The organism is Dactylosporangium sp. NPDC049140 (assembly GCF_040648435.1).
In genome coordinates, this window is sequence record NZ_JBEZDS010000002.1 from 356,250 (window position 1) to 407,798 (window position 51,549).

The window sequence follows — 51,549 nt, forward strand, 5'->3', positions numbered from 1 at the left end:
CTTGTGCCGCGTCCGCGTCTGCGCGTTGTGCCGCGTCCGCGTCTGCGCGTTGTGCCGCGTCCGCGTCTGCGCGTTGTGCCGCGTCCGCGTCTGCGCGTTGTGCCGCGTCCGCGTCTGCGCGTTGTGCCGCGTCCGCGTCTGCGCGTCGTGCCGCGTCCGCGTCTGCGCGTCGTGCCGCGTCCGCGTCTGCGCGTCGTGCCGCGTCCGCGCCTGCGCGTCGTGCCGTGCCCGCGCCTGCGCGTCGTGCCGTGCCCGCGCGCCGTGCCGTGCCTCGTGCCGCGTCCGCGCGTCGTGCGCTGGGCACGCACGCGGCCGCGTGCTGAGTCGCGTCCGCGCGCTGCGTCCCCGCAATCGTCCGTCTGGCCTGCGTATCTCGCTCGCATTCACCTCTCACGGCCGCGTCCGCGCGTTTGGGTGGCGGCGTTGACAGGGACTGGCGGTCCGCGGTTCGTTGCGTCTCTCCCGCCGTCGCGTCCGAGCGGCGACGGTTTAACGCATGACGACCAAGACCGCCCTCGTCACGGGGGCCAACAAGGGCATCGGCCTGGAGATTGCCCGGGAGCTGCGCGCCCTTGGGCTGCATGTGCTCGTCGGCGCACGCGACCCGCTGCGCGGCAAGGAGGCGGCCGCGGCCCTCGGCGCCGACTTCCTGCAGCTCGACGTGACCGACCCGGACTCGATCGCCGCGGCGGCCGCGCAGGTTGAGGTGCTCGACGTGCTGGTCAACAACGCGGGCGTGCTGCTCGAGCGCGGGGCGCTCCCGAGCGTGACGCCGGTGCAGATGCTGCGGGACGCGTACGAGGTGAACGTCTTCGGCGTCGTCGCCGTGACCAACGCCTTCCTGCCGGCCCTTCGCCGCGCGGAGGCGGCGCGGATCGTGAACCTCGGCAGCGGCCTGGGCTCGCTGCACTTCGCGGCGGACCCGGCGCACGTGTACGCGCAGAACCCGCTGCTGGCATACAACTCCTCGAAGTCCGCCCTGAGCGCGGTGACGCTGGCCTACGCCAACGAGCTGCGCGGGACGCCGATCAAGGTCAACGTCGCCGATCCCGGGTACTGCGCAACGGACCTGAACTTCCACTCGGGCCCCCGCGCCCCGTCCCAGGGCGCCATCGCCGCGGTCCGCCTGGCGACGCTGCCCGCGGACGGACCGACGGGCGGCTTCTTCGACGAGGACGGCTCGGTGCCGTGGTGATTCGCCGCCGCTGACCGACCAGCGGGCCAGTGGGACCAGTGTTTGCTACCGACGCCGGCGTGCCCACGCGATTCCTGAGGCGTCCGGGCGGGGGCGGTGCGAGGCGGGTTTGCGCTGCTCGCGTGCGGATCGCGTTGCTTCCGCGCGCGGGGGTGCGTGACGGGGTGGTGCGCTCCTGCGCGTGAGCAGGCTGCATAGCGGGTTGCGGCGTTTCCGCGCGTGAGGGGAGTGTCTGACGGGATCGCGCTGTTCGGGGGCGGATTGCGAACGCCTCCGCGCGGACGGTGGTGCGTAGCGGGTTTGCGCTGTTCGTGGGCGGGGTGTGGCGCTTCCGTGCGGGAACGGGGTGGGGTGTGGCGCGTCCGTGCGGGAACGGGCCGGGGTGAACCGGTGCCGGTGTTGGCCATCGGCTGGCCTCGGCGTGGTGCGGGTGTCATAGGTGGGTGCGGGCGTGGCGTAGCCAGGCGGCGGCGGCCGGGCTCGCTGGGACTGTGTGGCGCCAGGTCAGGCCCAGGCGGCCGCGCAGGTCCGGGTTTGTTATGCGCAGCGGGTGCAGGCGGGGGCGGTGCCTGGCGATCGATGCCGGCAGGATGGCGATACCCAGGTGGCGCGACGCCAGTTGTTCCACCACCTGTGGTGAGCCCGCCTCGAAGGCCACGCGCGGGGTGAAGCCCGCCTCCGCGCACGCGGCGTCCAGGATCGCTCGGATGCCGCCTCCGCGCGGCAGGCAGATGAGGGGGCGGTCGCGGAGTTCGGTCAGCCGTACCGTTTCGCGGCCCGCCAGCTCGTGGCCCTCCCACACCGCGGCGTCGATCGCCTCGTCGCTGATCACGTGGTCGTCCAGGCCCTCGGGCACCCGCGCGTAGGCGACGATCGCCGCGTCCAGAGTGCCCTCCCGCACCGACTCGATCAGGCGGTCGTTCACGTCCTCGACCAGCGTTATCTCCACGTCCGGCCAGCTCGTGTGGAAGTCGGCGAGGAGGGTGGCGAGGTCGACGGTGTGGGAGCTGACGGTACCGACGGCTACGCGGCCGCGCGTCAGGCCCGCCAGTTCGTCGACCGCCTGGCGGGCGCTGTCCACGGCGGCCAGGGCCGCCCTGGCGTGGGGGAGTACGGCCTCGCCCGCCGCGGTGATGCGTACCGAGCGCGTCGTGCGGTCGAGCAGCGGCAGGCCCAGCTCGCGTTCGAGCTTGCGGATCTGGGCGCTGACCCCGGGCTGGGCGACGCGTAGGCGCGCGGCCGCGCGGGTGAAGCCGCCCTCCTCGACCACGGCCAGGAAGTACTCCAGCTGGTGCAGTTCCATAAGCATCGATTCTAAATGCAGGACAAGATAGGTCTTGGTGTTCTGGATCGGCGGCGGGACGGTGGAGGCATGAACGCGAAGACTCCGGAAGATCTGTCCCGTCTGTTCGTCGAGCGCGCCAATGCCGGCGACGCCGCCGGGCTGGCCGCGCTGTACGAGCCCGATGCCGTCCTCGCCTATCCGCCGGGCAGCACCACCGTGGGGCGCGCGGCCATTCAGGCGGTCTGCGAGGAGATGCTCAAGCACGTGCCGCACTTCGAGGTGGAGGAGGCACTGCCCACGATCTATCAGGGGGATCTGGCGCTGACCTCGACCAGGCCGAAGGACGGCACGGGCGGACGCGTCCAGGTGGTTCGGCGCCAGCCCGACGGCACGTGGCTGCGCGTCATCGACCGGCCCGAGCAGTAGACGCCGCCTCCGCGTCCGAGCGCCCGCCGACCGGTGAGGCGCTCGGACGCGTCCGCGCGTGAGATGCGAACTCGAGGGCCCGGACGCAAAGGCCAGAGTGTGCGGGGCGCGGAAGTGGAGTGCGCGGTGCGGGGCGCGGGGTGCGAGAGCAGAAAGTGCGCGCGGGGCGCGGGGCGCGGGGCGCGGGGCGCGGGGCGCGGGGCGCGGGGGCGCGGGGGCGCGGGGCGCGGGGCGCGGGGGCGCGGGGCGCGGGGCGCGGGGCGCAGGGCGCAGGGCGCAGGGCGCAGGGCGCGGGGCGCGGGAGCGCAGGTGTCTGCGCGGCGAAGCGGGTGACGGCGGCGGACCTGACGTGAGCTCGCACGAGTGGGCCGTGACGTGCGCCCGCGCGAGTGGGCCGTCCAACCGAAGATTCGAGCGGCGTCGACGAGACCGATGGACCCGGGTGACCCGGCAGCGCAGCGCCGCCGAAAGTGGTCGCGCAGCGGCCATGGGGGTGCGGGGTGGGAACCCCCCGCCGCGCCGTCAGGCGCAGATAAATGGTCTGCCCGTAGGCCTAATGTTTCCGGGTTGTAAACGTGAGGATGGCTCTTGACGAGCGGCTGAAGGGAGCGTTAACTCGGGGCACCATGACGCCGATCACTTTGGACCTGCCGGGTTAAAGGCCTGGCTTCGCCCGAATTCGGCCGGCGTTATCGCGGCGAAGGGGCCGGATGTCATGAACGCGGTGCCGTCCATCGCGGACCTGCTGGAGCGGGTCCCGTCGTGGATGGGCCGCGCGGTCGAGTGGCAGCGGCTCGCGGGTGGGCTTTCCCATCACGTGTACCGCGTCGACGTCGATCGGGTGCCGTACGTGCTGCGCGTGCTCGAGCCCAAGGTGCACGAAGCCGGGCTCGGCATCGCGCCCGGGCGGGAGATCGCCAACACCGAGGTGGCCGCCGGGACGGTCGGGGCTCAGGTGTACGCCACGCTGCCCGACGTGCCCGCGATCGTGCTCGAGTTCCTGCCCGGGCGCACGCTCGGGGCCGCCGAGGTGCGCATGCCCGCGGTGATCCCGGCGCTGGCGACCGCGTGCCGGAGGCTGCACGCCGGGCCCGCGTTCGGCAACGACTTCGACATCTTCGAGAAGCGGGCCGAGCTGCTGGAGCGGTGCCGGCGGCACGACCTGCCGCTGCCCGCGGGGTACCTGGACCGCGAATCCACAGTGGAGGCGCTGCGGGCGGCGCTGAGCAAGGAGCGCCTGCCCGCCGTACCGTGCCACAACGATCTGCTGGCGGAGAACTTCATCGCCACGTCCAGCGGTGTGCGCATCATCGACTACCAGCTCTCCGGCAACAACGACCCCGCGTTCGAGCTCGGCGACATCGCCGCCGAGGCGGACTACGACCCGGACCTGACCGGCCGCCTGGCCGGGGCCTACTTCGGCGCCGAGCTCACCCCGGCGCTGCTGGCTCGGGTCCGGCTGTTCCACATCGTGTCCAACGTGACCTGGGCCCTGTGGTTCACCGTCCACCATGGACTCCTCGCCGCCGCCCGCGGCGAGGACCCGGTGGGCTTCGACTACGCGGCGGAGGCGGCCGAAAAGTGGGGTCAGGCGCGCAACGCGCTCGACGACCCCGCGCTCGGGCGCCTGCTGGGCACGGTGACCGGAAGGAATCCCATCACCCCCAACCCCTAAATGAGGAGGTGCCATGTCGGCATCGCCGACCCAGGCCGGCCTACCGCTCGAGGACGATGACGAGAAGCGGCTCGCCGAACTGGGCTACAAGCAGGAGCTGCACCGCAAGTGGAGCGGCTTCTCCAACTTTGCTATCTCGTTCTCCATCATCTCGATCCTCGCCGGCTGCTTCACGACCTTCGGCCAGGCCTGGATGAACGGCGGACCCGTCGCCATCTCGTGGGGCTGGCCGCTGATCTCGATCTTCATCCTCATCATCGGCTTCTGCATGTCGGAGCTGGTCTCGGCGTACCCGACGGCCGGCGGCATCTACTGGTGGGCCGCCCGGATGGGTAAGCCGGTGCACGGCTGGTTCACCGGCTGGCTCAACCTGGTCGGGCTCGTCGCGGTCACCGCGTCGGTCGACTACGGCTGCGCCACGTTCTTCAGCCTGGTGCTCGACGCCTACAGCGGGTGGGACAGCACCAACCTCAACCTGACGTTCCTGCTGTTCGTCGTGATCCTGGCCGCGCACGTGGCCATCAACATCTGGGGTCACAACATCATCGACGTGCTGCAGAACGTCTCGGTGTGGTGGCACGTGGCGGGCTCGGCCGTGATCGTGCTGATCCTGATCTTCGTGCCCGAGAAGCACCAGAGCCTGTCGTTCGTGTTCACGGAGCGCTTCAACAACTCCGGGTACTCCGACGCCACGTACTGGTTCCTGGTGCTGCCGTTCGGTTTCCTTCTCACGCAGTACACCATCACGGGCTTTGATGCTTGTGCCCACGTGTCGGAGGAGACGAAGGGCGCGTCCAAGGCGGCCGCGCGCGGGCTGTGGCAGTCCATCTTCTACTCCGCGATCGGCGGCTGGATCCTGCTGCTGTCGTTCCTGTTCGCCGCGACCCACGTGGACGAGATCACCAAGGCCGCCGGGTTCTCCGGCGCGATCTTCGAGACCGCGCTGAGCCCCGGGTTCTTCAAGGCGGTCATCGTCATCTCGACCATCGGGCAGTTCTTCTGCGGCATGAGCTGCGTGACGAGCATGTCCCGGATGACGTACGCGTTCAGCCGCGACCGCGCGGTGCCGGGCTGGCGGCTGTGGTCCAAAGTGGACCGCAACGGCACGCCGGTCAACGCGATCATCGGCGCGGCCTTCGCCGGCCTCGTGCTGACGCTGCCCGCGCTGTACAAGAGCCCGACCGGCGCGCCGACCGCGTTCTACGCCGTCGTCTCCGTCGCCGTCATCGGCCTCTACGTCGCGTTCCTCATCCCGATCTACCTGCGGCTGCGGATGGGCGACAAGTTCGTCCCCGGCCCCTGGACGCTGGGCAGCAAGTACAAGGTGCTCGGCTGGATCGCGGTGGTGGAGATCGTCATCGTGTCGATCTACTTCATCATGCCCTTCACGCCGACCGCGATCCCGGGCCATGAGGGCTTCACCTGGACCGCGGTCAACTATGCCCCGATCGCGATGATCATCGTTATCGGCGGGGCGGCACTGTGGTGGGTGCTCTCGGCCCGCAACTGGTTCCACGGCCCGATCCGGACCATCGATCAGGCCCTGGCCGAGGACACGGCCGCCGCGCAGGAGTAAGGGATGATGGTCTCCGGGCCGGCCGCCGCGATGGCCGGCCCGGAGACCGTCAGGGAGGTCGGATGCCGGTGGCGACGGAGCCGCTGTCGGGAGTGCCGATGTGGCGCCCGGTTCGGGGCGGCAACGCCTTCGAGATCACCGTTGCCCGGCTGGCCCAGGCGATCCGGCTCGGCCTCGTGCCGGTCGGCGAACGGCTTCCGCCCGAGCGGGAGCTGGCCGAGCGGCTGCAGGTCAGCCGGGTCACGCTGCGGGAGGCGATCGCGGCGCTGCGCGAGGCGGGGTTCCTCGAGTCGCGCCGCGGCCGCTCCGGCGGGACGTTCGTCGTCCGCGCCACCGGAGAGCCCGGCGAGTCGGGCGAGGGTCAGGTCCAGGACGCCACGGCCCTGGCCCGGGAGATGGGCGACAGCCTGCACGACGCGCTCGACTTCCGGCGGGTGCTGGAGCCGGGCGCGGCCGCGCTGGCCGCGACCCGGGCGCTGTCCGCGGCCGACCGGGCGCACCTGGTGGCGTGCCTGGCCGCCGCGCGGGTGCGCGACCCGCTGACGCGGCGGGTCAACGACTCGCGGCTGCACCTGGCGATCGCTGCGGCCAGCGGCTCCACCTCGGTGGCGGCCTCCATCGCCGACGTCCAGCTGCGCCTCGATCGGCTGCTGGCCGCGATCCCGGTGCTGCGGCGCAACCTCGACCACTCGGACGCCCAGCACGAGCGGGTGGTCGAGGCGATCCTGGCCGGCGACCCGGCGGTGGCCCGCAGCGAGATGGAGCAGCACTGCGACGGCACCGCAACGCTGTTGCGCGGCCTGCTGGGTTGAGTTTATGGTTTGGCACTAGACCTTTAGGGGAAAGCCGATGTTGACCGTCGAGCAGCTGCGCATCGCCATCGAAGAGGGCGACATCGACACCGTCATCGTGGCCGTCACGGACATGCAGGGGCGGCTGCAGGGCAAGCGGTTCCACGCCGGGCACTTCGTGGCCGACGTCATCGCGCACGGCACCGAGGGCTGCAACTACCTGCTCGCCGTCGACGTCGACATGAACACCGTCGAGGGCTACGCGATGTCCTCGTGGTCCGGCGGCTACGGCGACTTCGCGATGATCCCGGACTTCGCCACGCTGCGGCGCGTCCCCTGGCACCCCGGGACCGCGCTCGTGCTCGCCGACCTGCAGCTGCTCGCGGGCGGGCCGGTCACCGCGTCGCCGCGCCAGGTGCTGCAGGCCCAGCTGGGACTGCTGCGCGAGGCCGGCTACAGCGCGTACACCGGCACGGAGCTGGAGTTCATCGCCTTCCGCGAGTCCTATGAGGACGCGTTCCGCAAGGCGTACCGCGATCTGACGCCCGTGACCCTCTTCAACTCCGACTACTCGCTGCTGCAGACCGCCCGGGTCGAGCCGCTGCTGCGCCGGATCCGCAACGAGATGGCCGGGGCCGGGCTGACCCCGGAGAGCGCCAAGGGCGAGTGCAACCTCGGCCAGCTCGAGATCGCGTTCCGGTACGACGCCGCGCTGCCCAACGCCGACGGGCACGTGCTCTACAAGAACGGCGCCAAGGAGATCGCCGCGCAGGAGGGCGTCTCCATCACGTTCATGGCCAAGCCGAACGCGCGGGAGGGCAACTCCTGCCACATCCACTTCTCGCTGCGCTCGGCCGACGGGCGCTCCGCGGTGGCCGGCGACGGCGAGGACGGCGTGTCGCCCATGTTCCGCAGCGCGATGGCGGGCATCCTCGCGACGCTGCGCGAGTTCACGCTCTTCTACGCGCCGAACATCAACTCGTACAAGCGCTTCCAGGAAGGCTCGTTCGCGCCGACCGCGGTGCGCTGGGGCCTGGACAACCGCACCTGCGCCCTGCGCCTCGTCGGGCACGGCGCCTCCATGCGCGTGGAGAACCGGGTGCCCGGCGCCGACGTGAACCCGTACCTCGCCATCGCCGCCCTGTGCGCGGGCGCGCTGCACGGGATCCGCAACGGGCTGGAGCTCGAGGATGTGTACACCGGCAACGCCTACCAGGACGCGGACGCCCCGCGGGTGCCGGCCACGCTGCGGGAGGCCCTCGCCCTGTGGGAGGGCAGCGAGCTCGCGCGGGCGGCGTTCGGTGAGGACGTCGTCGCGCATTACGCCAACATGGCGCGCGTCGAGCTGGCAGCGTTTGACGCGGCGGTGACCGACTGGGAGCTCGTGCGCGGCTTCGAACGTCTCTAAGGGGTTAGTACATGCACGACGTCATTTCGCCGGTCGACGAGCAGGTCGTGGCGACGGTCCCGTCGCTCACGGAGGCGGAGACCGACGCCGCGATCGAGCGCGCCCACGCCGCGTTCGCCACGTGGCGCGCGGTCGCGCCGGGCGACCGCGCGCGCCTGCTGCGCCGCTTCGCCGCCGTGGTCGACGCGCACAACGAGGAGCTCGCGCAGCTCGAGGTGCGCAACGCCGGGCATACCATCGGCAACGCCCGCTGGGAGGCCGGCAACGTCCGCGACGTCCTGGACTACTACGCGGGCGCGCCCGAGCGGCTCAGCGGCCGCCAGATCCCGGTCGCCGGCGGCCTGGACGTCACCTTCTACGAGCCGCTGGGCGTCGTGGGCGTCATCGTGCCCTGGAACTTCCCGATGCCGATCGCCGGCTGGGGCTTCGCGCCCGCGCTGGCCGCCGGCAACACGGTGGTGCTCAAGCCGGCCGAGCTCACCCCGCTGACCGCGATCCGCCTCGGCGAGCTGGCCCTGGAGGCGGGCCTGCCCGAGGGCGTTTTCACGGTACTGCCGGGCAAGGGTTCGATCGTCGGGCAGCGGTTCGTCACCCATCCGCTCGTGCGCAAGGTGTGCTTCACCGGCTCCACCGAGGTCGGCAAGCGCATCATGGCCGGCTGCGCCGAGCAGGTGAAGCGGGTGACGCTGGAGCTGGGCGGGAAGAGCGCGAACATCGTCTTCGCCGACGCCGACCTCGACAAGGCGGCCGCGTCCGCGCCCGGCTCGGTGTTCGACAACGCCGGCCAGGACTGCTGCGCGCGGTCGCGGCTGCTGGTGCAGGCGAGCGTGTACGACGAGTTCATGGCCCGGCTCGAGGAGTCGGTCAAGGCCTTCCGCTGCGAGGACCCGGCCCTGGAGTCGGCCCAGATGGGCCCGCTCATCTCCGCCGGGCAGCGCGACAGCGTGCGCTCCTACGTGGACGACGACGCGGTCGCCATCCGCGGGAGCGCCCCGGACGGCCCCGGCTACTGGATGGCGCCGACCGTCCTCACCGCGCGGTCGGCGCAGGACCGCCACTGGCGCGAGGAGATCTTCGGCCCCGTCCTGTCGGTGCTGCGCTTCGCGGACGAGGACGAGGCGGTCCGGCTGGCCAACGACACCGAGTACGGCCTGTCCGGCTCGATCTGGACCCGCGACCTCGGCCGCGGCATCCGCGTCGCCCGCGGCGTGGAGACCGGGGCCCTGAGCGTGAACTCGCACTCCTCGGTGCGGTACTGGACCCCGTTCGGCGGGGTGAAGCAGAGCGGCCTCGGCCGCGAGCTCGGCCCGGACGCGCTCGCCGCGTTCTGCGAAGTCAAGAACGTCTTCTTCAGCACGGAGGTATAGGTGCAGCCACGTCTGCAGGACCGCGTCGCGGTCATCACCGGAGCCGGCAGCGGCATCGGCCTGGCGACCGCGCGCCGGTTCGCGTCCGAGGGCGCGAAGGTGGTCGCGGTCGACCTAAACGAGGCGGCCGGCAAGGCGGCCGCGGAGGAGGTCGGCGGCGAGTTCGTGGCCGTCGACGTCGCCGACGAGGCCGCGGTCAAGGCCCTCTTCGACGGCGTCGTCGAGCGCCACGGCCGCCTCGACATCGCCTTCAACAACGCCGGCATCTCGCCGCCCGAGGACGACTCCATCCTCGACACCGCCATCGAGGCGTGGGAGCGCGTGCTGAAGGTGAACAGCACGAGCGTGTACTTCTGCTGCAAGTACGCCATCCCGCACATGCTCGCCCAGGGCCGGGGCTCCATCATCAACACGGCCAGCTTCGTGGCGCTGCTCGGCGCGGCGACGTCGCAGATCGCCTACACCGCCTCCAAGGGCGCCGTGCTGTCGATGACCCGCGAGCTGGGCGTGCAGTTCGCCCGGCAGGGCATCCGCGTCAACGCGCTGTGCCCCGGGCCGATCGCGACGCCGCTGCTCATGGAGCTGTTCGCGAAGGACCCGGAGCGGGCCCAGCGGCGGCTCGTGCACGTGCCCATGGGCCGCTTCGGCACGCCCGAGGAGATCGCGGGCGCGGTGGCGTTCCTGGCCAGCGACGACGCCTCGTTCATCACCGCCTCGTCGTTCCTCGTCGACGGCGGCATCACCGGCGCCTACGTGACCCCGCTCTAGTCCGATGACCCGACCGATCGTGGGAATCAGCGCGTACGCGGAGCCGGCGCGCTGGGGCGTCTGGGACACCCGGGCGGTGCTGGTGCCGGAGGCCTACGTGCGGATGGTCCGCGCGGCCGGGGCCCGGGCCGTGGTGCTCCCGCCCGACGAGCAGGACGACGCGAAGGAGCTCATCGGGCGCCTCGACGCGCTCGTGCTGGCCGGGGGCGCCGACATCGAGCCCGGCCGGTACGGCGCGGACGCGCACCCGGCCACGCGGACGCGGCCCGACCGCGACGCCGGCGAGCTGGCCCTGCTCACCGCCGCGCTGGAGGCCGACCGCCCCGTGCTCGGGGTGTGCCGGGGGACGGAGCTGCTCGCCGTCGCCTACGGCGGGTCGCTGATCCAGCACCTGCCGGACGTGCTCGGCAGCGAGCGGCACCAGCCGGCGCCGGGCGTGTACGGCACGCACCCGGCCCGCTTCGCCCCCGGCTCCCGCGCGGCGCGGGTGTTCGGGGCGACGGCGGAGGTGAACTCGTACCACCACCAGGCCGTCGGCTCTCCGGGCGCGCTTACCGTGACCGGGTGGGCCGACGACGAGGTCGTCGAGGCGGTCGAGGACCCCGCGAAGCGCTTCGTGCTCGGCGTGCAGTGGCACCCGGAGGAGGCGGGCGACGTCCGCCCCTTCGCCGCCCTCGTCGCCGCAGTCTGATCGGTAGGTTGGACAGATGCTGATCGGGTTCGGGCTGCCGGTGTCGGGAACATGGGCCACGCCGGAGCGGTTGGGGCGCTTTGCGAGGGCGGCGGAGCACCAGGCGTACGACTCCCTCTGGACCTTTCAGAGGCTGTTCGTCGGGGTCGATCAGGCGGTCGACCCCGTGTATCGCAGCGTGCTGGACCCGCTCGTGGCGCTCGGCTTCGCCGCGGCGTGCACCGAGACCGTCCGGCTCGGAGTGGCGGTCGTCAACCTGCCGTTCGTGAGCCCGGCGTACCTGGCCAAGCAGGTCGGCTCGCTCGACGTGCTCAGCGGCGGGCGGGTCGACCTGGGGCTCGGCACCGGATGGTCGGAGGCCGAGTTCGCCGCCACCGGGGCGAGCGGGGAGCGCCGGGCCGCGCGGACGCGGGAGTTCGTGGCGGTACTGCGCACACTGTGGCGCGACGAGGTCAGCGAGTTCGACGGCGAGTTCTACACGCTCCCGCGCGGGCGCATGGACCCGAAGCCGGCCCGGGAGGGCGGGGTGCCGATCCTGCTCGGCGGCTCGGTCCCGGCCGCTCTGAGCCGGGCCGGTGAGATCGCCGACGGCTGGGTGTCGCGCAGCGCACACGACCTCACGCAGATCGCCAAGGACGTCGCGCTCGTGCGCGCGGGCGCGGAGAAGGCCGGCCGCGACCCGGACGAGGTGCGCATCGTGTGCCGCGCCGTGCTGTTCCGGCCCGGGCGCGACTTCCTGGCCGGCTCGTGGGAGAAGATCCGCGAGGACGTCGCCTGGCTGGGCACGCAGGGGGTCACCGAGATCTTCTACGACCTCAACTTCGACCCGACGATCGCCGGGCCCGACGTCGATGCCGCCGCGGCCGAGGACCGCGCCCTGGACATCCTGCACAACCTCACCCCGCGAGGGCTAAGTTGAGGTCATGTCGCGACCGGTCATCGGCCTGACCACGTACGCCGAGGAAACCCGCTTCGGCCTCAACGACACCTTCTCCGCGGTCCTGCCGCTCTCGTACGTGCACGCGGTGCACGCCTCGGGCGGCCGGGCGGTCCTGGTCACCCCCGACGACCCGGACGCCGACGTGCTCGACGGCCTGCACGGCATCATGTTCACCGGCGGCTCGGACGTGAACCCGGACCTGTACGGCGAGCCACCGCACGCCACGACCAAGGTCAAGCCGGAGCGCGACGCCGCCGAGCTGCTGCTCATGCGGGCCGCGCTCGAGGCCGACCTGCCGCTCTTCGGCATCTGCCGCGGCATGCAGCTCATGTGCGTCGCCTACGGCGGGCGGCTCCACCAGCACCTGCCCGACGTGCTCGGCCACCACAACCACCGGCCGGTGAGCGGGCCGAAGTTCGGCGAGCACCCGGTGCGGCTCTCGCCGGGCTCGCGGGCCGCCGCGGTCCTGGGCGACGCGGTGATCGTCAACTCGTTCCACCACCAGGGCTGCGCCGACCCGGGGCGGCTCGTGCCGACCGGCTGGTGCCCGGAGGACGACCTCATCGAGGTGGTGGAGGACCCGGCGAAGACCTTCGCCGTGGGCGTGCAGTGGCACCCGGAGGACACCACGGACTTCCGCCTCTTCGAGGCCTTCGTCGCCGCCGCCGCAGCTTATAGAGAGCATGTGGCCACGCGGCCCTAGTCCCTGCTGGTCGAAGAGGTGGGCGGCGAGCGGATCGTCATCATGAACGAACTGCAGGGTGGCAAGCATGTCCGAACCGGCGAGACGTCGGTCAGGGAGATGATCGGCGAGGACTAGGAGGCGGCCTCGTCCGCCGTGCGGTGCTCGATGCGCAGGTCGGGGGCGCTCTCGCGGTAGTCCTCGCGGTCGTCGGAGTCCTGGAGTACCGCCACGGCCTGGGCCTCCGGGTCGTCGCTGCCCGCGGCCAGCTCCTCCGGCAGCAGCTCGGCCCGGTCGCGGATGCGTTCGTCGTCGATCATGCCTGGGTGGTTACCCGGACAGGGCCGTGTTGATGCGCGTTAGGCTTCTGGCCATGAAGGTTCGCGCTCCGCTCGCCCCCGGCACGCAGACTCCGTGGCGTCAGGTTCCCGCCGGCATAGCGCGGCCCGAGTACGTCGGCAAGCAGGCGCCCGCCAAGCACCGCGGGTCCGACGTGCAGCCGCCCGAGATCATCGAGCGGATGCGGGTCGCGTCCAAGCTGGCCGCGCAGGCCACCGAGCTCGCCGGGCAGCACGCGCAGCCGGGGGTCACCACCGACGAGGTCGACCGGGTCGTGCACGAGTTCCTGTGCGACCACGGCGCCTACCCGTCGACGCTGGGGTACAAGAACTTCCCGAAGTCGTGCTGCACGTCACTCAACGAGGTCATCTGCCACGGTATCCCCGACTCGACGGTGATCGAGGACGGCGACATCCTCAACGTCGACGTGACCGCGTTCATCGGCGGCGTGCACGGCGACACCAACCAGACCTTCTGCGTCGGCAACGTCGACGAGGAGGCGCGGCTGCTGGTCGAGCGCACCCGTGAGGCGATGATGCGCGGCATCCGCGCGGTGGCGCCCGGGCGCCCGATCAACGCCATCGGGCGGGTCATCGAGGCGTACGCCAAGCGCTTCCACTACGGCGTCGTGCGCGACTTCACCGGGCACGGCATCAACGAGGTCTTCCACACCGGGCTCTACGTGCCGCACTACGACAACCCGCGGCTCACCACCGTGATGGAGCCGGGCATGACGTTCACCATCGAGCCCATGATCACGCTGGGGACGCACGAGTACGACATCTGGAAGGACGGCTGGACTGTCGTCACCAAGGACCGCCGGTGGACGGCCCAGTTCGAGCACACGATCGTGGTGACCGAGGACGGGTACGAGATCCTGACCCTGCCGTGAGCCATCCCGCGGCCGAGGACGAGCACCATCACGCCGACGTCTCCGGTGGGTGGCTGCGCGCCGCGGTGTTCGGGGCCATGGACGGGCTCGTCACCAACATCGCGCTGATCGCCGGCGTCGGCGGGGGCGGGGTCGCGGCCCGTCAGATCGTGCTCACCGGCGCGGCCGGGCTCGTCGCCGGGGCGATCTCCATGGCGCTCGGGGAGTTCACCAGCGTGCGGGCGCAGAACGAGCAGGTCGCCGCCGAGGTGCTCCGGGAGCGGCGGGAGCTGGATCGGTACCCCGAGGCCGAGGCCGCCGAGCTGGCGCGGATCTGGCAGGCGCGTGGGGTACCGCCGGAACTGGCTCTTGAAGTGGCCACGATCCTCGGGCGGAACCCCGAGGCGGCCGTGCGCGTGCATGCGCAGGAGGAGCTGGGTGTCGATCCGAACGACGTGCCCTCGCCCTGGACGGCGGCCGGCTCGTCGTTCGTGTGCTTCGCGGCCGGGGCCCTCGTCCCGCTCCTGCCGTACCTGTCCGGGGCGGCGTCGCTGCCGCTCGCGCTCGGGGCCGGCGGGGTGGGGCTGTTCGTCGCGGGTGCGCTGATCGCCCGCTTCACCCGGCGGTCGTGGTGGCGTTCGGGAGCCCGGCAGCTGCTGCTCGGCGCGGCGGCGGCCGGGGCTACGTATCTCGTCGGTCACATCATCGGTATCGCGGCCTGAGCCGTCCCGGGGGGATGCATCCCCGAGACGGCAGGCTCACGAGACGGCGTACTCGTTAACGACGCGGCTGCATCGTCGGACCGGCCCACGCGGTGCGGCGCATGTCTGGCCCTCCTCTCGTCTAGACGCTCGTGGCGTGATGTAACGATCGTCGCGGAGCGGACAGCCCGATGGAGTGATGCGGCCTTGCTGTGGCACAAGTTCGGGAGTATCGGTGGCGCGGGGCGGTTCAGGCGGTTTTGCCAGGGAACGCGGCCACCAGCGGGGTCATGCTGCCCGCCTTGCGGAACGCGACGGCGCGCGTCGTGCAGTCGATCAGCGCGTCCAGGACGATCTTGCGCACGTCGCCGTCGGTGGCCGGCAGGGCCAGGCGCCACTGGGCCGCGGTGCGGTCCTCCAGCTGGACCGCGAGCTTCAGCGCGGCCGCGCGGTCGGTGATCGCGAACGGCAGCTGGTAGGAGGCCGCGGTCGGCGGCGGGGTCACCCCGTCGCTGGTCAGGCGCACCAGCAGCGCGTCGCGGCGGGTGCGGTGGGCGTTGTCGGCGGACCGGGCCAGGGCGAGCGACGCGGCGTCGAGCTTGGGGCCGAGCACGCCGTAGCCGTAGATGGCCGCGTGCTCGGCCTGCAGGGCGGCGACGAGGCGCTCGTCGGCCGGCGTCATGCGAACACCCCCGGTGCGGCTTCGAGCGTCACGCCAGCACCTCCCCGTGGCCCGCCCGGCAGGCGGCGATCGAGCCCAGCAGGGCCGCGCGGTAGGAGGGCGCCGCCAGGCACGCCGCCTCCGCGTCCCGCCGGCCGTCCTTCTCCAGCTTCGCCAGGTCCGCGAGCACCGCCGTCTGGTCGCCCGGCACCGGCGCGGTCGAGCCCGGCGCGGCCGCGGAGCCGCTGGCCGCCGGGAACGGCCCCTGCTCCGGCAGGCCGATCTCCCGGGCGAGCGCGACCACGTGCTGCGCGTGGTCGTCCTTGAGCGGCCCGAGCCGGTCCTGCAGGGCCGGGAAGGCGGTCAGCACCGCGCCGTAGCGGTCACGCAGCGCCACCGCGCCGGCCAGCAGCGGCATGAGCGCGTCGCCGGACGGGTCGAACGGCGGGTCCTTCGGATCGCTGCCCAGGTCGCAGCCCGTCAGCGACGCGGTAGTGGCCGCCGCGGCGGCGGCGAGCAGGGCGCGTCGGCGGAGATGCACGCGCAATAGTGAACACCATCGGCGCCCCTCACGGTGTACCCGCCCTGAGGCCCCCGCCCCAAGGTTCTACGCAGTGCAACCGGGCGGGCGCGCTCGGTGCCGCGACGTGTCAAGGGGTTTGGTGGTCCGGTGCTGGTGAGTGCCGCTGCCGGGTGGCGTTCGGAGCGCCGCCGGGACGTCCCGAGTCACGTCGCGTTACGCTCTGCACGAGCCGCCCGCGCGCTTCGGCGCAGGCGGCGTGAAGGCGTGCGCCCGTGCGGGTGCCAATCGGAGGGGTGTCGATCTATGGCGCAGCAGCATCGACAGCGCCTCCTAGCGGTGGTCGAACCGGTCGTCGCGGCGGGCGGTTTCGACCTCGAGGACCTCACCGTCACCCGGGTCGGGCGGCGGCACCTGCTGCGCATCGCGGTCGACAGCGACAAGGGCGTCGACCTCGACGCGGTCGCCGAGCTCTCCCGCGCCATCTCCACCGCGCTGGACAAGGCCGAGGCCGAGGGCGATGAGCTGATCGCAGGGGAGTACGAGCTGGAGGTCGGGTCGCCGGGCGTGGAGCGGCCGCTGACCCTGCCGCGGCACTGGCGGCGCAACCGGGGCCGGCTGGTGCACGTGAAGATCGCCGGGCGCGAGGTGACCGGCCGCGTGCTGGCCGCCGGCGACGGTGGAGTGACGCTCGACGTGGACGGGGCGAAGACGGAGCATCCGTACGCCGAGCTCGGCCCCGGGCGGGTCGAGGTGGAGCTCAAGCGGCTCGCCGACCTGCCCGACCCCGAGGACGAAGAGACCGACGAAGACGACGATGAAGACGACGACGAGGAAGGGGAGGACGGGGCATGAACATCGACCTTGCGGCCCTCCGCGCTCTGGAGCGCGAGCGCGAGATCCCGTTCGAGACCATTCTCGCGGCGATCGAGACCGCACTGCTTACCGCGTACCGGCACACCGAAGGGGCCAACTCGCACGCCCGGGTCGAGATCGACCGGCGCACGGGCGCGGCCTCCGTGCTCGCCCAGGACGTCGACGAGGACGGGACGATCGTGCGCGAGTACGACGACACCCCGCACGACTTCGGGCGCATCGCGGCGATGACCGCCAAGCAGGTGATCCTGCAGCGGCTGCGCGAGGCCACCGACGAGGCGCACTTCGGCGAGTACGTCGGGCGCGACGGCGACCTGGTCACCGGCGTGATCCAGGCGCACGAGGCGCGGGCCGAGAAAGGCATCGTCACGATCGACCTCGGCAAGATCGAGGGGATGCTTCCGGCCGCCGAGCAGGTGCCCGGGGAGCGTTACGAGCACGGGCAGCGGATCAAGGCGATCGTGGTCCACGTGGTCAAGGGCTTCCGTGGCCCCCAGGTCACCCTGTCGCGGTCGCACCCGAATCTCGTGAAGCGCCTGTTCGCGCTGGAAGTGCCGGAAATCGCCGACGGTACCGTCGAAATCGCCGCCATCGCCCGTGAGGCCGGCCACCGCACGAAGATCGCGGTGCGCTCGACGGTCACGGGGGTGAACGCGAAGGGGGCCTGCATCGGCCCGATGGGCCAGCGGGTCCGTGCGGTCATGAGCGAGCTGCACGGTGAGAAGATCGACATCATCGACTGGTCCGACGACCCTGCGCAGTTCGTCGGAAATGCGCTTTCTCCCGCAAAAGCCCTCAACGTGGAAGTCGTCGACGCGGGTAACCGGGCGGCCCGGGTGACCGTCCCGGACTTCCAGCTTTCCCTGGCCATCGGCAGAGAGGGCCAGAACGCGCGGCTCGCCGCACGGCTCACCGGATGGCGGATCGATATCAGACCGGACAACGCTCCGGACGGCAACGTCGATCACGTCACCGGACCGGGCGCGGCACGCGCCGAAAGTGCAGGGTAGACTTCTTGGTGGTACGTCGCACGCCCCCGGCTGGCATGCCTGCGATTCCGGCTGCATCTGATCAAGTAAGACCTGATCGAGCGGAACCGGTTCGCACATGTATCGGATGCCGGAAGCGTGCGTCATCCACCGAGTTGCTGCGATTTGTCGCGATCGAGAGTGGCCCTGACCAGTTCAGGGCTGTCCCCGATCCGGCTCGCAGACGGCCGGGCCGGGGCGCGCACCTGCATCCCGATCCGGCTTGCCTCGCGCTAGCGGAGCGTCGGCGCGCCTTCGGGCGGGCTCTGCGCATCGCCGGTGTCCTCGACACCGGTCCGCTGGTCGAAGCCGTCGCCTCGGCGGCGGTGACGGAGCCGGAGCATACGCAGTAATCGGAACCGCCGATGGTGGGAGCGCGACGCCCCACCCGGACACGCTAGGTAGGACGACGGACATGAGCACACGATGAAGTCCCTGAGATGACCAGGCTTCAAGTGCACGAGTGAGGTCGGAGCGGAACTTGCCGCCCGGCCTCGAGGTGAGGAGTGTAGTGGCAGGCAAGGCCCGCGTACACGAGCTGGCGAAAGAGCTCGGGGTCGAAAGCAAGACCGTACTTGCGAAGCTGCAGGAGCTTGGCGAGTACGTGAAGTCCGCATCCAGCACGGTCGAGGCGCCTGTGGCGCGCCGGCTGCGTGCGAGCTTCGAAAACGGTGGAGGGTCAGCTCCGGCGCCCTCGGCACCTCCTGCGCCGTCCGCGTCGGCTCAATCGTCGACGCCAGTTCCGGCGGCTCCCCGTCCCTCGCCGTCTCCGGCGGCGAAACCCTTTGCGCCCCCGAAGCGGCCCCAGCAGCCGCCCGCGGGTGGCGGATCCGGTGGCTCTGGAGGCGGTGGCGGCCGCGGCCCCGTGCCCGGCCCGCCGCGTCCGGCCCCGCCGGCCGTCAAGCCGACGAGTGCGCACGACATCGAGGTCCAGGCGGCCGAGCAGCGTGCAACCGCGCTGAAGGCCGAGCAGGAAGCGGCGATGAAGGCCGCCCAGCAGGCGCGTCAGCGGGAGAACACGCGGCGCGAGAGCCCGGCGCCGCCCAGCGGTGGTACCGGCGCTCCGTCGCCCGGTCCGCGCCCCAGCCCCGCCTCCGGTCCGTCCGGCGGCGGCGCGCCGAGCTCGGGCGGTCCGCGTCCGGGCCAGAGCCCGCGTCCGGGTCAGGGCAACCGCCCGCCGGCCCGGTCCCCGGGCAACAACCCGTTCGGTGTGTCCGGTGGCGCCTCGCCGCGCCCGCCGACACCCGGCAACATTCCCCGGCCCAACCCGTCGTCCATGCCTCCGCGGCCGAACCCGGCCTCGATGGGCGGCCCGCGGCCCAACCCGTCGCAGATGCCGAGCCAGCGGCCCGGTCGCCCGAGCGGCCCCGGCGGTGACCGTCCCGGTCGCCCCGGTGGCGGTGGCGGCGGCGGCGGCTTCCGTGGCGGGCCCGGCGGTGGCGCCGGTCGCCCCGGCGGTCCCGGTGGTGGCGGTGGTGGCGGCGGCTTCCGCGGCGGTCCCGGTGGGGGCGCCGGCGGTGGCGGTGGCGGCTTCCGTGGCGGTCCCGGTGGTGGCGCTCCCGGCGGTGGCGGTGGCTACCGCGGTGGTCCCGGCGGTGGCGGCGGCGCGCCCGCGGGTGCCGGCGGTGCCGGTCGCCCCGGTGGTGGCGCCGGCGGTCGCGGCCGTGGCGGTGGCGCGGCGGGTGCCTTCGGGCGTCCCGGCGGCCGGCCGACGCGTGGCCGCAAGTCGAAGAAGCAGCGCAGACAAGAGTTCGACAACCTCTCCGCGCCCACCATGGGCTCGGGCGCTCCTCGGGGTCAGGGTCAGGCGATCCGTCTCCCGCAGGGTGCGTCGCTGTCGGACTTCGCCGACCGGATCAACGCGAACCCGGGCTCGCTCGTCCAGGAGATGTTCAACCTGGGCGAGATGGTGACGGCGACCCAGTCGTGCACCAACGAGACGCTGCAGCTGCTCGGCGAGCACCTCGGCTTCGACGTGCAGATCGTCAGCCCCGAGGACGAGGACCGCGAGCTGCTGGCCCGCTTCGACATCGACCTCGACGCCGAGGTCGACGAGGAGCGCCTGGTCATCCGGCCGCCGGTCGTGACCGTCATGGGTCACGTCGACCACGGCAAGACGAAGCTGCTCGACGCGATCCGCCAGACGAACGTCGCGGCGGGCGAGGCCGGTGGCATCACCCAGCACATCGGGGCCTACCAGGTCCACGTCGAGCACGGTGAAGAGGATCGCGCGATCACCTTCATCGACACCCCGGGTCACGAGGCGTTCACCGCCATGCGTGCCCGCGGCGCCCAGGCCACGGACATCGTGGTCCTGGTGGTCGCGGCCGACGACGGCGTGATGCCCCAGACGATCGAGGCGCTCAACCACGCCCAGGCGGCCGAGGTGCCGATCGTGGTCGCGGTGAACAAGATCGACAAGCCCGAGGCCAACCCGGCCAAGGTGCGGCAGGAGCTCACGCAGTACGGGCTGGTCGCCGAGGAGTACGGCGGCGAGACGATGTTCGTCGACATCTCGGCGAAGAGCCGGATCAACATCGACGGGCTGCTCGAGGCCGTCCTGCTGACCGCCGACGCCGCGCTCGACCTGCGCGCGCCGATCGACGGCCAGGCCCAGGGCATCGCGATCGAGTCGCACCTCGACCGCGGCCGTGGCCCGGTCGCCACCGTCCTGGTGGAGAAGGGCACGCTCAACGTCGGTGACTCGATCGTCGCCGGCCGCGCCTACGGACGCGTCCGGGCGATGCTCGACGAGAACGGCAAGCCCGTGCCGCACGCGGGTCCGGCCCGTCCGGTCCTCGTGCTCGGCCTGACCTCGGTGCCCGGCGCCGGCGACACGTTCCTCGCCGCCGACGACGACCGCACCGCGCGCCAGATCGCCGAGCAGCGGCAGGCTCGCCGCCGCGCGGCCGAGATGGCCGCACGCACCGGCCGGGTCACCCTCGAGACGCTGTTCGACCAGCTCAAGCAGGGCGAGAAGACCACGCTCAACCTCATCCTCAAGGGTGACGGCTCGGGCTCGGTCGAGGCGCTCGAGGACGCGCTGGTCAAGATCGTCGTCTCGGACGAGGTCCAGCTGCGGATCATCCACCGCGGTGTCGGTGCGGTCACGCAGGACGACGTCAACCTGGCCAGCGCCTCGGACGCGATCATCCTCGGGTTCAACGTGCGGGCCGAGGGCCGCACGCGCGACCTGGCTGACCGCGAGGGCGTGGAGATCCGGTACTACACCGTCATCTACCAGGCGATCGAGGACATCGAGTCCTCCCTCAAGGGCCTGCTCAAGCCGGTCTACGAGGAGGTCGAGCTCGGCACGGCGGAGATCCGCGAGGTCTTCCGCTCGTCGCGCTTCGGCAACATCGCGGGTTGCATCGTCCGTACCGGCCTGATCCGGCGCAACACCAAGGCGCGCCTGGTCCGGGACGGGTCGGTGGTGAACGACAACCTGTCGATCGCCGGCCTGCGCCGCTTCAAGGACGACGCGACCGAGGTCCGCGAGGGCTTCGAGTGCGGTATCACGCTCGGGACGTACAACGACATCCAGATCGGCGACGTCATCGAGACGTGGGAGCTTCGCGAGAAGCCCCGCACCTGATCAACGCAGTGACAGAGGGGGCCGCGGTTCGTCGCGGCCCCCTTTGGCATCTCCCGGACGAGGAGTAACCTCGGTCACATCATGGATCTGTCGTGGTGGTCGATCGAGGTCCGCGACGGGGAGCACCCGGCGCGGGAGTGGCGTGATGCCCACAGCGCGGCCCTGATCGAGGCCGCCGTGACGCACGGGGTCCGCGACTGGGCCTGGCGCTCCGAGGACTTCGGGGTCGTCTTCGAGCTCGGCTTCGCCGACGCGTCCGACTGGCAGCGGTTCCGGCAGTTGCCGGCGGTCGCGGCGGCCCTGGACGCGGTCGCGCCCGACTCCCTGTACGTGTACCGCGGGCGCGGGGGCAGCGCCGGCGCCGTCCAGCCGCGGCGGCGGGGTCCGCTGCCGGCGATGGGCGCGGCCGCGCTGCCGATCGAGCCGGAGCCGCCGATCCTGGCCCGGCCGCCGCTGGAGCCGCCGTTCCCCCGGCCGGGCGAGGACCCCCTGCTGGTCGCCTGAGCCGCCGCGTGCCCAGGGCCGAGGGAGCCTGAGCCGGCGCGCGGGCCGGGCGAGGGAGCTTGAGCCGCCGCGCGGGCCGGGCGAGGGAGCCTGAGCCGCCGCGCGGGCGGGGAGGGAGGCGAGTCTCCTCTGACCGGGCGAGGGTCCGCTGGGCGTCGTCAGAGCCGCCACCCCGGGCCGCGGTGCGGCAACGCGCCGCGAAGGCCCTGGTGCGGTCTTGGCGCCGCGGGCGCCGGGATTTCTGGCGGGAGCTACGGCCCGCAGGTGACGCGGGCCCGAGCCAAAGGCTGTTAAATCCGGAAGCGCGAAAGCGCTTTCGCGGTTAGGATCTTGCGCCGTGTATACCGGAACCGCGGTCTTCGACCTGCTACTGCCCGGGGACTCGCGTTCGCTCAAGGCCAAGCGCTCGTACGTGCGGCCGCTGATCGCGTTTCTGCGCAAGTTCGAGGTCTCCGTCGCCGAGGTCGGGGCGCTCGATCTCACCGGGCGGGCCGAGATCGGCATCGCCGTCGTGGCCGCCGAGGCGGGCCACGTGCGGGAGGTGCTCGACACGTGCGAGCGGGCCGTCGCCGGGCGGCCCGAGTTCGAGCTGCTCTCCGTGCGCCGTCGGTTGCACGGTGACGACGACGAGTAATCCTGGCTCGGGGACGCGGCTCCACGGGCGGGGCGCGGGTACTGTCAAGGCGTTGGTCAGATCTTCAGGTCCGGCGGGACGGCCCGAGGCCGGCCGGCGGGCCGTTTGGCTGCGGAGGTGTTCGAGATGACGGATCCGACGAAGGTGCGGCGGCACGCGGAGCGCGTGCGCGAACTTGTCGCGTCGGTGGTGCGGACGCAGATCAAGGACCCGCGGCTGGGCATGATCACGATCACCGACGCGCGGATCACCGCGGACCTGCGCGAGGCGACCGTGTTCTACACCGTGCTCGGCGACGCGGCCGCCCAGGCGGGCACCGCGGCCGCCCTGGAGAGCGCCAAGGGCCTGCTGCGCTCCACCGTCGGCAAGGCGCTGGGGCTGCGGCACTCGCCGAGCCTGGCGTTCATGCACGACGACGTGTCCGACCAGGTCAAGCACATCGACGAGCTGCTCGCCAGCGCGCACGACGCCGACGCCGAGGTCCAGCGCCTCGCGGCCGGCGCGCACTACGCGGGCGACCCGCAGCCGTACAAGCTCGAGGACGGCGACGCCGACGACCTGGAAGCCGACGACGAGGTCGTCGTGGGCCAGGACCGGCGGTGAGCAAGGCGGCCGCCGGGGGAGACCCCGAGGCCGCCGCACACCCCTCCGAGACCGAGTGGGCGGCGGCCGTCGCGGCGTTGCGCGGGCTGCCGCCCGGCGCCCGGGTGCTGCTCGCCTGCCACGTGAACCCCGACGGTGACGCGCTGGGCAGCATGCTCGGTGCCGGCCTCGGGCTGCGCGGGCTCGGGCTCGGGCGCGTCACGGCGACCTTCCCGGGGCCGATGCGCCTCCCGGCGCCGTTCGACGCGTTGCCCGGCACCGACCTGCTCGTTGCCGAGGAGGACGCCGACCCCGCGCCCGACGCCATGCTCGTCTTCGACGTGGCAAGCATCGAGCGGCTCGGCGGCCTGGCCGACCGGCTGCGGGCCGCGCCCGTCGGCATCGTGCTCGACCACCACGCCTCCAATCCGGGCTTCGGGCGGATCAACCTCGTGGACCCGGCGGCGGCGGCCACGTCCGTGCTCTCCGACGGGCTGTTGCGGCGTCTGGGTGTACCGCTGGACGCCGCCATCGCCGAGTGCCTCTACGTGGCCCTGGCCACCGACACCGGCTCCTTCAAGTTCGCCTCCACCACCCCGGCCGTGCACGAGCTCGCGGCGCGCCTCATCGCGACCGGCATCCCGGTCGGGGAGATCTCGCGCCGCCTGTTCGATACGCGGCCGGTCGGCGCGCTGCGGGTCTTCGGCACCGCGCTGGCCCGCACGGTGCTCGAGGCCGACGGGGCGGGCGGGCTGGGGTTCGTGTGGACGTACCTCACCCCCGACGACCTCGCCGCCCAGGACCAGGCGCCGTCGGCCATCGAGGCGCTCATCGACACCGTGCGCACGGCCGCCGAGGCCGACGTCGCGTGCGTCGTCAAGCCGGTCCGGCCGGGGGAGTGGTCGGTCTCGCTGCGCAGCAAGGGCGCCGTCGACGTCAGCGCGGTCGCCGTGGCCCTGGGCGGCGGCGGGCACCGGTTCGCCGCCGGGTTCAGCGCGTCCGGCACCGTCGAGGACGTCGTCGACACGATCCGCGGGCTGCTGCCCGCTCCGGCGGGGATCAGGGTGAACTCCGGGAGAATCTCCGGGACATAACTGCTGGCCGGCGGGCATCGATTCCGGTGACAATCGAGGGATGGACCGACCCGAGCTTGCCGCGGAGGTCGACCGGGCCTGGGCCCGGCCGGTAGTGCTGACGCCCGTCTTTGCGCTGATCTCGCTGGTCGGCGGGGCCTCGCCGTCGTTCGGGCTGCGGGCCAACCTGCTCGTCCTGGCCACCGGCGGGGTGCTGTTCTGGCTGGGCATGTCGGCGGCGGTGCCGCGCCGGGCCTCGCCGGCCCGGCTGTCGCGCGGCGCCGCCTGGTGGCTGGTGCCGCTGCTGCTCTTCGGCGTGGTGGAGGGCGCGACGTTCCTCAACGGCTCGCAGTCGTACCCGACCCTGTCCCGCCTCGCCGATCCGGTGCTCGAGCACTACTGGGCCCGCACGGCCGCCTACTTCGGCTGGCTGTGGGCGTTCTGGGCGATGGTGCGCCGGTGAGCGCCGGGCAGCTGCTCGTCACGGTGCTGTTCACCGCGGCCCTCGGGCTCTTCGCGGCGGTCGAGATCGCCTCCCGGCGCGAGAACTCCCGGGTGCCGAGCCTCGGCGACGTGTGCGGGATCGTCATGCGCTACCGCGTGGGCCCGCTCCCCGTCGGCCGCGTTGCCATGTTCGGCTTCTGGTGGTGGCTCGGCTGGCACTTCCTGGCCCGCTGAGCTGCGAAATCGATCTGTCACACCCGCGACTCGACGTTCCAGATCGCGGGATGTCGTCGCACATGCTGGAACTGAACGATAGCTTAGTCGCATGCGCACAGTACGAATTCTTCGCCGCCCGCCCCGGGCGCACCGCTCCTAGACAGCGGCTCCGGCGGCGGGTGACACGGCCCGAACCATCCGCCGGAAGCGAGGAATGACGTGCGCAGCAACCTGTGTCAACAGGCCGACATCACCCACGTCGGTCTCCTTGGCGTGTGCCGCACGTGTTTCCCGGTGACCCCGGCGCGACCGAGCAAGCACCGACCATCAGCACCTGGCAACAGAGGAGACCAGCGTCATGCCTGACCAGCAGAAGCCCCAGCCGAAGCCGCAGGAGCCCCCGGCCGACACCCGCGAGCGCGCCCGCGCCGCTTTGCAGATGTCGATGGACCGGCGCGGCTGAACCCACGCTCTTCCCTTGGGAGACCGGGACGCCCCGCACGACGTCACGGTCTCCCATCGGAAGAGGTTGTGTCACCTCGGTAACCGCCGAGAGGCCTTCCAGCCCTTACTATGACCGGGTGACGGTCGATCAGGCTCCGACGATGCGGCGGGTGGCCGCGCTGGCCCTCCCCGCGCTCGTGGTACTCGCCGCCGAACCCCTCTACGTCCTCGTCGACACCGCCGTCGTCGGCCACCTCGGGCGCACGCAGCTCGCCGGGCTGGCCATCGGCGGCTCCGTCATGTCGTTCGCCGTCTGGCTGGGCACCGTGCTCGCCTACGGCACCACCGGCCGCGCCGCCCGCCGCTTCGGGGCCGGGCAGCGCACGGAGGCGGTCGAGGAGGGCGTCCAGGCGTCCTGGCTCGCCCTCGCCGGCGGCGTCACCATCCTGCTCGTCCTCGAGGCCGCCGCCGGGCCGCTCACCCGGGCCCTGGCCGGCGGGGCCGGCGACGTCGCGTCAAACGCCGAGGGCTGGCTGCGCATCGCCGCGCTCGGCGCGCCCGGGCTCATGCTCGGCACCGCGGGCAACGGCTGGATGCGCGGCGTGCAGGACACCCGTCGCCCCCTCTACTACGTGCTGGCCGCCAACGCGCTGTCCGCGGCGCTGTGCCCGCTGCTGGTGTACCCGGCCGGCCTGGGCCTCACCGGCTCCGCCGTCGCCAACGTCACCGCCCAGACCGTCGTCGGGCTGCTGTTCGTGCGGGCCCTCGCCAGCGAGCGCGTGCCGCTGCGCCCGCACCTGGCCGTCATCGGCCGCCAGCTCGCGCTCGGGCGGGACCTGCTGCTGCGCGGCGCCGCGTTCCAGGCCTGCTTCCTGTCCGCCTCCGCGGTCGCGGCCCGCTTCGGCGACGCCGCGCTCGCCGCCCACCAGATCGCCATCCAGCTCTTCTTCTTCACCGCGCTCGCGCTCGACGCCCTGGCCATCGCGGCCCAGTCGCTCGTCGGCGCCGCGCTCGGGGGCGAGCGCGTGGCCGAGGCGCGCCACCTCGCCCGCCGCATCACCCTCGCCGGCCTGGTCGCGGGGGTCGCGTTCGCCGTGCTCGTCGCGGCCGCGCTGCTCGCCGTCCGGCCGTGGTTCGGGGCCGACCCGGAGGTGTACGCGCAGGCCCGCCACGCCTGGTGGTTCTTCGTGGCCATGATGCCGGCCGCGGGCGTCGTGTTCGCCCTCGACGGGGTCTTCCTCGGCGCCGGGGACGTCGGCTACCTGCGCAACCTCACGCTCGTCAGCGCGCTGGGCGGGTTCCTGCCGGGGATCTGGCTGGCGTACCTGTTCGGCGCCGGCCTGCGCGGCGTGTGGGCGGCGCTGACGCTGTTCATCGCGCTGCGCCTCGCCGGGCTGCTGTGGCGGCTCGCGGGGGACCGCTGGGCGGTGGCCGGCGCCGTACGATGACTCCGGTGCTGACCGATGCGCAGACGGCGGCCCTCGACCACGTGCGCGGCCTGCGGGCGGGCTCCACGCCGCTCGGCGTCGAGGCGCCCATCACGATCAACTTCCATCCGGACCGCAGCGTCGACGGCGGCACCGTCATCGACGGCCTCCTCGCCGACGGGCGCTTCCGCAGCCAGTTCGAGACCGGCATCTCCAACGGCGGCCTGACCGCGTTCCCGGGCGGCGACCGCGACCGCTGGGAGGAGCGCATGTTCGGCGGCGCCTACCAGCGACCGGGCGTCCGCGCGCAGGACCGCCCGAAGTACGGCGCGCTCAACCTCCTGCACCACGAGGACGGCGCCGCGCCCCGCTTCGGCTCCGCCCACCTGCGCCTGCGCCCGCACGTGCTGGCCTGGGCGACGTTCACGTTCGGCGACAGCGCGCGGCACCCGACCTCCGCGGGCACCGCTGACGCGTTCGACGCCGTGCTCGACGCGCTGCACGCCCACCACGGCGCGGACGCGCTGAGCCGCCCGCGCCGCCCCGGCCCCGGGCGCGCGCTGGACGACTACGTCGAGGCGCAGATCCACGGCCCGGTGCGCCTGGCCGACGACGTCGAGGCGCTGGTGCTGGACAGCAGTTTCAAGGGCTCCGGCGGCGGTACCGCGGCCGCCGCCGACGCGCTCGCCGAGCGCTACGGCCTGCGGGTCGAGTGGCGCTCCGGCTTCCGGCTCGCGCCGTCGGACATCCCCGATGACTTCCGCGGCCCCGAGGTGCCGGTACTCGCGCACGGGCTGTGCGCGCACTACGGCGTGGCGGAGGTCGACCCGGCGCTCATCGGCGCGGCCGCGCGCGACCCGCTGCGGTGGGGCTCGCCGCCGGAGGTGCTCCAGCTGCTGAAGTACTTGTGGCACTGCCTGGTCGAGTTCGGCTGAACGCTAGGGTGTCGGCCATGGCTCAGAAGGCGGCGACCCCGGGCGGCCTTGTCGTCGTCGACAAGCCCGCCGGCATGACCTCCCACGACGTGGTGTCGCGCATGCGCCGCATCGCGCGGACGCGGCGGGTCGGGCACGGCGGCACCCTCGACCCAATGGCCACCGGCGTGCTGATCGTGGGCGTGGAGAAGGCGACGCGCCTGCTGACGTACGTGATCGGGAGCACGAAGGAGTACACGGCGACGATCCGCCTCGGCGAGTCGACGGTCACCGACGACGCCGAGGGCGACGTGGTCGCCCGCGCGGACGCGTCGGCCGTCACCGGGGACGCGCTCGCGGCCGCCCTGGCCCCGCTGCGCGGCGACATCCTCCAGGTCCCCAGCGCCGTGTCGGCCATCAAGGTCAACGGTGTCCGCTCGTACCACCGCGTCCGCTCCGGCGAGGAGGTCGAGCTCGCCGCCCGCCCCGTGACCGTCTCGCGCCTCGACGTCCTGGCCGTGCGCCGCGCGGGCGCGCACGTGGACCTCGACGTGGATGTGGCCTGCTCGTCGGGCACCTACATCCGCGCCCTCGCCCGCGACCTGGGCGCGACCCTCGGCGTCGGCGGCCACCTCACGGCGCTGCGGCGCACCGCGGTGGGCGGCTTCACCCTGGCCGAGGCCGCGACCCTGGACGAGCTGGCCGAGCGCCCGGACCCGGTGACGCTGCCCCTCCCGGCGGCGGCGGACCGCTGCTTCCCCCGCCGCGACGCCTCCGAGGACGAGGCAAAGGTTCTGTCCCACGGCGGCCCGCTGGCCCCGATCGGCATCGCGGAGCCGTACGCGGTATTCGCCCCCGACGGCACCGTGCTCGCGATCGTCCAGGAGCGCGACGGCAAGGCCCGCCCGGAGATCGTCCTCGTGCCGTAGGGGCGCCGGGCGCCGCGGTCGCGGTGCCGCGCGGCCGGGTGCGGACCAGCGCCCGGGAGATCCGTACCGCCGCGGCCAAGTAGGCTCAGGGGCATGCAGCGGTGGCGGGGAACGCAGGCGGCGCCCGGCGGCTGGGGCCGCGCGGTCGCGACGATCGGGGTCTTCGACGGCGTCCACCGCGGCCACCAGCAGATCATCGGCCACGCCGTGAAGCGGGCCGGCGAACTCGGGGTCCAGTCGGTCGTGCTCACGTTCGACCCGCACCCGTCCGAGGTGGTGCGGCCCGGGTCGCACCCGGCGGTGCTGACCGAGCCCGCGCGCAAGGCGGAGCTGATCGAGGCGCTCGGCGTCGACGTGCTGTGCGTCATCCCGTTCACGGCGGATTACTCGCGGCTGTCACCCGAGGAGTTCGTGCACGACGCGCTCGTCGAGCACCTGCACACCGCCCTGGTCGTGGTCGGGGAGAACTTCCGGTTCGGGCACAAGCAGGCCGGCGACGTCGACCTCCTCACGCGGCTCGGGCGGACGTTCGGGTTCGCGGTCGAGGGAGCGCCGCTCGTCGCGGACGAGGGGACGGTGTTCTCCTCGACGTACATCCGCAGCTGTGTCGACGCGGGGGACGTCGTGGCCGCGGCGCGCGCGCTCGGGCGGCCGCACCGGCTCGAGGGCGTCGTGGTGCGCGGCGACCAGCGGGGCCGTGAGCTGGGCTTTCCCACCGCGAACCTGCTCGTGCCGCCCCGGGCGGCGGTGCCCGCGGACGGCATCTACGCGGCCTGGCTCGTCCGGGACCGCGACGGCGCCCGGCTGCCCTCGGCGGTGTCGATCGGCACCAACCCGACCTTCTCCGGCAAGGAGCGGCGCGTCGAGGCGTTCGTGCTGGATTTCGAGGGCGACCTGTACGGCGAGCGCGTGCACCTGGACTTCGCCGACCGGCTGCGGGAGCAGCGCGTCTACCAGGGCGTCGAGCCGCTGATCGCGCAGATCGCGGAGGACGTCGAGCAGACCCGGGAAGTGCTGCGCAACGGTCCGATGCGGGCCTGATCCGCCCGATCTGTTAGCCTTGGGTTGACGCCGGGTGACCGGCGCGGGTCAGGCTGCCTGCACGACGCCGCGGGAGCCGGCCGACGAATCCACGGCAAAGGGAGAACATGGCGCTCGACTCTGCGCAGAAGACCGAGATCATGGGCAAGTACGCCACCGGAGAGGCCGACACCGGTTCGCCGGAGGTCCAGGTGGCGATGCTGACGAAGCGGATCGCGGACCTGACGGAACACCTCAAGCAGCACAAGCACGACCACCACAGCCGGCGCGGCCTGCTGCTGCTGGTCGGCCGTCGCCGCCGCCTGCTGAACTACCTGCAGCGCAGCGACATCGCCCGCTACCGCTCGCTGATCGAGCGGCTCGGCCTGCGGCGATAACGACACGCATTCACGGGGGAGTGGCCGAAACCACCCGGGCCGGTTCTGTATCGCTTCGCGGCGACACAACCGGCCCGGGGCCCGGAATTCGGCGCTCCCCCGTCGAGTAGTGACACACTGAAATGGCAGCGCCCCGCCGAGCGGGTCGGCGCACCGGTCCTCGGTAGTGGCTTCCGGGTGAAGTACACACCCCGTGAGCTTCGATCGAAGACCGGCCGCAGACAGCTCCGCCGAGGGTGAACCAACAACCCAAAAGGGAGCAACACCACACATGACCGAGCAGAGCACTCTCGGTACACACAGCAGCAAGGCCGTGATCGACAACGGCCCGTTCGGCACCCGGGAGATCACCTTCTCCACCGGGCGCCTCGCGCGCCAGGCGGCCGGTTCGGCCCTCGCCCAGCTGGGCGAGACCGTCGTGATGTCCGCGACGACCGCCGGCAAGCAGCCCAAGGAGCAGTTCGACTTCTTCCCGCTGACGGTGGACGTCGAGGAGCGGATGTACGCGGCCGGGCGCATCCCCGGCTCGTTCTTCCGCCGCGAGGGCCGGCCCAGCGAGGACGCGATCCTCACCTGCCGGCTCATCGACCGGCCGCTGCGCCCGAGCTTCGTCAAGGGGCTGCGCAACGAGGTCCAGGTCGTCGAGACGGTCCTGGCGCTCGACCCGGCCCACCCGTACGACGTCGTGGCGATCAACGCCGCCTCGCTGTCGACCAAGCTGTCCGGCCTACCGTTCTCGGGCCCGATCGGCGCGACCCGCATGGCCCACATCGACGGGCAGTGGGTGGCGTTCCCGACCGTCGAGGAGCTCGGCCGGGCCACGTTCGACATGGTCGTCGCCGGCCGGGTCCTGGCCGACGGTGACGTCGCGATCATGATGGTCGAGGCCGAGGCCACCGAGCACACCGTCGCCCTCGTGGCCGGCGGCGCGCCCGCGCCGACCGAGGAGGTCGTCGCCGGCGGCCTGGAGGCGTCCAAGCCCGCGATCCGCGAGCTGTGCCGCGCCCAGGCCGAGCTGGCCGACGTCGCGGCGAAGCCGGTGCAGGAGTTCCCGGTCTTCCTCGACTACCAGCCCGACGCCTACGAGGCCGTCGCCGGCGCGGTGAAGGAAGAGGTCACCGAGGCCCTGCGCATCGCCGGGAAGGCGGAGCGCGAGGAGGCCCTCGACCGGATCAAGGAGGCCGCCTTCGAGCGTGTCGCCGGTCAGTTCGAGGGGCGCGAGAAGGAGATCGGCGCCGCGTTGCGGTCGCTGACCAAGAACGAGGTCCGCGCCCGCGTGCTGCGCGAGCAGGTCCGCATCGACGGCCGTGGCCCGCGCGACATCCGGCCGCTGACCGCCGAGGTGCAGGTCCTGCCCCGCGTGCACGGCTCGGCGCTGTTCGAGCGCGGCGAGACCCAGATCCTGGGCGTCACCACGCTGAACATGCTGCGCATGGAGCAGACGCTGGACACCCTCGCGCCCGAGAAGTCCAAGCGCTACATGCACAACTACAACTTCCCGCCGTACAGCACCGGTGAGACCGGCCGCGTCGGCGCCCCGAAGCGGCGCGAGATCGGCCACGGCGCGCTCGCCGAGCGGGCCCTGATCCCGGTCCTGCCGTCGCGCGAGGAGTTCCCCTACGCGATCCGGCAGGTCTCCGAGGCGCTGGGCTCCAACGGCTCGACCAGCATGGGCTCGGTCTGCGCCTCCACCATGGCGCTGCTGTCGGCCGGCGTGCCGCTCAAGGCGCCGGTCGCGGGCATCGCGATGGGCCTGATCTCCGACGAGGTCGAGGGCAAGACGCAGTACGTGACGCTGACCGACATCCTCGGCGCCGAGGACGCGTTCGGCGACATGGACTTCAAGGTCGCCGGCACCCGCGAGTTCGTCACCGCGCTGCAGCTGGACACCAAGCTTGACGGCATCCCGTCGGACGTGCTGGCCGGGGCGCTGCAGCAGGCCCACGACGCGCGGTACGTCATCCTCGACGTGATGGCCGAGGCGATCGAGTCGCCGGCGGGCATGAGCCAGTACGCGCCGCGGGTCACCACGGTGCGCATCCCGGTCGACAAGATCGGCATGGTGATCGGCCCGAAGGGCCAGACCATCAACGCGATCCAGGACGAGACCGGCGCCGAGATCAGTATCGAGGACGACGGCACGATCTACGTCGGCGCGACCGACGGCCCGTCGGCCGAGGCCGCCGTCGAGCGGATCAACGCGATCGCCAACCCGACCATGCCGAAGGTCGGCGACAAGTTCCTCGGCACCGTGGTGAAGACGGCCGCGTTCGGCGCGTTCATCTCGCTGCTGCCCGGCCGCGACGGCCTGCTGCACATCTCCAAGGTGGGCAACGGCAAGCGGGTCGACAAGGTCGAGGACTTCCTCAACGTCGGCGACAAGGTCGAGGTGCAGATCGCGGACATCGACAACCGCGGCAAGATCTACCTCGACAAGGTGCTGGCCGAGGGCGAGCAGGCGCCGGCGCCGGCCGAGGGTGGCGAGCGTCCGGCCCGCGACCGGGGCGACCGCGGTGGTGACCGTGGCCCGCGCCGGGACCGGGGCGACCGCGGTGGTGACCGCGGCGACCGCGGTGGCGACCGGGCCCCGCGCCCGTCCGCCGAGGGCGGCGAGGCAGCCCCGGCCGGCGGCGACGAGGGTGGCGAAGGCGGCGAGGGCGGCGAGGGCGGCGAGTTCCGTCGCCGGCGTAACCGGCGCGACTGACCTATGGCGAGTCGAGCGACGACCCAGACCCTGTCCGACGACCCGATGGGCGGCACCGTACGACGTACCGTGCTGCCCAACGGGCTGCGGATCCTGACCGAGGCGATCCCTGCGATGCGCAGCGTCTCGTTCGGGGTCTGGGTCGGCATCGGCTCGCGGGACGAGACGCCCACGCTGTCGGGCGTCTCGCACTTTCTCGAGCACCTGCTGTTCAAGGGCACCAAGCGGCGCAGCGCGCTGGACATCTCCGCGCAGATCGAGGCGGTCGGCGGGGAGACCAACGCGTTCACCGCGAAGGAGTACACGTGCTACTACGCGCGGGTGCTCGACGCGGACCTGCCGCTGGCCATCGACGTCGTCTGTGACCTGGTCACCGACTCCGTGCTGGCCGAGGCGGACGTGGAGACCGAGCGTGGCGTGATCCTCGAGGAGATCGCCATGCACGACGACGAGCCCGGCGACGAGGTGCACGACGTCTTCACCGAGGCCGTGTACGGCACGCACCCGCTCGGCCGGCAGATCTCCGGAACGGTGCCGAGCATCTCGGCGCTGACCCGCAAGCAGATCGACGGCTTCTACCGCCGCCGGTACCGCCCCGAGACCATGGTCATCGCCGCGGCCGGGAACCTCGACCACGCCAAGGTCGTGCGGGCGGTCCGCGCGGCGTTCGAGCGGGCCGGCTGGGACAACGCGGCCGTGCCCGCGCCCCGGCGCCCGCGCGCGGCCCGGGTGCCGTCCCGCTCCGGGCAGGTCGTGGTGCGCAACAAGGACACCGAGCAGGCGCACCTGGTGCTGGGCTGCACGGGGTACCCGCGCGAGCACGACGACCGCTTCGCGCTGGGCGCGCTCAACAACGTGCTCGGCGGCGGCATGTCCAGCCGGCTGTTCCAGCTGATCCGGGAGCAGCGCGGGCTGGCGTACTCGGTGTACTCCTTCACCTCGCAGTACAGCGACGCCGGCCTCTTCGGCGTCTACGCCGGGTGCGCGCCCGGCAAGGTCGAGGAGGTGCTGGCCATCACCCGCGAGGAGCTCGCGCGGCTCGCGGCCGACGGCCTCACCGACGCCGAGGTCGAGCGCGGCAAGGGCATGCTCAAGGGCGCCGTGGTGCTCGGCCTGGAGGACACCGGCTCGCGCATGAGCCGCCTGGGCAAGGGCGAGCTGCTGTACGACGAGCTGCTCTCCGTCGACGAGGTGCTGCGCCGCGTCGACGCGGTCACCCCCCAGCAGGTCCGCCGGGTCACCGAGGAGCTGCTGGCCCGTCGGATGTCCCTCGCGGTGATCGGCGACTTCAGCGAAGGGGCCTTCGCGGGCGCGCTCGACTGACGCTATAGGTTGTCTGCGTGAGCGAGACGATCCGGGTCGGGGTGCTGGGTGCGCGCGGCCGCATGGGCAACGAGGTTTGCAAGGCCGTCGGCGGCGCCGAGGACATGGAGCTCGTCGCCGCGGTCGACGACGGCGACGACCGGGACACCCTCGCGGCCGCTCAGGTCGTCGTGGACTTCACCACGCCCGACGCGGTGTTCGGCAACATCGACTGGTGCCTCGAGCACGGCGTCAACCTGGTGGTCGGCACGTCCGGGTTCACCACCGAGCGCATCGAGCTGGTGCGCGACAAGCTGGCCGCCCGGCCCGGCATCGGGATCGTCATCGCGCCGAACTTCGCCATCGGCGCGGTACTGCTGATGGAGTTCGCCGCCAAGGCCGCCCGGCACTTCGAGTCGGTCGAGATCGTCGAGATGCACCACCCCAAGAAGATCGACGCCCCGAGCGGCACCGCCCTGCGCACCGCGCGGATCATCGCGGAGGCGCGCGCCGAGGCCGGCCTGGGCGCGATGCCCGACGCGACAAAGGAAGAGATGGCCGGCGCCCGCGGCAGCGACGTCGAGGGGGTCCGCGTGCACGCGCTGCGCGCCACCGGCCTCGTCGCCCACCAGGAGGTGCTCTTCGGCACCGCGGGGGAGACCCTCACCCTGCGGCACGACTCCTACGATCGGGTGTCGTTCATGCCGGGTGTACTGCTGGCTGTGCGCTCCGTCATCACCCGGCCCGGCCTCACCGTCGGGCTCGATGCCCTGCTCGGCTGACGTTCCCACATGCTGGGAGGTTAGGGCCACCGTTGGGCCGCAACAGCGTCACGCGTCGATAACGGGCTCTTGCTCGAGGGAGACGTGCCACCGGATCTGCGGTACCAGCAGATCATCGACGTCGAGCGATCGCCCGACCCCGTCCGGAGCCCAGCCGGAACTCTCCAGAAATCGACGCGTAACAACGTCGTCGGCGAACGTCCACGCGAGAGCTGTCGTAAATCCGTCAGAGCGCCACAAATCCACACTTGCCGCCAGCAAACGGCTGCCGTGCCCACGGCGTCCCCAGCGCGGCTCCACCAGCACGTCCGTGATGGCCGCGGCCGACCCGAACACCTTGTCAAGGGCGGTGTGATCTTCGTCCGGAGCGAGCGTGGTGTCATCTGCCGGACCTGACGCGGCAAATCCCACGACGTATGCTGACTCTGGTTGCGAGCCGGGCGAATCGACCTGCTCCACCGCCACGAGCACCCGGTGGGCCGGAGTTGGCGGCTCCGCGATTGCCTCTCGCCACCTGCGGGTAATCCACTCCTCGTCCAGCTGGTCGAGGATGTGTTTGGGCAGCAGTCGCCGATAGGCGACCCGCCAGGTCGAGAGTTGGACACGCGCGATTTCGACGACGTCGTCGATTCGCGCCGGACGGACGAACCCGAGCGTCATGGATCAGCAGCCTACGGATTTTGTGTGAAGAGCAACTCGGCGGGGTAGCGCCCGCACGTCACAGTTCGACCGGCGGGACCGTTGAGTCTTCTGTGACGCGGCTCTGAGGTCACAGTGGCATTCTGACGGCGAGTGAAGTGAGCAGGAGGGCAGAACAGGTGGCGGAGCGGGGACGGGTCGCCGAATCGAGCGCCGTCCGGCCCAAGCTGCGGCCCGGCGTCAGGAAGACGCTCATCGTGGCGGCCGTCTGGGCCGTCGTGTGGGGGTTCCTGCTGGTGGCGGCGGCGCACAACGGGTTCTTCGATCTCAAGGTCTACTACGGCGCGATGGACTACTGGGTCAACCGCGGCGGAGACATCTACGACTACCTGACGCCCGGCACGCCGTACGGCTTCACCTACCCGCCGTTCGCCGCCGCGCTCATGACGCCGATGTCCCTCATCGGCTGGAACACCGCGATCGTCATCAGCGTGTCCATGAACGTGGTGGCCATGGCCGCGATCCTCACCTGGCTGCTCGGCCCGGTGTTCAAGCGGCAGGGCTGGTCGTACTGGTACGCGATGGGCATCGCCATGGCCCTCGCGGCCGCCTTCGAGCCCATCCGCGAGACCGTGAACTTCGGCCAGGTCAACATCCTGGTGCTGTTCCTGGTCGTCGCCGACGTGCTGCTCCTGGTGCGCGGCGGGCACAAGCTCGGCGGCATCGGCATCGGCCTGGCCACCGCGATCAAGCTCACCCCGGGCGTGTTCATCGTCTACCTGCTCATCACCCGCCGCTGGCGCGCCGCCGCCGTCTCGGCCGCGACCGCCACGGCCGCGACCTGGCTCGCCGCGACGTTCGCGCCGGACGCGTCCCGGGTGTTCTGGACCGACGCCGTGTGGAACACCGACCGCGTCGGCTCGCCCACGTTCGTGTCCAACCAGGCGCTCACCGGGCTCGTCGGCCGGATCTTCAACCCCGACCCGATGAAGCCGCTGTGGCTGCTGCTCGTCCTCATCACGCTCGCGGTCTGGTACTGGCGCGCCCGCCGGGCCATCCGGCACCGCGACGAGGTCGCCGGGCTGGCCCTCACCGGGCTCGTCGGCTGCATGGTGAGCCCGATCACCTGGATCCACCACCTCGTGTGGACGGTCCCCGCGATCGTGATCCTGTTCGACTACGCAACCGACCGCACGCTCGACCCGCGGCGCCGGCGCAACTTCATGATCGCCTTCGGGTTCTCGTTCGCACTTCTCTGCAGCCGTACCCCATGGGCCTTCCACGCCAAGTTCGACGGGCTCGGCCTCATCGGCAGCAACGCGTACATCCTGCTCATGATCGGTCTCCTGTTCGGCCTGCCGATCCGCGAGCCCGCCGACACCGGCGCGGACCAGCGGGCGGCCGGCGAGCCGGGCGAGGCGGGCGGCCCCAACGTGGAGGACGTGCCCGATCTCGTGGAGATCGACCGCAAGGTGACCGAGGCCTTCCACGCCCAGGAACGGCCAAGGCGACCCCTGGTCGGCGCCTAGTTTCCAGCTCCCCGGTGGCTTCGGCCCCCGGGGAGTTTTTTGCGGTAAGTCGGGCACTCCGTGCCGCGACTTACCGGATTTATACCCTGACCGGGGATATGTCGGTCTCCAGGTTTTGTCATACCCCCGGGTTAGCCTCCTTGACGATGAGCGAGTACCTGACGCTGACCCAGGCCCGCCGGATCGCCCTCGCCGCCTCGGGCTTCGCCGACCGGGCGCCCGGCGCCGAGCCCGAGCGCCGCCACCTGCGCCGCGTGCTGGAACGCACCGGCCTGCTCCAGATCGACTCGGTCAACATCGTCCAGCGGGCGCACTACCTGCCCGCCTACAGCCGCCTCGGCCCGTACGATCCGGCCCTGCTCGACCGGCTGGCCTACCGGCGGCCGCGGGAGCTGTTCGAGTACTGGGCGCACGAGGCCTCCCTCGTGCCCGTCCGGCTGCAGCCGATGCTGCGCTGGCGCATGCGCTCGGGCGCCGCCTGGGGCCGGATGGTGCGCATCGCCCGCGAGCAGCCCGACCTGGTGCGCTGGGTGCTCGAGGAGATCCGGGCCAAGGGCCCGATCAGCGCCGCCGAGGTCGAGGGCGACATGGTCCAGCCGCGGCGCAAGGAGCACTGGGGCTGGAACTGGTCCGACACCAAGACCGCGATCGAGTGGCTGTTCTACACCGGCGAGGTGAGCGTGGCCCGCCGCAACTCCGCGTTCGCCCGCGTCTACGACGTGCCGGAGCGCATCCTGCCGCCCGAGGTCGTCAACGCGCCCACGCCGAGCGACGAGGACGCGTACCGGGAGCTGGTCCGCGTCGCCGCCCGCGGCCTGGGCGTGGCCGCCGAGCCCGAGCTGCGCGACTACTTCCGGCTCCCGCTGGCCGGCGCGCGGCAGGCGATCGCCGAGCTGGTCGAGGCGGGCGAGCTCGTCCCGGTCGAGGTGGAGGGCTGGGCGCCGCGCGCCTACCTGCACGCCGAGGCGCGCCGGCCCCGCCGCATCGGCGCCGCGACCCTGGTGAGCCCCTTCGACCCGCTGATGTGGGAGCGGGCCCGGGTCGAGCGCCTGTTCGGGTTCAACTACCGCATCGAGATCTACGTGCCGCCGCCGCAGCGGCTGTACGGGTACTACGTGCTGCCCTTCCTCCTCGGTGACCGCCTGGTCGCACGGGTCGATCTCAAGGCCGACCGCAAGGCGGGGGTGCTGCAGGTGCCGGCGGCGTGGATCGAGCCGCCGGCGGGCCGGGGCGCGCCGTCCCCGGGCGAGGTGGCCGAGGCCCTGGCCGCGGAGCTGCGCCGTTTCGCCGGCTGGCTGGGCCTGGGGGAGGTGGACCTGCCCGAGCGCGGCGACTTCGCGGAGCCCCTCGCGAAAGTCCTGTCCTCGGCGGCGTCGTAGCCGTTGCTCGATCGGTGTACTTTTGGCTCCGTGACGTCACCGTTGCCGGCCCCCATGCCCGTGTCACTCGAAGGGGTGCTTCCCGACGTGCCCGCGCTGGGCGCGCCCACCGTGCCCGCGAGCGTGTCGCTGCCGCCGGTGTACCACTATGCGTACCAGCCGCCGAAGGGTCGCTTCCAGCGCCTCATCGAGCGGCTGCCGGCCTGGGCCGGCCCGGCCGGGGTGGGCGCCCTGATCTCGGGCGGCGTGGCCTACACGCTGCTCATGAAGCCGACGAGCGCCGGCGCCTCCGACCCGCCGACCTGCCTGGTCAAGCTGCTGACCGGCTTCGACTGCCCGGGCTGCGGCGGCACCCGTGCCGCCTGGTACCTCCTGCACGGCGACATCCCCGCGGCGGCGCACCACCACGCCCCGCTCGTCTTCGCCGCCCCGTTCCTGGCGTACCTCTACGTCGCCTGGACCGTGAACAGGCTGAACCTGCCCTTCAAGCTGCCCATGCTGCGCATCTCCAACGGCGCGCTGATCGGCTTCCTCGTGGCGTGGCTCGTCTTCAGCGTCGCCCGCAACCTGCCCTGGGCGCCGTTCACGTACTTCTTCGTTTAGTAGGCTCTGCGAATGCTCTCCGTCAAAGCCATCGCCTGGACCCACTTCGAGCCACCGGCCGAGGTGCCCTGGGAGACCGACGCCGACGGCGGTGAGGCGCTCGCCGAGTTCGCCGGGCGCGCCTGCTACCAGTCGTGGAGCAAGCCGAACCCGGCGACCGCCACGAACGCCGGATACCTGCGGCACATCCTCGAGGTCGGGCACCTCTCGGTGCTCGAGCACGGCACCGTGACGTTCTACCTGACCGGCGTGTCGCGCTCGTTCACGCACGAGCTCGTGCGGCACCGGCACTTCTCCTACTCGCAGCTGTCGCAGCGCTATGTGCCCGGGCGCGACCAGGCCATGGTCGAGCCGGCCGTGATCGCCGAGGACCCGGCGCTGCACAAGACGTTCGTCGAGGCGGGCGAGGCGGCGCTGCGGGCGTACAACGAGCTGCTCGAGGGGCTCGAGGCCAAGTTCGCCGACGTCGAGAACAAGACCTCGCGGCGCAAGCAGGCGCGGCAGGCGGCCCGGGCCGTGCTGCCGAACGCGGCCGAGACGCGGATCGTGGTTACCGGCAACTACCGGGCGTGGCGCCACTTCGTGACGATGCGGGCGAGCGAGGGCGCCGATGTCGAGATCCGCGAGGTGGCCGTCGCCTGCCTGCGGGAACTGCAGCGGGTCGCGCCCAGCGTGTTCGGGGATTTCACGATCGCCGAGCTCGCCGACGGCACCGAGGTGGCGTCCCCGCAGTACACCTGGGAATCTTGAGAAATGCTCGCCGCAGGCTTCCGATAGGTTGTGCGTATGACACGCACCGGTTCCGTCCCCGGCCGGCCGTTCGGCCGGCTGCTCAGCGCGATGGTCACGCCATTCGGGCCTGACGGTTCGCTCGACGCCGACGGCGCCGCCCGGCTCGCCGTCCACCTGGTGGACGAGCAGGAGCACGACGGTCTGGTGGTGAACGGCACGACGGGCGAGTCGGCGACCACGAGCGACGCGGAGAAGGACCGGGTGCTCCGCGCGGTCGTGGAGGCCGTCGGCGACCGGGCGACCGTGATCGCCGGCGTCGGCACCAACGACACCGCGCACTCGCTCGAGCTCACCCGGGCCGCCGAGAAGGCCGGCGCCGACGGGCTGCTCGTGGTGACGCCGTACTACAACAAGCCCCCCCAGGCCGGCCTCGTCCAGCACTTCCGGGCCGTCGCCGACGCCTCGGGCCTGCCGGTGATGCTGTACGACATCCCCGGCCGCTCCGGCGTGGCGATCGAGACCGAGACGATGTGCCGGTTGGCCGAGCACGAGCGCATCGTCGCGGTGAAGGACGCCAAGGGCGACCTCGGCGAGACCGCCTGGGTGATCAAGCGCACCGGCCTGGCGTATTATTCTGGCGAGGACAAGCTCACGCTGCCGCTGCTGGCGGTCGGCGCGGTGGGCGTGGTAGGCGTGCCCACGCACGTGTTCGGACCGCAGACGAAGGCGATGATCACGGCGTACGAGGCGGGCGACGTGGCCCGGGCTCGGGAGCTGCACCTGCAGCTGCTGCCGGCGTTCTGCGGATTCTTCCGGACCCAGGGTGTCATCCTGACCAAGGCGGCCCTGACACTGCTCGGTCTGCCCGCCGGACCGGTCCGCCCGCCCCTCGTGGGTGCGAACGCGGCGGAACTGGGCCGGTTGCGGGAGGATTGCGCCGAGGCCGGCCGCACCGTCGGCTCGGCCGACCAGATGGCGCACCACAACGAACTCGGAGTGGCCCTATGACGGTGGCGCACGTCGAGCTCGATCCGCCACCCCCTCTGGGGCCCCGCACCTTGCGGGTCACCCCGCTGGGCGGGCTCGGCGCGATCGGCCGCAACATGACGCTGCTGGAGTACGACGGCAGGATGCTCATCATCGACTGCGGCGTGCTGTTCCCCGACGTGGAGCAGCCCGGCGTCGATCTGATCCTGCCCGACTTCTCCTCGATACTCGACCGCCTGGACCAGGTTCAGGCGATCGTGCTCACCCACGGGCACGAGGACCACATCGGGGCGGTGCCGTACCTGCTCGCCCACAAGCCGGACATCCCGATCGTCGGCTCGAAGTTCACGCTCGCCCTGGTCGAGGCCAAGCTGGCGGAGCGGCGCATCGAGCCGTACTCGCTGACCGTCCGCGAGCGCCAGGTCGAGCGCCTGGGGCCGTTCGAGTGCGAGTTCTTCGCGGTCAACCACTCGATCCCCGACGCGCTCGCGGTCGCCGTGACCACCGGGGCCGGCACGGTGCTGCACACCGGCGACTTCAAGATGGACCAGCTGCCGCTGGACGGGCGCATCACCGACCTGGCCGGGTTCGCGCGGCTCGGCGCCGACGGCGTCGACCTGCTGCTGTCGGACTCGACGAACGCCGAGATCCCCGGCTTCGTCACCCCGGAGCGCGAGATCGGCCCGGTGCTGGAGGGGATCTTCGGCCGTGCGACCGGGCGCATCATCGTCGCCTCGTTCGCCTCCCACGTGCACCGGGTGCAGCAGGTGTTCGACGCCGCGCACGCGCACGGGCGCAAGGTGGCCCTCATCGGCCGCTCGATGGTGCGCAACATGGGCATCGCCCGCGACCTGGGCCTGCTGCGCATCCCGCACGGGCTGCTCGTCGCGATCGACGAGGCGATGAGCCTGCCGCCGGAGCGGATCGTGCTCATGTCGACCGGGTCGCAGGGCGAGCCGATGAGCGCGCTGGGCCGCATGGCCAACGGCGACCACCGGCACATCGTGATCGGCGAGGGCGACACCGTGGTGCTCGCGTCGTCGCTGGTCCCGGGGAACGAGACCGCGGTGTACCGCGTGATCAACCAGCTCTCGCGCGCCGGCGCGATCGTCGTGCACAAGGACGTCGCCAAGGTGCACGTCTCCGGCCACGCGCCCGCGGGCGAGCTGCTGTACCTGCTCAACGTCGTCAAGCCGCGCAACTTCATGCCGGTGCACGGCGAGTGGCGGCACCTGCGTGCGCACGCGCAGCTGGCCCGGGAGGCCGGGGTGCCCGCCGAGCGCGTGGTGCTCTGCGAGGACGGCGACGTGGTCGACCTCGTCGACGGCGAGGCGCGCCTCGTGGGCCACATCCGTTCGCGATACGTGTACGTCGACGGCCTCGCCATCGGCGACGTGGGGGAGTCGCTGCTCACCGAGCGGCGCATCCTCGGCGACGGCGGGTTCATCGCGGCCACGGTCGTGATCGACTCCGTCACCGGCAAGGTGGTCGCCGGCCCGACGGTGTCCGCGAAGGGGTTCTCCGACGACCCGGCGGTCTTCAACGCGGTACTGCCGCTGGTCACCGACGCCCTGAACAAGGCGGCCGCCGATGGCATCACCGACCCGCACCAGCTGCAGCAGATCGTGCGGCGCTCGGTCGGGCGGTGGGTCAACGAGGCGTACCGTCGCCGCCCCATGATCGTTCCCACGGTGGTCGAGGTCTGAGATGTATGCGGCCCTGGCCACGACGGTGCTGGTGCTGCACTTCTGTTTCCTCGCCTACGTGGTGCTCGGCGGGTTCCTCGTCTGGCGGTGGCCGAAGGCCTTCTGGCCCCATCTGGCCGCCGCCGCGTGGGGCCTCGCCGTCGTGTCGATCCCGCTGACCTGCCCGCTCACCGTCGTCGAGCACTGGGCCCGCCGCCGGGCCGGGCAGGCGGTGGGCGACAAGGGCTTCATCGACACGTACATCGAGAACGTTCTCTACCCCGAGCGGTACACCCACCTCCTGCAGGTCCTGGTGGGTGTGGCGGTGGTCGTCTCCTACGCGGTCGCCCTCGCGAAGCTGCGCCACCGGCGCGCCGAAAGAAAATTGTCGTAGTCGCCCGATACGGTGTGACCATGGCGGGCCGCACCTCCCAGGCCGGCCGCGGCGGAGGCACGTCCAACGCGCGCGGCGGTTCGAACACGCGTGCTACCCCGCAGAAGCGTGCGACGCCCCGCACCCGGGCCACGCCCGCGGCGAAGGCCACCCCCGTGAAGGCGACGACCCGGGGCCGGGCCGCCACCCCGCGGACCAACGCCCGGACCGCGACGCCCACGCGCCGCCGCCGCCGCACCGGGGCCGTGGTCGCCACGCCGCTGGGCCTGTTCGGCCGGGGCATGATCGCGGTCTGGATGGGGCTCGCGCACAGCGTCGGCTGGGGCGCCCGCGCCATCGGCCGGCAGGCGGCGACCGCCCGCGACCTCGATCCCGAGCACCGCCGCGACGGCGCGGGGCTCGGCATGATCGGGCTGGCGGTGCTGCTCACGGCGGCCCTGTGGTTCCAGGCGGCCGGGCCGGTGGGCCGGTGGCTGGCGAGCATCTGCCACACCTTCATCGGCGCGGCCTCGGGCGTGCTCCCCGTGCTCCTCGTCATCGGCGGCGTCCGGATCATGCGCTCGACCGAGGACCCCGACGCGCACCGCGGGCGCGGCCTGGTCGGCTGGGGCGCCCTCTTCGTCGGCGGCACCGGCCTGATGCACCTGGCCGCGGGCGCCCCGACCCTCCCCGCGAAGATGGACCGGGCCGGGGGCCTGCTCGGGCGGGGCGGCGGCGGACTGCTGGAGATGGCGGTCACGTCCTGGGTGGCGGTACCGCTGCTGCTGCTGCTTTCGGCATTTGGCGTGCTGGTCGTGACCTCGACGCCGATCAGCCGGATCCCGCAGCGCTGGCGCCAGCTGCGCGACCTGGCCCTGGGCCGGGTCGAGGACCCGACACTCGTCGACGACGACGAGTTCGAGGACCTCTACGACGAGCCCGAGGAGCAGCCGGCGCGCCGGGCCCCGGCCCGCCGCCGCCAGGGCGCCCGGGCCGGCGACGAGCCCGAGCCGCTGCCGCACCCGCTGGGCCTCGACCCCGACGAGTTCGACGCGGCCGCGCCCGACCTCGACCCCGAGTTCGTCCACGACACCGTCGTGCTCCAGCGCATGCCGTCCGCCGGGCGCAAGAAGAAGGACAAGGCGCCGGCCGCGGGGAAGGAGCCGCCGGAGCACTCGCCGATGCCGACGCGGGCCGAGCAGCTCGCGCTCACCGACGCCGACTACAAGCTGCCGCCGCCCGACCTGCTCGGCACCGGCGACGCCCCGCGCGGGCGCACCCGGGCCAACGACGAGGTCACCAACGCGCTGCAGGGCGTGTTCGAGCAGTTCGGCGTGGACGCGCTGGTGACCGGCTTCACCCGCGGCCCGACGGTCACCCGCTACGAGGTCGAGATCGGCCACGGCGTCAAGGTCGAGCGGATCACGGCGCTGTCGAAGAACATCGCCTACGCGGTGAAGTCGGCCGACGTGCGCATCCAGAGCCCCATCCCGGGCAAGAGCGCGGTCGGCGTCGAGATCCCCAACTCCGACCGCGAGAACGTGGCGCTCGGCGACGTGCTGCGCTCCCGGGTCGCGACCAGCGACCACCACCCGCTGGTGGTCGCGCTCGGCAAGGACATCGAGGGCGGCTACGTCGTGGTCAACCTGGCCAAGATGCCGCACATCCTCATCGCCGGCGCGACGGGCGCGGGCAAGTCCAGCTGCCTCAACAGCCTGCTCGTGTCGCTGCTGACCCGCGCGACGCCGGACGAGGTGCGGCTGCTGCTGGTCGACCCGAAGCGCGTGGAGCTCACCAGCTACGAGGGCATCCCGCACCTCGTCACGCCGATCGTGACGAACCCGAAGAAGGCGGCCGACGCCCTCGACTGGGTCGTCAGCGAGATGGACATGCGCTACGACGACCTCGCCGCGGCCGGGGTCCGGCACATCGACGACTACAACCGCAAGGTGCGGGCGGGGCAGATCACGGCGCCGCCGGGCAGCGAGCGGGAGATCCGGCCGTACCCGTACCTCCTCGTCGTCGTCGACGAGCTCGCCGACCTCATGATGGTCGCCCCGCGCGACGTCGAGGACTCGGTGGTCCGCATCACGCAGCTGGCCCGCGCGGCCGGCATCCACCTGGTGCTCGCGACCCAGCGGCCCAGCGTCGACGTCGTCACCGGCCTGATCAAGGCGAACGTGCCGTCGCGCCTCGCGTTCGCCACGTCCAGCCTCGCCGACTCCCGGGTCATCCTCGACCAGCCCGGCGCCGAGAAGCTCATCGGCCGCGGCGACGCGCTGTTCCTGCCCATGGGCGCGTCGAAGCCGGTCCGCATCCAGGGCGCCTGGGTCTCCGAGTCCGAGATCAGCGACGTCGTGAAATTCTGCAAGGACCAGCGCGAACCCGAGTTCCGCGAGGGCGTCACCCAGAAGCGCGAAGAGGCCAAGAAGAAGATCGACGAGGAGATCGGCGACGACCTCGAACTGCTCGTCCAGGCCATCGAGCTGGTCGTGACGAGCCAGTTCGGCTCGACGAGCATGCTGCAGCGCAAGCTGCGCGTCGGCTTCGCCAAGGCCGGCCGCCTCATGGACCTCATGGAGACGCGCGGCATCGTCGGCCCGTCGGAGGGCTCCAAGGCGCGCGACGTCCTCATCAAGCCCGACACGCTGGGCGAGGTGCTGAGCGCCCTGAAGGCCTCCGAGGACGACTGACCGGCCGACCACTCCCCGATTGCGTCACGCGGCGTCGATGGCCGCGGTGATCTTGCGGATCATGTCGGTGACGGCGGGGGTGGGCTGGGTGTTGTGGGTGGCCGACTCCAGGGCGGTGAGGACGGTGCCGCGGAAGTTGGCGGCCTCGTCGGGGGCCTGGGTGCGCAGCAGTGCCGACGCTTCGGTCAGCGCGGGCAGGACCCGGTCGGCGATCTCGGCGACGGAGCGGCCGTTGAGGTCCTTGTGGCTGGGGTACTTGGCCAGGACGTGGCCGACCAGGCCGGTCGAGGAGCCCAGGGCGATGCTGCCGTTGCTGGCGACCTTGTGCGGCGAACCACCCGCGGCGGCCGCCGCCGAGAGCAGGGTGACGGCGCCGTAGGCGGCGAGGCGGATGGTGTTCTGGTCCTGGGTGGTGAGGGTGGTCGACATGGTGGGCGCTCCTTCGTGGCGGTTGTTGTGTCACCACCATGCGGGCCGCCGCTGACACCAAACGGTCAGCGCCCTGACGCGGCCGCTGACACCGGGATCAGCCGCGCGCGCCGCCGATGCCCATCAGGACCGCGATGCCCAGGGCGCTGCGTGCGGAGTACGGCTGGCGCCACAGCCCGCCGTGGGCCGCCGCGAAGGCCTCGTCCTGCCATGGGTGCTCGTGCGCCGGGCGGCCGGCGTTGAGGTCGTGGACCAGCAGCGCCGCCATGAGCGTGTTGCTCGTCGCCGGTTCGAAGATCTCGATGCCGAAGCGGTGGGCGCCGGCGAACGCGGCGGCCAGGAGGCGGTTCTTCACCACGCTGCGGGTGCGGGTCGCCGGCGCGACCGCGAACGCCACCGTCAGGCCCGCGGCCCGGGCCTCGGCCGCCCGCCAGCGCTGCAGCCGCTTGGCCAGGGCATAGTTCGGACCCTGCTGCGGTACCAGACTGTCGTTGATCCCCGGATAGAGCCCCGGCGGATAGTTGCGGGTGAGCAGCCGGCCCGCGCTCAGCACGCGCAGCGGCCGCCGGAACCGGCCGATGCCGGACGCGGCCGCGTAGCGGCGGGTCGCCTCGTCGACGGCGTCGTCGGGCACGGCGAACACGTCGGTCGGCGTGGCCAGGAACGCGAGGCCCAGGTCGGGGCGGCGCTCCCGCAGGTGGACGGTGAGCGCGTCGACGGCCATCGCGACGCGGACGTTGAGGGGCCCGTCGGCGTACACGTAGTTGCCGAGCACGAGCCGGCCGTCGAGGCCGTCGATCCACCCGGCCACCCGGCCGAGGTCGTGCAGCAGGTCCGCACCGCGCTCGTCGCCGGTGGCGGGCAGGTGCAGGCGGCCGGCGTACCGCTCGGCCAGGCCCGTCAGCCGCTCCCAGATCGCCGGGCGGGGCAGGTCGACGGCGACGACGTCGGCTCCCCAGCGCAGCAGCGCGCGCAGCGGGCCCATCTCCGCGCCGGCGCCGAGGACGACGACGCGCCGCCCGGACAGCGACAGCCAGTCGGGGTTCGCGGCGACGGTGCGGACGGTGTCGGCGCAGGAGCGCTCGATCGTGCCGGCGGCGACCCACCGCTCGAGCTGGCGGTCGAGCTCCGCGCCGGCGAGGCGGCGGCCGCGGTACGGCACGGTCAGCTCCCGCTCCGGCTCACCCCGCCCGGTGACGGTGACGGTCGTCAGGGGAGGGGCGGCCGCGGTGAACGCCGCCGCGAGGGGCTCCTCGGTGCCGTCCGGCTTTTGGCGGTACCGCATCCGCTTGTGCAGTGAAGAGAGCCCCTCGCGGGCGATGGTGAGCGCGGCTTCGCGGGACGGCAGCCCGGCCTCGACCAGCCGCCGGAAATGCACCAGGTAGTCGTGGCGCCAGTCCGTCGACGCCTCCGCGCCGCGGGCCCCGACGGGGTCGACACCGCGCAGCGCTTCGGCCACCACCGCGCGCCCGAGCGCCGACGTGCTCGGCTTGCCGTCGACGCTCGGGATGATCACACCGGTCGGGTTCACATTGGGCACGTCGGCCAGTCTGCCAGCCGGCAGGCCGGGCGTGCGGGTCGGTTAAACTCGAGGTTGGCAGTACCTCGTGTCTGCTTCTGCGGGCGCGACCTCGGGAAGGTGTTGGCGCACCTTCTCGGGGGCCCGTCCGGGCGTCCGGACGGTGTTCACTCGCAGAAGACGCGGACCTTGGCGTCCGGCTGGTCGACCTCGACCGTCATCTCCTCCAGGTGCTCGACGAGCTCCTCGAGCTGCTCGGGCTTGAGCTGGGTCAGGTCGATCGGCACGCCCGACTTCATCAGCTGCGCGTTGGCCTCGCCGAGCGCCTGCGGCGGGATGAGCGCGGCCAGCCGCACCCCGGCCCGCAGCAGCTGCAGCGGCACCCGCACGTTGACCTTGCTCGGGACGCCTTCGTCGAAGGCGTCCACCACGACCCGAAGGTACTTCGCCCGGCCCGGCGGCCGCACGTCGGCGCCCACGGCCGCCGGCACCGGCTGGTCGCGTTCGAGCGCGGCGATGAGCTGGTCCGCCTCCTCCGCGGTCACCTTGCCCTCGACGAGCATCTGCAGGATCTCCTTACGCTGTTCGTTCACGGTGCACCTCTCTTATCTGATGGTCACGAGCACGGCCGTGCGGCCCTGCTCGATGTCGAACCGGGTGCCGGGGAGGGCGGACAGGACCCGCCATCCCGAGCCGAAGGCCCGCAGGACACTGATCCGGTACACCAGGCAGGCGATCGCCGCGACGGCGACCGCGAGCACCAGGACCGGGGACAGGACGAGCAGCACCGGCAGCACCGGCACCCAGATCCGGATCGGGCGGCCGTCCGGGCGCTGCACCCGGGCGGTCAGCAGTTGTGGCATCATGGGCGACCCTCCAACTCGCGCAATGCCTGCTGGGCGTCGATCTCGCCGCGGCGCAGCCGGTCGATGACGTCGGCGCGCGACGGCGCCGGATCGGTCTCGACGAAGTCGAGAGTCTGGCCGATCCGGTTGAGGCGGGACTTGATCGTCGGGTAGCTCACCCCGAAGATCCGCTCCATCTCCTTGATGGAGCCGTGGCAGCGGACGAACGCCGTGACGAAGACCTGGTCCTCGAGGCTGAGCTGGCCCAGCTGCGGGGGCTCGAATGCCCCCTCGATCGCCACCCCGCCGTCCAGCCGCACCCGCTCCACGATGAACGGCCGGCCCCGGGTCAGGTTCGTCAGTTCCTGCCAGTCCATCGCCCGCTCACTCATATATAAGTTGTACCTTGATTTTCTTAATCAGACAACAAGTTGATCTTGAATTTGTTAAAAAGGGCCCGTCCGACACGTGTCGGACGGGCCCGCTGGAGCGGTGGTGGGGGAGGTCAGCCGATGGCCTGCTTGATCAGGGCGGCGATGCGGGCCTCGTCGGCCGCGGTCAGCGTCTTCAGGGCGTACGCCACCGGCCACACGTTGCCGTCGTCGAGCGCCGCGTCGTCGTTGAAGCCCAGCGTCGCGTAGCGCGTCTTGAACTTCTGCGCCGGCTGGAAGAAGCACACCGACTTCGTGCCCCTGTAGTAGGCGGGCATGCCGTACCACAGCTTCGGCGCCAGGTCGGGGGCGTTCTCGGTGATGATCGCGTGCACGCGCTCGGCCATCGCCCGGTCCTCGTCGGCCATCTCGGCGATCTTCTCCAGCAGCGCCTGCGCGTCCTCGGCCGCCTTGTCGGCCTTCGAGCCGCGGCGGGACGCGGACGAGCGCACCTCCGTGGCGTGCTCACGCATCGCGGCGCGCTCGTCCTCGGTGAACGTCGGGGTCGACTTGCGGGCCATGGCTGGTACCTCCGTTTGATCGGGACGTTCCCCATGCTAGGAGGGCTTGCGGCCGGCCTGCTTCTCGAATCCTGACCGAACGGGACGGGTCAGCGCGCGGACGTGGTGATCGCTACGCTCCCAGCCGTGCGCATCGCATCAATGACCATCGTGCTCGGGGCCGCCCTGCTCGCGGCCACGGGCTGCACCGGCGACGAGACCGCGACCCCGCCGGCCGCCTCGGCCGCGGCGGGGGCTCCGGCGCCGTCGCCTTCGATTCCGCCCTCGGCCGGCCCGAGCCCGACCGGCGACACAGCCGGCGGCGAGGCCGCCTGCACGGCCGTGAACGCGGACATTCAGACGACGCTGACGAAGGTCGCCGAGGCGGAGAAGATCGGCCCGCCGGCCGGTTTCAACGCGGTCAGTGCCCAGTACTCGGCCGGCGCCGCCCAGATCTACTCGCACGTCATCGACGCCCCGAAGGCGATCTCGGACGCCGGCCGCGCCGTCGCGGACGCGATGGGTGTCGTCGCCGACAAGTACGTCGACAACAGCTCCAAGCCCGACAAGGCGCCCCTGAACGCGGCGATCACCGCGTTCAAGAGCGCCTGTGGCCTTTAGCAGGAGCCGTTACAGGCCAGCACCTTGAGACGGTCGAGGGCGCCGTTCCACTGGTTCGAGTCGCCGGCGAAGGGGCCGGTGCTGGAGTACTGCCAGAAGGACCAGGTCGGCGCCCCGGCCGGAAGGGTGCCGGGGGTGCTGCTGTAGCGGGCGAGCCACAGCGGCGAGTTGGCCCAGAAGCCGCTGTAGTTGCCGGTGCACGTGACCCACCAGTCCGTGGTCGTGTAGATCACGGCCCAGCGGCCGGTGCGGGTGTGGTACTGGTTCAGGAACGCCCGGATCCAGCTCACCATCGACGACTGTGAGAGCCCGTAGCAGGTCGCGCCGTACGGGTTGTACTCGATGTCCAGCGCGCCGGGCAGGGTCTTGCCGTCCTTGGACCAGCCGCCGCCGTGGGCGATGAAGTAGTCCGCCTGCGCCGCGCCGCCGCCACCGTCGGGGATCGCGAAGTGGTAGGAGCCGCGGATCATCCCGATGTTGTACGAGCCGTTGTACTGCTGGGCGAAGTACGGGTTGGTGTAGTACGTGCCCTCGGTCGCCTTGATGTAGGCGAAGCGCGAGCCGGCGCTCCACTGCGCCGACCAGTTGACGTTGCCCTGGTGACCCGACACATCCTGGCCGTACGTCACGGTCGCGGCCTCGGCCGGCCGGCCGATCAGCACCGTGGCGACCAGCGCGAGCGCCGTGAGTACGGCGAGCCTTCGTACCGACACTCTTCCTCCTCATTTGGGAAAGAACTTCGCCGATTAGCTCATGCTCGTCGGAAAGTTTCAATAGGCTTGCGTCGAAGTCTGGAAAAAATCTACAGTGACTTCAATCGATGCTTCGGGGAGGTTTCATGGCTCGTATCACCCGCCGCGGCGTGCTGCTCGGCGGTGCTGCCGCGCTGCTCACACCCGCTTTGCCGGCCGCCGCCGCTCCTGAACAACCCACGATCGCCAGCTGTGGGGCCTGGGGGGCCCGCCCGCCGCAGGGTTCGCTGACCATCGACGAGCATCGCCCAAACAAGATCATCGTGCACCACACGGCGCTGGCCAACTCGACCGACTACTCGCAGGCGCACGCGTTCGCCAACTCGCGCGACATCCAGAACCTGCACATGGACACGAACCATTGGGTCGACAGCGGCCAGCACTTCACGAACAGCCGCGGCGGCTGGCTGACCGAGGGCCGCAACGGCAGCCTGTACGCGCTGTTGCACGGGCAGACCATGGTGCAGGGCGCGCATTGCGTGGGCCAGAACGACCAGGCGATCGGGATCGAGAACGAGGGCACGTACCTGACCGAGCAGCCGCCGGCCGCCTTGTGGAACAGCTTGGTCGACTTCTGCGCGTTCGTGTGCCACCAGTACGCGATACCGCCTGCTGAGATCTACGGGCACAAGGACTTCAACACGACGCAGTGCCCTGGGCTGCTGCACGATCGGTTGCCGGAGCTTCGCTCGGCTGTGGCTGCCCGTTTGTGAGAAAGGGGCCCGGCTCGCGAGCCGGGCCCCTTTCGTCGTGCGCGTTTCGTCGTGCGCGTTTCGTCGTGCGCGTTTCGTCCTGCGCGTTCGGTCATGCCCATTCGGTCGTGCGCGCACATGGGTCGTGCGCGTTCGGTCCTGCTCGTTCGGTCGTGCGCGTCTTGCCGTGCGCGTTCGGTCCTGCTCGTTCAGTCGTGCGCGCCATGGGTCGTGTGCGTTCGGTCCTGCGCGTTCGGTCCTGCCCGCTCTGTCGTGCGCGTTCGGTCCTGCGCGTTCGGTCCTGCCCGCTCTGTCGTGCGCGTTCGGTCCTGCGCGTTCGGTCCTGCCCGTTCAGTCGTGCGCGTTCGGTCC

Annotated in this window: 53 protein-coding genes; 41 read left to right on the forward strand and 12 right to left on the reverse strand. The window is 72.0% G+C overall.

Going from position 1 to position 51,549, the window contains the following annotated elements; all coding sequences use genetic code 11:
• The first annotated feature begins 496 nt into the window (after positions 1-496).
• Entirely contained in the window at positions 497-1,195 is a 699-nt protein-coding gene (locus AB0B76_RS05300; RefSeq protein WP_360369622.1) for an SDR family oxidoreductase, read from the forward strand.
• 433 nt (positions 1,196-1,628) lie between these two features.
• On the opposite strand, the gene AB0B76_RS05305 is transcribed toward AB0B76_RS05300, so the two are convergent.
• The gene (locus AB0B76_RS05305) at positions 1,629-2,498 is read right to left on the reverse strand and encodes a LysR substrate-binding domain-containing protein (RefSeq protein WP_360369625.1); all 870 of its coding nucleotides are present in this window, start codon (positions 2,496-2,498) and stop codon (positions 1,629-1,631) included.
• A 69-nt stretch (positions 2,499-2,567) separates the two neighbouring features.
• Between AB0B76_RS05305 and AB0B76_RS05310 the strand changes: the two genes are divergently transcribed.
• The 10 genes from AB0B76_RS05310 (at position 2,568) to AB0B76_RS05355 (ending at position 12,825) form a co-directional block, all read left to right on the forward strand.
• A complete protein-coding gene (locus tag AB0B76_RS05310; protein WP_360369628.1) occupies positions 2,568-2,906 on the forward strand; it encodes a nuclear transport factor 2 family protein in 339 nt (112 codons plus the stop codon).
• 715 nt (positions 2,907-3,621) lie between these two features.
• Positions 3,622-4,581, forward strand: a complete 960-nt coding sequence (locus AB0B76_RS05315) for a phosphotransferase (protein WP_360369631.1) — start codon at positions 3,622-3,624, stop codon at positions 4,579-4,581.
• A gap of 13 nt (positions 4,582-4,594) precedes the next feature.
• On the forward strand, positions 4,595-6,157 hold the full coding sequence (locus AB0B76_RS05320; RefSeq protein ID WP_360369634.1) for an amino acid permease: 1,563 nt from the start codon (positions 4,595-4,597) through the stop codon (positions 6,155-6,157).
• Positions 6,158-6,219: 62 nt separating this feature from the next.
• On the forward strand, positions 6,220-6,969 hold the full coding sequence (locus tag AB0B76_RS05325; protein ID WP_360369637.1) for an FCD domain-containing protein: 750 nt from the start codon (positions 6,220-6,222) through the stop codon (positions 6,967-6,969).
• Between the two features lie 37 nt (positions 6,970-7,006).
• The gene (locus AB0B76_RS05330; protein WP_360369640.1) at positions 7,007-8,356 is read left to right on the forward strand and encodes a glutamine synthetase family protein; all 1,350 of its coding nucleotides are present in this window, start codon (positions 7,007-7,009) and stop codon (positions 8,354-8,356) included.
• An 11-nt stretch (positions 8,357-8,367) separates the two neighbouring features.
• Positions 8,368-9,723 carry an aldehyde dehydrogenase family protein gene (locus AB0B76_RS05335; RefSeq protein WP_360369642.1) on the forward strand — a complete coding sequence of 452 codons (1,356 nt, stop codon included), beginning with the start codon at positions 8,368-8,370 and terminating at the stop codon, positions 9,721-9,723.
• The gene (locus tag AB0B76_RS05340) at positions 9,724-10,491 is read left to right on the forward strand and encodes a 3-oxoacyl-ACP reductase (protein ID WP_360369645.1); all 768 of its coding nucleotides are present in this window, start codon (positions 9,724-9,726) and stop codon (positions 10,489-10,491) included.
• A 4-nt stretch (positions 10,492-10,495) separates the two neighbouring features.
• Positions 10,496-11,182 carry a gamma-glutamyl-gamma-aminobutyrate hydrolase family protein gene (locus tag AB0B76_RS05345; RefSeq protein ID WP_360369648.1) on the forward strand — a complete coding sequence of 229 codons (687 nt, stop codon included), beginning with the start codon at positions 10,496-10,498 and terminating at the stop codon, positions 11,180-11,182.
• 16 nt (positions 11,183-11,198) lie between these two features.
• Entirely contained in the window at positions 11,199-12,101 is a 903-nt protein-coding gene (locus AB0B76_RS05350; RefSeq protein WP_360369651.1) for a TIGR03619 family F420-dependent LLM class oxidoreductase, read from the forward strand.
• A 4-nt stretch (positions 12,102-12,105) separates the two neighbouring features.
• Positions 12,106-12,825, forward strand: a complete 720-nt coding sequence (locus tag AB0B76_RS05355) for a gamma-glutamyl-gamma-aminobutyrate hydrolase family protein (RefSeq protein ID WP_360369654.1) — start codon at positions 12,106-12,108, stop codon at positions 12,823-12,825.
• Positions 12,826-12,938: 113 nt separating this feature from the next.
• Here AB0B76_RS05355 and AB0B76_RS05360 read toward each other — a convergent pair whose 3' ends face one another.
• The gene (locus AB0B76_RS05360) at positions 12,939-13,124 is read right to left on the reverse strand and encodes a hypothetical protein (RefSeq protein WP_360369657.1); all 186 of its coding nucleotides are present in this window, start codon (positions 13,122-13,124) and stop codon (positions 12,939-12,941) included.
• A 53-nt stretch (positions 13,125-13,177) separates the two neighbouring features.
• Between AB0B76_RS05360 and map the strand changes: the two genes are divergently transcribed.
• Together map and AB0B76_RS05370 are read left to right on the forward strand one after the other, a co-directional pair.
• Positions 13,178-14,035 (forward strand): type I methionyl aminopeptidase, encoded by an 858-nt coding sequence (gene map, locus AB0B76_RS05365; RefSeq protein WP_360369660.1) that lies wholly within the window; start codon positions 13,178-13,180, stop codon positions 14,033-14,035.
• The gene (locus AB0B76_RS05370) at positions 14,032-14,736 is read left to right on the forward strand and encodes a VIT1/CCC1 transporter family protein (RefSeq protein ID WP_360369663.1); all 705 of its coding nucleotides are present in this window, start codon (positions 14,032-14,034) and stop codon (positions 14,734-14,736) included. The genes map and AB0B76_RS05370 overlap by 4 nt, the downstream gene beginning before the upstream one ends.
• A 229-nt stretch (positions 14,737-14,965) precedes the next feature.
• Here AB0B76_RS05370 and AB0B76_RS05375 read toward each other — a convergent pair whose 3' ends face one another.
• Positions 14,966-15,397: a ferritin-like domain-containing protein gene (locus tag AB0B76_RS05375; RefSeq protein ID WP_360369666.1), complete on the reverse strand. Its 432-nt coding sequence runs from the start codon at positions 15,395-15,397 to the stop codon at positions 14,966-14,968.
• Positions 15,398-15,425: 28 nt separating this feature from the next.
• Complete coding sequence (locus tag AB0B76_RS05380) at positions 15,426-15,917, reverse strand: hypothetical protein (RefSeq protein ID WP_360369669.1); 492 nt, start codon at positions 15,915-15,917, stop codon at positions 15,426-15,428.
• 285 nt (positions 15,918-16,202) lie between these two features.
• On the opposite strand from AB0B76_RS05380, the gene rimP reads away from it, so the two are divergent.
• From rimP to dapB, 18 genes are all read left to right on the forward strand, one after another.
• Positions 16,203-16,751 (forward strand): ribosome maturation factor RimP, encoded by a 549-nt coding sequence (rimP, locus tag AB0B76_RS05385; RefSeq protein WP_360369672.1) that lies wholly within the window; start codon positions 16,203-16,205, stop codon positions 16,749-16,751.
• Complete coding sequence (nusA, locus tag AB0B76_RS05390; protein ID WP_360369675.1) at positions 16,748-17,782, forward strand: transcription termination factor NusA; 1,035 nt, start codon at positions 16,748-16,750, stop codon at positions 17,780-17,782. Before rimP ends, nusA begins: the two co-directional genes overlap by 4 nt.
• A gap of 35 nt (positions 17,783-17,817) precedes the next feature.
• A complete protein-coding gene (locus AB0B76_RS05395; protein ID WP_360369678.1) occupies positions 17,818-18,153 on the forward strand; it encodes a YlxR family protein in 336 nt (111 codons plus the stop codon).
• Between the two features lie 158 nt (positions 18,154-18,311).
• Positions 18,312-21,395 (forward strand): translation initiation factor IF-2, encoded by a 3,084-nt coding sequence (gene infB / locus AB0B76_RS05400; RefSeq protein WP_360370231.1) that lies wholly within the window; start codon positions 18,312-18,314, stop codon positions 21,393-21,395.
• An 81-nt stretch (positions 21,396-21,476) separates the two neighbouring features.
• Entirely contained in the window at positions 21,477-21,899 is a 423-nt protein-coding gene (locus AB0B76_RS05405) for a hypothetical protein (protein WP_360369681.1), read from the forward strand.
• A 337-nt stretch (positions 21,900-22,236) separates the two neighbouring features.
• Positions 22,237-22,533, forward strand: a complete 297-nt coding sequence (locus AB0B76_RS05410; RefSeq protein WP_360369684.1) for a DUF503 domain-containing protein — start codon at positions 22,237-22,239, stop codon at positions 22,531-22,533.
• Between the two features lie 126 nt (positions 22,534-22,659).
• Positions 22,660-23,136 carry a 30S ribosome-binding factor RbfA gene (gene rbfA / locus AB0B76_RS05415; RefSeq protein WP_360369687.1) on the forward strand — a complete coding sequence of 159 codons (477 nt, stop codon included), beginning with the start codon at positions 22,660-22,662 and terminating at the stop codon, positions 23,134-23,136.
• Positions 23,133-24,209 (forward strand): DHHA1 domain-containing protein, encoded by a 1,077-nt coding sequence (locus AB0B76_RS05420; protein WP_360369690.1) that lies wholly within the window; start codon positions 23,133-23,135, stop codon positions 24,207-24,209. The genes rbfA and AB0B76_RS05420 overlap by 4 nt, the downstream gene beginning before the upstream one ends.
• Positions 24,210-24,249: 40 nt before the next feature.
• On the forward strand, positions 24,250-24,651 hold the full coding sequence (locus AB0B76_RS05425) for a hypothetical protein (protein ID WP_360369693.1): 402 nt from the start codon (positions 24,250-24,252) through the stop codon (positions 24,649-24,651).
• An 11-nt stretch (positions 24,652-24,662) separates the two neighbouring features.
• Positions 24,663-24,866 (forward strand): DUF6186 family protein, encoded by a 204-nt coding sequence (locus AB0B76_RS05430; RefSeq protein WP_360370234.1) that lies wholly within the window; start codon positions 24,663-24,665, stop codon positions 24,864-24,866.
• A gap of 587 nt (positions 24,867-25,453) precedes the next feature.
• Complete coding sequence (locus AB0B76_RS05435; protein WP_360370237.1) at positions 25,454-26,740, forward strand: MATE family efflux transporter; 1,287 nt, start codon at positions 25,454-25,456, stop codon at positions 26,738-26,740.
• A 5-nt stretch (positions 26,741-26,745) separates the two neighbouring features.
• Entirely contained in the window at positions 26,746-27,654 is a 909-nt protein-coding gene (locus AB0B76_RS05440; protein ID WP_360369695.1) for a DUF3626 domain-containing protein, read from the forward strand.
• A 17-nt stretch (positions 27,655-27,671) separates the two neighbouring features.
• A complete protein-coding gene (truB, locus tag AB0B76_RS05445; RefSeq protein ID WP_360369698.1) occupies positions 27,672-28,562 on the forward strand; it encodes a tRNA pseudouridine(55) synthase TruB in 891 nt (296 codons plus the stop codon).
• Between the two features lie 93 nt (positions 28,563-28,655).
• Complete coding sequence (locus AB0B76_RS05450) at positions 28,656-29,603, forward strand: bifunctional riboflavin kinase/FAD synthetase (protein ID WP_360369701.1); 948 nt, start codon at positions 28,656-28,658, stop codon at positions 29,601-29,603.
• A gap of 107 nt (positions 29,604-29,710) precedes the next feature.
• The gene (gene rpsO, locus AB0B76_RS05455; protein WP_360369704.1) at positions 29,711-29,980 is read left to right on the forward strand and encodes a 30S ribosomal protein S15; all 270 of its coding nucleotides are present in this window, start codon (positions 29,711-29,713) and stop codon (positions 29,978-29,980) included.
• A gap of 271 nt (positions 29,981-30,251) precedes the next feature.
• Positions 30,252-32,684, forward strand: a complete 2,433-nt coding sequence (locus AB0B76_RS05460; RefSeq protein ID WP_360369707.1) for a polyribonucleotide nucleotidyltransferase — start codon at positions 30,252-30,254, stop codon at positions 32,682-32,684.
• Between the two features lie 3 nt (positions 32,685-32,687).
• Entirely contained in the window at positions 32,688-34,007 is a 1,320-nt protein-coding gene (locus AB0B76_RS05465) for a pitrilysin family protein (RefSeq protein ID WP_360369710.1), read from the forward strand.
• A gap of 17 nt (positions 34,008-34,024) precedes the next feature.
• Positions 34,025-34,768 (forward strand): 4-hydroxy-tetrahydrodipicolinate reductase, encoded by a 744-nt coding sequence (gene dapB, locus AB0B76_RS05470; RefSeq protein ID WP_360369713.1) that lies wholly within the window; start codon positions 34,025-34,027, stop codon positions 34,766-34,768.
• A gap of 48 nt (positions 34,769-34,816) precedes the next feature.
• Here dapB and AB0B76_RS05475 read toward each other — a convergent pair whose 3' ends face one another.
• On the reverse strand, positions 34,817-35,428 hold the full coding sequence (locus tag AB0B76_RS05475) for a GNAT family N-acetyltransferase (protein ID WP_360369716.1): 612 nt from the start codon (positions 35,426-35,428) through the stop codon (positions 34,817-34,819).
• A 158-nt stretch (positions 35,429-35,586) separates the two neighbouring features.
• Here AB0B76_RS05475 and AB0B76_RS05480 point away from each other — a divergent pair, with 158 nt between their 5' ends.
• The 8 genes from AB0B76_RS05480 to AB0B76_RS05515 all read left to right on the forward strand — a co-directional run bounded on the left by AB0B76_RS05480 (position 35,587) and on the right by AB0B76_RS05515 (position 45,388).
• The gene (locus tag AB0B76_RS05480) at positions 35,587-36,936 is read left to right on the forward strand and encodes a glycosyltransferase 87 family protein (protein WP_360369719.1); all 1,350 of its coding nucleotides are present in this window, start codon (positions 35,587-35,589) and stop codon (positions 36,934-36,936) included.
• A gap of 140 nt (positions 36,937-37,076) precedes the next feature.
• Positions 37,077-38,315 carry a crosslink repair DNA glycosylase YcaQ family protein gene (locus AB0B76_RS05485; protein ID WP_360369723.1) on the forward strand — a complete coding sequence of 413 codons (1,239 nt, stop codon included), beginning with the start codon at positions 37,077-37,079 and terminating at the stop codon, positions 38,313-38,315.
• 30 nt (positions 38,316-38,345) lie between these two features.
• A complete protein-coding gene (locus AB0B76_RS05490; protein ID WP_360369726.1) occupies positions 38,346-38,918 on the forward strand; it encodes a DUF2752 domain-containing protein in 573 nt (190 codons plus the stop codon).
• Positions 38,919-38,930: 12 nt separating this feature from the next.
• Positions 38,931-39,668: an FAD-dependent thymidylate synthase gene (gene thyX, locus AB0B76_RS05495; RefSeq protein WP_360369729.1), complete on the forward strand. Its 738-nt coding sequence runs from the start codon at positions 38,931-38,933 to the stop codon at positions 39,666-39,668.
• 36 nt (positions 39,669-39,704) lie between these two features.
• Positions 39,705-40,658, forward strand: coding sequence for a 4-hydroxy-tetrahydrodipicolinate synthase (gene dapA / locus AB0B76_RS05500; RefSeq protein WP_360369732.1), 954 nt, complete (start codon positions 39,705-39,707; stop codon positions 40,656-40,658).
• A complete protein-coding gene (locus tag AB0B76_RS05505; protein WP_360369735.1) occupies positions 40,655-42,343 on the forward strand; it encodes a ribonuclease J in 1,689 nt (562 codons plus the stop codon). The genes dapA and AB0B76_RS05505 overlap by 4 nt, the downstream gene beginning before the upstream one ends.
• Before the next feature lies 1 nt (position 42,344).
• The gene (locus tag AB0B76_RS05510; protein WP_360369738.1) at positions 42,345-42,716 is read left to right on the forward strand and encodes a DUF2784 domain-containing protein; all 372 of its coding nucleotides are present in this window, start codon (positions 42,345-42,347) and stop codon (positions 42,714-42,716) included.
• Between the two features lie 20 nt (positions 42,717-42,736).
• Positions 42,737-45,388 (forward strand): DNA translocase FtsK, encoded by a 2,652-nt coding sequence (locus tag AB0B76_RS05515; protein WP_360369741.1) that lies wholly within the window; start codon positions 42,737-42,739, stop codon positions 45,386-45,388.
• A gap of 24 nt (positions 45,389-45,412) precedes the next feature.
• Here the strand turns inward: AB0B76_RS05515 and AB0B76_RS05520 are convergent, their stop codons facing one another.
• The 6 genes from AB0B76_RS05520 to AB0B76_RS05545 form a co-directional block, all read right to left on the reverse strand.
• Positions 45,413-45,817: a hypothetical protein gene (locus tag AB0B76_RS05520; protein ID WP_360369744.1), complete on the reverse strand. Its 405-nt coding sequence runs from the start codon at positions 45,815-45,817 to the stop codon at positions 45,413-45,415.
• A 97-nt stretch (positions 45,818-45,914) separates the two neighbouring features.
• Positions 45,915-47,357 (reverse strand): hypothetical protein, encoded by a 1,443-nt coding sequence (locus AB0B76_RS05525; protein ID WP_360369747.1) that lies wholly within the window; start codon positions 47,355-47,357, stop codon positions 45,915-45,917.
• Between the two features lie 146 nt (positions 47,358-47,503).
• Entirely contained in the window at positions 47,504-47,929 is a 426-nt protein-coding gene (locus AB0B76_RS05530) for a hypothetical protein (RefSeq protein ID WP_360369750.1), read from the reverse strand.
• A gap of 12 nt (positions 47,930-47,941) precedes the next feature.
• The gene (locus AB0B76_RS05535; RefSeq protein ID WP_360369752.1) at positions 47,942-48,202 is read right to left on the reverse strand and encodes a hypothetical protein; all 261 of its coding nucleotides are present in this window, start codon (positions 48,200-48,202) and stop codon (positions 47,942-47,944) included.
• On the reverse strand, positions 48,199-48,573 hold the full coding sequence (locus AB0B76_RS05540) for a DUF2089 domain-containing protein (RefSeq protein ID WP_360369755.1): 375 nt from the start codon (positions 48,571-48,573) through the stop codon (positions 48,199-48,201). The genes AB0B76_RS05535 and AB0B76_RS05540 overlap by 4 nt, the downstream gene beginning before the upstream one ends.
• 113 nt (positions 48,574-48,686) lie before the next feature.
• A complete protein-coding gene (locus AB0B76_RS05545) occupies positions 48,687-49,133 on the reverse strand; it encodes a DUF1801 domain-containing protein (RefSeq protein ID WP_360369757.1) in 447 nt (148 codons plus the stop codon).
• 126 nt (positions 49,134-49,259) lie between these two features.
• On the opposite strand from AB0B76_RS05545, the gene AB0B76_RS05550 reads away from it, so the two are divergent.
• A complete protein-coding gene (locus AB0B76_RS05550; protein WP_360369760.1) occupies positions 49,260-49,733 on the forward strand; it encodes a hypothetical protein in 474 nt (157 codons plus the stop codon).
• Here AB0B76_RS05550 and AB0B76_RS05555 read toward each other — a convergent pair.
• The gene (locus tag AB0B76_RS05555; protein ID WP_360369763.1) at positions 49,730-50,446 is read right to left on the reverse strand and encodes a lysozyme; all 717 of its coding nucleotides are present in this window, start codon (positions 50,444-50,446) and stop codon (positions 49,730-49,732) included. The genes AB0B76_RS05550 and AB0B76_RS05555 overlap by 4 nt on opposite strands.
• Positions 50,447-50,571: 125 nt before the next feature.
• Between AB0B76_RS05555 and AB0B76_RS05560 the strand changes: the two genes are divergently transcribed.
• The gene (locus AB0B76_RS05560; protein WP_360369766.1) at positions 50,572-51,198 is read left to right on the forward strand and encodes a peptidoglycan recognition family protein; all 627 of its coding nucleotides are present in this window, start codon (positions 50,572-50,574) and stop codon (positions 51,196-51,198) included.
• The last annotated feature ends 351 nt before the right edge of the window (positions 51,199-51,549 follow it).

Coding starts and splice junctions, on each gene's coding strand:
- AB0B76_RS05405 (WP_360369681.1), top strand. CDS start 21,477: ATGGATCTGTCGTGGTGGTCGATCGAGGTCCGCGACGGGGAGCACCCG.
- AB0B76_RS05315 (WP_360369631.1), top strand. CDS start 3,622: ATGAACGCGGTGCCGTCCATCGCGGACCTGCTGGAGCGGGTCCCGTCG.
- AB0B76_RS05325 (WP_360369637.1), top strand. CDS start 6,220: ATGCCGGTGGCGACGGAGCCGCTGTCGGGAGTGCCGATGTGGCGCCCG.
- AB0B76_RS05395 (WP_360369678.1), top strand. CDS start 17,818: ATGCCTGCGATTCCGGCTGCATCTGATCAAGTAAGACCTGATCGAGCG.
- AB0B76_RS05335 (WP_360369642.1), top strand. CDS start 8,368: ATGCACGACGTCATTTCGCCGGTCGACGAGCAGGTCGTGGCGACGGTC.
- AB0B76_RS05545 (WP_360369757.1), bottom strand. CDS start 49,133: ATGGCCCGCAAGTCGACCCCGACGTTCACCGAGGACGAGCGCGCCGCG.
- AB0B76_RS05540 (WP_360369755.1), bottom strand. CDS start 48,573: ATGAGTGAGCGGGCGATGGACTGGCAGGAACTGACGAACCTGACCCGG.
- AB0B76_RS05450 (WP_360369701.1), top strand. CDS start 28,656: ATGCAGCGGTGGCGGGGAACGCAGGCGGCGCCCGGCGGCTGGGGCCGC.
- nusA (WP_360369675.1), top strand. CDS start 16,748: ATGAACATCGACCTTGCGGCCCTCCGCGCTCTGGAGCGCGAGCGCGAG.
- rpsO (WP_360369704.1), top strand. CDS start 29,711: ATGGCGCTCGACTCTGCGCAGAAGACCGAGATCATGGGCAAGTACGCC.
- AB0B76_RS05320 (WP_360369634.1), top strand. CDS start 4,595: ATGTCGGCATCGCCGACCCAGGCCGGCCTACCGCTCGAGGACGATGAC.
- AB0B76_RS05345 (WP_360369648.1), top strand. CDS start 10,496: ATGACCCGACCGATCGTGGGAATCAGCGCGTACGCGGAGCCGGCGCGC.
- AB0B76_RS05475 (WP_360369716.1), bottom strand. CDS start 35,428: ATGACGCTCGGGTTCGTCCGTCCGGCGCGAATCGACGACGTCGTCGAA.
- AB0B76_RS05300 (WP_360369622.1), top strand. CDS start 497: ATGACGACCAAGACCGCCCTCGTCACGGGGGCCAACAAGGGCATCGGC.
- AB0B76_RS05520 (WP_360369744.1), bottom strand. CDS start 45,817: ATGTCGACCACCCTCACCACCCAGGACCAGAACACCATCCGCCTCGCC.
- AB0B76_RS05355 (WP_360369654.1), top strand. CDS start 12,106: ATGTCGCGACCGGTCATCGGCCTGACCACGTACGCCGAGGAAACCCGC.
- AB0B76_RS05560 (WP_360369766.1), top strand. CDS start 50,572: ATGGCTCGTATCACCCGCCGCGGCGTGCTGCTCGGCGGTGCTGCCGCG.
- AB0B76_RS05350 (WP_360369651.1), top strand. CDS start 11,199: ATGCTGATCGGGTTCGGGCTGCCGGTGTCGGGAACATGGGCCACGCCG.
- rbfA (WP_360369687.1), top strand. CDS start 22,660: ATGACGGATCCGACGAAGGTGCGGCGGCACGCGGAGCGCGTGCGCGAA.
- AB0B76_RS05465 (WP_360369710.1), top strand. CDS start 32,688: ATGGCGAGTCGAGCGACGACCCAGACCCTGTCCGACGACCCGATGGGC.
- AB0B76_RS05435 (WP_360370237.1), top strand. CDS start 25,454: ATGCGGCGGGTGGCCGCGCTGGCCCTCCCCGCGCTCGTGGTACTCGCC.
- AB0B76_RS05360 (WP_360369657.1), bottom strand. CDS start 13,124: ATGATCGACGACGAACGCATCCGCGACCGGGCCGAGCTGCTGCCGGAG.
- AB0B76_RS05305 (WP_360369625.1), bottom strand. CDS start 2,498: ATGGAACTGCACCAGCTGGAGTACTTCCTGGCCGTGGTCGAGGAGGGC.
- thyX (WP_360369729.1), top strand. CDS start 38,931: ATGCTCTCCGTCAAAGCCATCGCCTGGACCCACTTCGAGCCACCGGCC.
- AB0B76_RS05515 (WP_360369741.1), top strand. CDS start 42,737: ATGGCGGGCCGCACCTCCCAGGCCGGCCGCGGCGGAGGCACGTCCAAC.
- AB0B76_RS05535 (WP_360369752.1), bottom strand. CDS start 48,202: ATGATGCCACAACTGCTGACCGCCCGGGTGCAGCGCCCGGACGGCCGC.
- dapA (WP_360369732.1), top strand. CDS start 39,705: ATGACACGCACCGGTTCCGTCCCCGGCCGGCCGTTCGGCCGGCTGCTC.
- AB0B76_RS05310 (WP_360369628.1), top strand. CDS start 2,568: ATGAACGCGAAGACTCCGGAAGATCTGTCCCGTCTGTTCGTCGAGCGC.
- AB0B76_RS05330 (WP_360369640.1), top strand. CDS start 7,007: ATGTTGACCGTCGAGCAGCTGCGCATCGCCATCGAAGAGGGCGACATC.
- map (WP_360369660.1), top strand. CDS start 13,178: ATGAAGGTTCGCGCTCCGCTCGCCCCCGGCACGCAGACTCCGTGGCGT.
- AB0B76_RS05460 (WP_360369707.1), top strand. CDS start 30,252: ATGACCGAGCAGAGCACTCTCGGTACACACAGCAGCAAGGCCGTGATC.
- rimP (WP_360369672.1), top strand. CDS start 16,203: ATGGCGCAGCAGCATCGACAGCGCCTCCTAGCGGTGGTCGAACCGGTC.
- truB (WP_360369698.1), top strand. CDS start 27,672: ATGGCTCAGAAGGCGGCGACCCCGGGCGGCCTTGTCGTCGTCGACAAG.
- AB0B76_RS05510 (WP_360369738.1), top strand. CDS start 42,345: ATGTATGCGGCCCTGGCCACGACGGTGCTGGTGCTGCACTTCTGTTTC.
- AB0B76_RS05425 (WP_360369693.1), top strand. CDS start 24,250: ATGGACCGACCCGAGCTTGCCGCGGAGGTCGACCGGGCCTGGGCCCGG.
- AB0B76_RS05505 (WP_360369735.1), top strand. CDS start 40,655: ATGACGGTGGCGCACGTCGAGCTCGATCCGCCACCCCCTCTGGGGCCC.
- AB0B76_RS05375 (WP_360369666.1), bottom strand. CDS start 15,397: ATGACGCCGGCCGACGAGCGCCTCGTCGCCGCCCTGCAGGCCGAGCAC.